56 protein-coding genes and 5 pseudogenes are annotated in these 51,123 nt (G+C 36.5%); 51 read left to right on the forward strand and 10 right to left on the reverse strand.

Translation table 11 applies throughout. From position 1 onward, the window contains the following. Positions 1 to 128 (forward strand): annotated as a pseudogene (locus tag JCM21714_RS19890) (UDP-glucose 6-dehydrogenase); the annotation flags it as partial. Between the two features lie 464 nt (positions 129 to 592). On the opposite strand, the gene JCM21714_RS12640 reads toward JCM21714_RS19890, so the two are convergent. Further along, complete coding sequence (locus tag JCM21714_RS12640; protein WP_035724830.1) at positions 593 to 1,573, reverse strand: aldo/keto reductase; 981 nt, start codon at positions 1,571 to 1,573, stop codon at positions 593 to 595. 357 nt (positions 1,574 to 1,930) lie between these two features. Between JCM21714_RS12640 and JCM21714_RS12645 the strand changes: the two genes are divergently transcribed. From JCM21714_RS12645 to JCM21714_RS24285, 3 genes are all read left to right on the forward strand, one after another. Beyond that, positions 1,931 to 2,833, forward strand: a complete 903-nt coding sequence (locus JCM21714_RS12645; RefSeq protein WP_035724831.1) for a hypothetical protein — start codon at positions 1,931 to 1,933, stop codon at positions 2,831 to 2,833. Positions 2,834 to 2,961: 128 nt separating this feature from the next. Further along, entirely contained in the window at positions 2,962 to 3,345 is a 384-nt protein-coding gene (locus tag JCM21714_RS24280; RefSeq protein WP_084040773.1) for a 3'(2'),5'-bisphosphate nucleotidase CysQ family protein, read from the forward strand. Positions 3,346 to 3,379: 34 nt separating this feature from the next. Beyond that, a complete protein-coding gene (locus JCM21714_RS24285) occupies positions 3,380 to 3,760 on the forward strand; it encodes a 3'(2'),5'-bisphosphate nucleotidase CysQ family protein (protein WP_158413514.1) in 381 nt (126 codons plus the stop codon). Between the two features lie 66 nt (positions 3,761 to 3,826). Here the strand turns inward: JCM21714_RS24285 and JCM21714_RS12655 are convergent, their stop codons facing one another. After that, the gene (locus tag JCM21714_RS12655) at positions 3,827 to 5,230 is read right to left on the reverse strand and encodes an MFS transporter (RefSeq protein ID WP_052000599.1); all 1,404 of its coding nucleotides are present in this window, start codon (positions 5,228 to 5,230) and stop codon (positions 3,827 to 3,829) included. A gap of 225 nt (positions 5,231 to 5,455) precedes the next feature. Next, a complete protein-coding gene (locus JCM21714_RS12660; protein WP_035724833.1) occupies positions 5,456 to 5,680 on the reverse strand; it encodes a hypothetical protein in 225 nt (74 codons plus the stop codon). Positions 5,681 to 6,059: 379 nt separating this feature from the next. Between JCM21714_RS12660 and JCM21714_RS19370 the strand changes: the two are divergent. From JCM21714_RS19370 to JCM21714_RS21730, 23 genes and pseudogenes are all read left to right on the forward strand, one after another. Continuing rightward, a pseudogene (locus JCM21714_RS19370) lies at positions 6,060 to 6,183 on the forward strand (ArsR/SmtB family transcription factor); the annotation flags it as partial. A gap of 24 nt (positions 6,184 to 6,207) precedes the next feature. Beyond that, positions 6,208 to 6,549, forward strand: coding sequence for a VOC family protein (locus JCM21714_RS12665; RefSeq protein WP_035724835.1), 342 nt, complete (start codon positions 6,208 to 6,210; stop codon positions 6,547 to 6,549). 122 nt (positions 6,550 to 6,671) lie between these two features. Beyond that, positions 6,672 to 7,220 carry a hypothetical protein gene (locus tag JCM21714_RS12670; RefSeq protein WP_035724837.1) on the forward strand — a complete coding sequence of 183 codons (549 nt, stop codon included), beginning with the start codon at positions 6,672 to 6,674 and terminating at the stop codon, positions 7,218 to 7,220. A gap of 465 nt (positions 7,221 to 7,685) precedes the next feature. Beyond that, the gene (locus tag JCM21714_RS20180; protein ID WP_235182829.1) at positions 7,686 to 7,856 is read left to right on the forward strand and encodes a PAS domain-containing protein; all 171 of its coding nucleotides are present in this window, start codon (positions 7,686 to 7,688) and stop codon (positions 7,854 to 7,856) included. A gap of 140 nt (positions 7,857 to 7,996) precedes the next feature. Beyond that, on the forward strand, positions 7,997 to 9,010 hold the full coding sequence (locus JCM21714_RS12675) for a sugar-binding protein (protein WP_035724839.1): 1,014 nt from the start codon (positions 7,997 to 7,999) through the stop codon (positions 9,008 to 9,010). Beyond that, a complete protein-coding gene (locus JCM21714_RS23130; RefSeq protein ID WP_052000601.1) occupies positions 9,003 to 9,881 on the forward strand; it encodes a sensor histidine kinase in 879 nt (292 codons plus the stop codon). The genes JCM21714_RS12675 and JCM21714_RS23130 overlap by 8 nt, the downstream gene beginning before the upstream one ends. Beyond that, on the forward strand, positions 9,878 to 10,453 hold the full coding sequence (locus JCM21714_RS23135) for a sensor histidine kinase (RefSeq protein WP_052000603.1): 576 nt from the start codon (positions 9,878 to 9,880) through the stop codon (positions 10,451 to 10,453). Before JCM21714_RS23130 ends, JCM21714_RS23135 begins: the two co-directional genes overlap by 4 nt. Beyond that, positions 10,453 to 12,087 (forward strand): response regulator, encoded by a 1,635-nt coding sequence (locus tag JCM21714_RS12685; protein ID WP_235182830.1) that lies wholly within the window; start codon positions 10,453 to 10,455, stop codon positions 12,085 to 12,087. Before JCM21714_RS23135 ends, JCM21714_RS12685 begins: the two co-directional genes overlap by 1 nt. A 472-nt stretch (positions 12,088 to 12,559) precedes the next feature. Continuing rightward, positions 12,560 to 13,969: pseudogene (gene xylE, locus JCM21714_RS12690) on the forward strand (D-xylose transporter XylE). A 361-nt stretch (positions 13,970 to 14,330) separates the two neighbouring features. After that, positions 14,331 to 15,884, forward strand: a complete 1,554-nt coding sequence (locus tag JCM21714_RS12695) for a PAS domain S-box protein (protein ID WP_035724842.1) — start codon at positions 14,331 to 14,333, stop codon at positions 15,882 to 15,884. Positions 15,885 to 15,925: 41 nt separating this feature from the next. Beyond that, positions 15,926 to 17,320: a putative bifunctional diguanylate cyclase/phosphodiesterase gene (locus JCM21714_RS12700; protein ID WP_052000605.1), complete on the forward strand. Its 1,395-nt coding sequence runs from the start codon at positions 15,926 to 15,928 to the stop codon at positions 17,318 to 17,320. A 454-nt stretch (positions 17,321 to 17,774) separates the two neighbouring features. Continuing rightward, positions 17,775 to 18,629: a sugar phosphate isomerase/epimerase family protein gene (locus JCM21714_RS12705; protein ID WP_035724845.1), complete on the forward strand. Its 855-nt coding sequence runs from the start codon at positions 17,775 to 17,777 to the stop codon at positions 18,627 to 18,629. Between the two features lie 16 nt (positions 18,630 to 18,645). After that, positions 18,646 to 19,422 (forward strand): sugar phosphate isomerase/epimerase family protein, encoded by a 777-nt coding sequence (locus JCM21714_RS12710; RefSeq protein WP_148295039.1) that lies wholly within the window; start codon positions 18,646 to 18,648, stop codon positions 19,420 to 19,422. Positions 19,423 to 19,450: 28 nt separating this feature from the next. Beyond that, positions 19,451 to 20,362 (forward strand): AraC family transcriptional regulator, encoded by a 912-nt coding sequence (locus JCM21714_RS12715; RefSeq protein WP_235182831.1) that lies wholly within the window; start codon positions 19,451 to 19,453, stop codon positions 20,360 to 20,362. A 160-nt stretch (positions 20,363 to 20,522) separates the two neighbouring features. After that, positions 20,523 to 20,936: a carbohydrate ABC transporter permease gene (locus JCM21714_RS21715; RefSeq protein ID WP_235182832.1), complete on the forward strand. Its 414-nt coding sequence runs from the start codon at positions 20,523 to 20,525 to the stop codon at positions 20,934 to 20,936. 11 nt (positions 20,937 to 20,947) lie between these two features. Beyond that, positions 20,948 to 21,463 (forward strand): carbohydrate ABC transporter permease, encoded by a 516-nt coding sequence (locus JCM21714_RS21720; protein ID WP_235182833.1) that lies wholly within the window; start codon positions 20,948 to 20,950, stop codon positions 21,461 to 21,463. Between the two features lie 17 nt (positions 21,464 to 21,480). Beyond that, complete coding sequence (locus tag JCM21714_RS12725; RefSeq protein ID WP_052000606.1) at positions 21,481 to 22,344, forward strand: carbohydrate ABC transporter permease; 864 nt, start codon at positions 21,481 to 21,483, stop codon at positions 22,342 to 22,344. A 42-nt stretch (positions 22,345 to 22,386) separates the two neighbouring features. Next, entirely contained in the window at positions 22,387 to 23,802 is a 1,416-nt protein-coding gene (locus tag JCM21714_RS12730) for an extracellular solute-binding protein (RefSeq protein ID WP_035724846.1), read from the forward strand. 68 nt (positions 23,803 to 23,870) lie between these two features. After that, entirely contained in the window at positions 23,871 to 24,497 is a 627-nt protein-coding gene (locus JCM21714_RS12735) for a YesL family protein (protein WP_035724848.1), read from the forward strand. 21 nt (positions 24,498 to 24,518) lie between these two features. After that, a complete protein-coding gene (locus JCM21714_RS12740) occupies positions 24,519 to 25,664 on the forward strand; it encodes a DUF2264 domain-containing protein (protein ID WP_035724850.1) in 1,146 nt (381 codons plus the stop codon). A 433-nt stretch (positions 25,665 to 26,097) separates the two neighbouring features. Beyond that, on the forward strand, positions 26,098 to 29,112 hold the full coding sequence (locus JCM21714_RS18490) for an EAL domain-containing protein (RefSeq protein WP_052000608.1): 3,015 nt from the start codon (positions 26,098 to 26,100) through the stop codon (positions 29,110 to 29,112). 116 nt (positions 29,113 to 29,228) lie between these two features. Next, on the forward strand, positions 29,229 to 29,810 hold the full coding sequence (locus JCM21714_RS21725; protein WP_052000610.1) for a hypothetical protein: 582 nt from the start codon (positions 29,229 to 29,231) through the stop codon (positions 29,808 to 29,810). A 23-nt stretch (positions 29,811 to 29,833) separates the two neighbouring features. Next, complete coding sequence (locus JCM21714_RS21730) at positions 29,834 to 30,565, forward strand: hypothetical protein (RefSeq protein WP_052000611.1); 732 nt, start codon at positions 29,834 to 29,836, stop codon at positions 30,563 to 30,565. Here the strand turns inward: JCM21714_RS21730 and JCM21714_RS24290 are convergent. Continuing rightward, positions 30,551 to 31,759, reverse strand: a pseudogene (locus JCM21714_RS24290) (MFS transporter). The gene JCM21714_RS21730 and the pseudogene JCM21714_RS24290 overlap by 15 nt on opposite strands. Positions 31,760 to 32,157: 398 nt before the next feature. On the opposite strand from JCM21714_RS24290, the gene JCM21714_RS12760 reads away from it, so the two are divergent. The 3 genes from JCM21714_RS12760 (at position 32,158) to JCM21714_RS12770 (ending at position 34,197) form a co-directional block, all read left to right on the forward strand. Further along, positions 32,158 to 32,853, forward strand: a complete 696-nt coding sequence (locus JCM21714_RS12760) for a VanW family protein (protein WP_052000618.1) — start codon at positions 32,158 to 32,160, stop codon at positions 32,851 to 32,853. Between the two features lie 282 nt (positions 32,854 to 33,135). Continuing rightward, the gene (locus JCM21714_RS12765; RefSeq protein WP_052000620.1) at positions 33,136 to 33,606 is read left to right on the forward strand and encodes a CBO0543 family protein; all 471 of its coding nucleotides are present in this window, start codon (positions 33,136 to 33,138) and stop codon (positions 33,604 to 33,606) included. A 42-nt stretch (positions 33,607 to 33,648) separates the two neighbouring features. Then, complete coding sequence (locus tag JCM21714_RS12770) at positions 33,649 to 34,197, forward strand: CBO0543 family protein (protein WP_035724883.1); 549 nt, start codon at positions 33,649 to 33,651, stop codon at positions 34,195 to 34,197. Between the two features lie 19 nt (positions 34,198 to 34,216). On the opposite strand, the gene JCM21714_RS19385 is transcribed toward JCM21714_RS12770, so the two are convergent. After that, positions 34,217 to 34,375 carry an NAD(P)H-binding protein gene (locus tag JCM21714_RS19385; protein WP_235182834.1) on the reverse strand — a complete coding sequence of 53 codons (159 nt, stop codon included), beginning with the start codon at positions 34,373 to 34,375 and terminating at the stop codon, positions 34,217 to 34,219. Positions 34,376 to 34,467: 92 nt separating this feature from the next. Next, positions 34,468 to 34,644, reverse strand: coding sequence for a hypothetical protein (locus JCM21714_RS21735; protein ID WP_235182835.1), 177 nt, complete (start codon positions 34,642 to 34,644; stop codon positions 34,468 to 34,470). 183 nt (positions 34,645 to 34,827) lie between these two features. Between JCM21714_RS21735 and JCM21714_RS12775 the strand changes: the two genes are divergently transcribed. The 12 genes from JCM21714_RS12775 (at position 34,828) to JCM21714_RS12810 (ending at position 42,714) form a co-directional block, all read left to right on the forward strand. Beyond that, complete coding sequence (locus JCM21714_RS12775) at positions 34,828 to 35,649, forward strand: ZIP family metal transporter (RefSeq protein WP_035724851.1); 822 nt, start codon at positions 34,828 to 34,830, stop codon at positions 35,647 to 35,649. A gap of 157 nt (positions 35,650 to 35,806) precedes the next feature. Next, a complete protein-coding gene (locus JCM21714_RS21740) occupies positions 35,807 to 35,998 on the forward strand; it encodes a hypothetical protein (protein ID WP_235182836.1) in 192 nt (63 codons plus the stop codon). 666 nt (positions 35,999 to 36,664) lie between these two features. Beyond that, entirely contained in the window at positions 36,665 to 37,126 is a 462-nt protein-coding gene (locus tag JCM21714_RS12780) for a VOC family protein (RefSeq protein ID WP_035724853.1), read from the forward strand. Positions 37,127 to 37,138: 12 nt separating this feature from the next. Next, entirely contained in the window at positions 37,139 to 37,483 is a 345-nt protein-coding gene (locus tag JCM21714_RS24295) for an SDR family NAD(P)-dependent oxidoreductase (protein ID WP_369403588.1), read from the forward strand. After that, on the forward strand, positions 37,480 to 37,836 hold the full coding sequence (locus JCM21714_RS24300; protein WP_369403589.1) for an SDR family NAD(P)-dependent oxidoreductase: 357 nt from the start codon (positions 37,480 to 37,482) through the stop codon (positions 37,834 to 37,836). Before JCM21714_RS24295 ends, JCM21714_RS24300 begins: the two co-directional genes overlap by 4 nt. Before the next feature lie 18 nt (positions 37,837 to 37,854). Continuing rightward, positions 37,855 to 38,499, forward strand: coding sequence for a ThuA domain-containing protein (locus tag JCM21714_RS12790; RefSeq protein WP_035724855.1), 645 nt, complete (start codon positions 37,855 to 37,857; stop codon positions 38,497 to 38,499). 308 nt (positions 38,500 to 38,807) lie between these two features. Further along, positions 38,808 to 38,915 (forward strand): Spo0E family sporulation regulatory protein-aspartic acid phosphatase, encoded by a 108-nt coding sequence (locus JCM21714_RS21745; RefSeq protein WP_235182837.1) that lies wholly within the window; start codon positions 38,808 to 38,810, stop codon positions 38,913 to 38,915. Between the two features lie 370 nt (positions 38,916 to 39,285). Then, positions 39,286 to 39,846 (forward strand): helix-turn-helix domain-containing protein, encoded by a 561-nt coding sequence (locus JCM21714_RS18515; protein ID WP_084040783.1) that lies wholly within the window; start codon positions 39,286 to 39,288, stop codon positions 39,844 to 39,846. A 269-nt stretch (positions 39,847 to 40,115) separates the two neighbouring features. After that, on the forward strand, positions 40,116 to 40,904 hold the full coding sequence (locus tag JCM21714_RS12800) for an ABC transporter ATP-binding protein (protein ID WP_035724857.1): 789 nt from the start codon (positions 40,116 to 40,118) through the stop codon (positions 40,902 to 40,904). 40 nt (positions 40,905 to 40,944) lie between these two features. Continuing rightward, positions 40,945 to 41,394 (forward strand): ABC transporter substrate-binding protein, encoded by a 450-nt coding sequence (locus JCM21714_RS24800; protein ID WP_439644473.1) that lies wholly within the window; start codon positions 40,945 to 40,947, stop codon positions 41,392 to 41,394. Then, positions 41,391 to 41,909 carry an ABC transporter substrate-binding protein gene (locus JCM21714_RS24805; RefSeq protein ID WP_439644474.1) on the forward strand — a complete coding sequence of 173 codons (519 nt, stop codon included), beginning with the start codon at positions 41,391 to 41,393 and terminating at the stop codon, positions 41,907 to 41,909. The genes JCM21714_RS24800 and JCM21714_RS24805 overlap by 4 nt, the downstream gene beginning before the upstream one ends. Beyond that, positions 41,902 to 42,714: an ABC transporter permease gene (locus JCM21714_RS12810; protein ID WP_052000624.1), complete on the forward strand. Its 813-nt coding sequence runs from the start codon at positions 41,902 to 41,904 to the stop codon at positions 42,712 to 42,714. The genes JCM21714_RS24805 and JCM21714_RS12810 overlap by 8 nt, the downstream gene beginning before the upstream one ends. Here the strand turns inward: JCM21714_RS12810 and JCM21714_RS12815 are convergent. Further along, on the reverse strand, positions 42,711 to 43,157 hold the full coding sequence (locus tag JCM21714_RS12815; RefSeq protein ID WP_035724859.1) for a winged helix-turn-helix transcriptional regulator: 447 nt from the start codon (positions 43,155 to 43,157) through the stop codon (positions 42,711 to 42,713). The two genes, JCM21714_RS12810 and JCM21714_RS12815, sit on opposite strands and share 4 nt — an antisense overlap. A 135-nt stretch (positions 43,158 to 43,292) precedes the next feature. Between JCM21714_RS12815 and JCM21714_RS12820 the strand changes: the two genes are divergently transcribed. The 3 genes from JCM21714_RS12820 to JCM21714_RS12825 all read left to right on the forward strand — a co-directional run bounded on the left by JCM21714_RS12820 (position 43,293) and on the right by JCM21714_RS12825 (position 45,064). Further along, positions 43,293 to 43,823 (forward strand): DUF4242 domain-containing protein, encoded by a 531-nt coding sequence (locus tag JCM21714_RS12820; RefSeq protein ID WP_035724861.1) that lies wholly within the window; start codon positions 43,293 to 43,295, stop codon positions 43,821 to 43,823. A 174-nt stretch (positions 43,824 to 43,997) separates the two neighbouring features. Continuing rightward, a complete protein-coding gene (locus JCM21714_RS24305) occupies positions 43,998 to 44,357 on the forward strand; it encodes a hypothetical protein (RefSeq protein ID WP_369403590.1) in 360 nt (119 codons plus the stop codon). Next, entirely contained in the window at positions 44,309 to 45,064 is a 756-nt protein-coding gene (locus JCM21714_RS12825) for an acyl-CoA dehydrogenase family protein (RefSeq protein ID WP_369403591.1), read from the forward strand. Before JCM21714_RS24305 ends, JCM21714_RS12825 begins: the two co-directional genes overlap by 49 nt. A gap of 62 nt (positions 45,065 to 45,126) precedes the next feature. Here JCM21714_RS12825 and JCM21714_RS12830 read toward each other — a convergent pair whose 3' ends face one another. Further along, on the reverse strand, positions 45,127 to 45,372 hold the full coding sequence (locus tag JCM21714_RS12830; protein WP_035724863.1) for a YkuS family protein: 246 nt from the start codon (positions 45,370 to 45,372) through the stop codon (positions 45,127 to 45,129). Between the two features lie 195 nt (positions 45,373 to 45,567). On the opposite strand from JCM21714_RS12830, the gene JCM21714_RS12835 reads away from it, so the two are divergent. Further along, a complete protein-coding gene (locus JCM21714_RS12835; protein ID WP_035724864.1) occupies positions 45,568 to 46,248 on the forward strand; it encodes a serine hydrolase in 681 nt (226 codons plus the stop codon). Continuing rightward, on the forward strand, positions 46,218 to 46,670 hold the full coding sequence (locus JCM21714_RS12840) for a hypothetical protein (protein WP_035724866.1): 453 nt from the start codon (positions 46,218 to 46,220) through the stop codon (positions 46,668 to 46,670). The genes JCM21714_RS12835 and JCM21714_RS12840 overlap by 31 nt, the downstream gene beginning before the upstream one ends. Before the next feature lie 179 nt (positions 46,671 to 46,849). On the opposite strand, the gene JCM21714_RS19395 is transcribed toward JCM21714_RS12840, so the two are convergent. Together JCM21714_RS19395 and JCM21714_RS12850 are read right to left on the reverse strand one after the other, a co-directional pair. After that, the gene (locus JCM21714_RS19395) at positions 46,850 to 47,092 is read right to left on the reverse strand and encodes a GNAT family N-acetyltransferase (protein WP_158413518.1); all 243 of its coding nucleotides are present in this window, start codon (positions 47,090 to 47,092) and stop codon (positions 46,850 to 46,852) included. Beyond that, positions 47,076 to 47,288, reverse strand: a complete 213-nt coding sequence (locus JCM21714_RS12850; protein ID WP_035724870.1) for a hypothetical protein — start codon at positions 47,286 to 47,288, stop codon at positions 47,076 to 47,078. Before JCM21714_RS12850 ends, JCM21714_RS19395 begins: the two co-directional genes overlap by 17 nt. Before the next feature lie 147 nt (positions 47,289 to 47,435). Between JCM21714_RS12850 and hpaB the strand changes: the two are divergent. The 4 genes and pseudogenes from hpaB (at position 47,436) to cpaB (ending at position 51,047) form a co-directional block, all read left to right on the forward strand. Continuing rightward, positions 47,436 to 48,852: pseudogene (gene hpaB / locus JCM21714_RS12855) on the forward strand (4-hydroxyphenylacetate 3-monooxygenase, oxygenase component). A 169-nt stretch (positions 48,853 to 49,021) separates the two neighbouring features. Continuing rightward, positions 49,022 to 49,144: an MscL family protein gene (locus tag JCM21714_RS21750; protein WP_235182838.1), complete on the forward strand. Its 123-nt coding sequence runs from the start codon at positions 49,022 to 49,024 to the stop codon at positions 49,142 to 49,144. Between the two features lie 32 nt (positions 49,145 to 49,176). Beyond that, positions 49,177 to 49,551, forward strand: a complete 375-nt coding sequence (locus JCM21714_RS12860) for an MscL family protein (RefSeq protein WP_235182841.1) — start codon at positions 49,177 to 49,179, stop codon at positions 49,549 to 49,551. Positions 49,552 to 50,363: 812 nt separating this feature from the next. Beyond that, positions 50,364 to 51,047: a Flp pilus assembly protein CpaB gene (gene cpaB / locus JCM21714_RS12865; protein WP_035724872.1), complete on the forward strand. Its 684-nt coding sequence runs from the start codon at positions 50,364 to 50,366 to the stop codon at positions 51,045 to 51,047. Positions 51,048 to 51,123 lie beyond the last annotated feature (76 nt).

Raw genomic sequence — 51,123 nt, forward strand, 5'->3', positions numbered from 1 at the left:
CCAAAGTAATTAGAGACTTCAACGAATTCAAAGCAATGTCAGATGTGATAGTAGCAAACCGTTTGAGTGATGATATAAAAGATGTGAAAGATAAAGTATACACCAGAGACTTATTTAGTCGGGATTAATGGGATTAGGGGGGGATGGGTGCTCTGTTCTCTTTTTTGTGAGGAGATGGATTATGTTATGATAAAAACTCTTCCGATAATACCAGATATATGTAGACTTAATACAATCCTTTGAGCTACCTCAGTTAATAATTCCTTCCATACGTCATATATGTAGAAAAAGAACCTCATAACTAATCTGGTACAATGGTACATTCGCTTCACTGGAAATAATGTTAATTCCAGTGAAGCGAGCCACATTTCCCGTCAAGCGGAGATTATTTCCAGTGAAGAGCAGGGGGGGATTTCCAGTGAAGCCACCTGTAGCGACGCGGGGGGGACAGGCTCTCCGTTCCAAAATTTTTCGAATTATCACTACTGAACGTGTTGGAGATTTTTGTGTATGGTGGGATAGGAATTCTTTCTGAAAATGAAAAAGGGATACGAACCAGATGTGGTTCGTATCCCTTCCACTTTATAAAATTTTACCATGCATATGCGTTTGGTGCTTCCCCCCCGTATCCAGGGAATATTTCGTCTAAACGGTCAAGTGTTGCCTGATCCAGATTGATTTCAACTGCGCGCAGAGATTTTTCGAATTGGTCCAGTGTACGTGGACCGATAATTGGCGCATCTAATGCTGGGTTATGAAGTACCCATGCGAGCGCTACATCTGCTTCATTTTCACCAAGATTCTTGCAAAGGGAAGTGAATGCTTCCAATTGTGGGCGAAGTTTTTCAATTCGTTCAGTTTGTCCAGCAGATCGAGAGCCTTTAGCTGGATTTAATGCATTGCCTCCAAGCAATCCACCATCCAGTGGACTCCAGGCGATGACACCAATTCCCTGGTCCTTCGCTGCTGGTAATACTTCCAATTCTGGCAGGCGGCAAAGTAAACTGTATTTATGCTGTTCCGTTACAAGTCCTAAGAAATGTCGCTCCTTCGCAGCTGCCTGTGCTTTGATAAGATCCCAGCCTGCAAAGTTACTCGAACCAACATAGTCAATCGTGCCTTTCTGTACTTCTGCCTGGAAGACTTCCCAAAGTTCTTCCCAGGAAACATCACGATCAATATGGTGCATTTGATACAGTTCAATGTGGTCAGTCTGTAAGCGCTTTAATGAACCTTCTAAATGGCGACGAACCTTATAGGCAGATAGAAATCTTCCTTCATTTGGACCGTCGTTGGGATCTCCCATGTGATTATATACTTTGGTAGCAAGTACCACTTTCTCCCGGCGATTTCCACCTTGAGCAAACCAACGGCCAATAATTTCTTCAGTCCAACCGTGACGACCTTTCCCACCATATACGTTAGCAGTATCAAAGAAGTTAACGCCAGCCTCGAGAGCCGCATCCATAATTTTATGCGCTTCTTTTTCTTCTGTCTGTGGGCCTAAATTCATAGTTCCTAAGCAAAGTCTGCTTACTTTCATGCCAGTACGACCAAGATTTGTGTACTCCATATATTTCCCCCCCTCCTATGTATTTGATCTCACCCTTAAATTATAGGCGGAGTGAATAATTTGGGCAAGAATGAAACACTGTCGATATATCTACTGTTTCATTTTCCAAATTGCGATTTTTCAAATTTGTTGAAGGAAATCCTTAAAGAATGTCGAAATGTATTAAGTATAGAATTCCTTTAAAGATTGATGAAAGTTCCTTTATATTAACTATTGGACAGGATGTTAACAGGAATGGAGCAAAATGCTTAAAGATTAGCGAGAAGTAATGTCACAGATAATGAACAAATAATAGGTGCTGTCAAGGTTAGAAAATGCAGCAAATATATTTATTGTTAATGGAGGGGGGGAACTATATTGAGTAAGTCTGTTAATATATCATATGAGAAAGCGAGAAAGCTTTTTATCAAAATAGCTTTCTTATTGAATCAGGTACATCTGCAATGCAAAGTACCAACAGCAAGTAAAGAATCTATAAACCTATATACACCAGAAAAACTATTTAAATACAGTGAACAAATTGGAACAATCCAATATAAGGGTATTCAATATCCACAGCATGAAGATAACGAATTGAAACTGAAGGGTATTGAACTAAGATTGGATGGGGAATTCCTTAAAGCATTAAATATTTATGATAAAATGAAGAAATTTATGGTAAAAGAAGATGCCGATGGATGGCTGAAACATAAATTACTATTAAAAAATAAGGAAATCAAACGCGTAAGGAAAATTACAAGCTTACTTGCAAAAGGGATGGAAAAGAAGTTCGGTTTAGATTATTTATCTTTTAGTATGGACAAAAGTATGCTTGAACTCCCAAAAATACAGAATTCTCCTGTCAATAAGTATGATCAGGAGATAGCTGTACAACATGTATCAGATATCCTAGTATCCGATGGTTTTAAGGTAACCAGATCTTCTAACAGTAATTCTTCCTACCATATATCCGTTCTCATAAGAGGGGGGGAGTCAGTAAAATGCAGGGTGAAGCATCTGAAATATGATAACGCCTATAAAGCATCCCCTTTACCATATCAGGTGTATAAAATTGATGCATTTAAAACATTCGAAGAACAAAAGAAAAAAATAAGCGATGTTGATGTGATTGTTGGTTATAACATCCATGACTCAGCTTTTGCTTGCTTGGATAAAAAGCAGTTTGAAGATAAGAAAAGTAGAGTAGTACATGCTAAAGAAGGTCAAAATTCAAATTACTTTAAAACTTGGAAAGCACTACAGGAATTTAATCGATTATGAAACAACCGGGACGTATGTCCTGTTTCATTTCTTAAATAAAGGCAACATGGTTACAGATGGAACAGACATGTTATAATAGGTTTGGCTATTTAAGGAAATAATTTTTCACAAAAAAAGGCGGTTAGAGCATGAATACATACCTATTTGATTTATTCCATGTCTGTCTCGATGCAGGTAAAGAAATAATGAATGTCTATCAACAGGATTTCGAGGTTGAATTAAAAAAAGATAATTCTCCCTTAACGATTGCCGATACGAGAGCACATCATGTGATTGCAAATGGTTTGAAGAAAATCGATTCTGCCATTCCAGTCCTGAGCGAAGAAGGAACAGAAATCAGCTATCAGGAACGAAAAGAATGGCAGCAATTCTGGTTAGTAGATCCGTTAGATGGAACGAAAGAGTTTGTTAAAAAGAATGGCGAATTCACAGTTAACATCGCTCTTATTAAGGGGGGGAAATATCCAGCGTTAGGTGTGATTTATGCCCCCCCAGCCATGGATACCTTTTAGTTTGGTGTGGATGGGGGGAAGGGCATATAAGCTCGTGAATGCATCGAAAGTGAACATAGCTAATGGCGATGAATTAATTAGCAAAAGTGTTGCGTTACCTGAAGTAGAGGATCATCAGGTTACAACGATCGTCGCTAGTCGCTCGCATATGGCCGGTGAAACAAAAGAATTCATTGAAAATATTAATGGAGAAGTAAAAGTTGTTTCATCCGGAAGTTCTCTGAAATTTTGTCTGGTAGCAGAAGGAAAAGCTGACTATTATCCCCGTTTCGCTCCGACTATGGAATGGGATACAGGCGCTGGCCAAGCCATTGTCGAAGCAGCAGGAGGCAGCGTCTTAAGATATCAAGATAAACAACGCTTCTACTATAACCGCGAAAATCTATTAAACAGCTGGTTCCTGGCAAGTAAATAAGTGGGACAGAATCTCTGTCCCACTTTTCCGTATCATTTATATTTTAAGAAATCTGCTGAGGATCGCTCACTGCAAATACTCCGATCCCTTCCTTTTAAATGAAAAGTAAAAGAAGGCCCCCCCGTTTAAAAGCGTCAAAATCACCAGTCCAGCGAAGACGTTGCTGTAGATCGTTGCATGGTTTTGAGCAACAGCCAACGGATTAATCGTAAACGTGCTGTTGTAATCTAGAATCTTTCCAATAACAGCTCCGCCAAATGCACCAGCCATGAAATTAAACAGGTTATAGATTCCCATGCCCACGCCTATTTCACTTTGAGAAAGCACGTCCGAAATCAAATTAGCAGTGGCTGTCTGGATAAACGGAAATGCGATATAACTGATGATGATCACCGCGCCTAATATCCATGCCGGACTTCCAATCAAGGTCGAGATCAGAAAGAAGCCAGTCATCATCAGGCCAAACGCTATAAATACCACTTTTTTACTTCCTTGCTTTTCTGTTAACGTTCCAGCAACTCTGCCGGTAAAGGCCGCTGCCATCGCACCTGGAAAAAGGACCAGACCGATATACAGCGCATTTAATTCATTGACTTCACTCAACATAAGCGGCAGCATAAACATCATGCCAAACATCGCCATGATTGCCAGGAATGCAGTAAGCACCGTTGTCCGGTAAGGAGCATTTCCAAACATCTCTGGATTGATAAACGGATTCTTGCTGTGAAAAATTCTCCAGGCGAATAAGCTGAAAAAGACAATACTTACGATGATGTACCACCAGATAACCATAGTAATAAACAGAAGCAGCGTAGCTACCGCAATAGCAATAATTGCAGCGCCAAGGATATCGACTTTGCCCTCTTTCTTCTTCTCATCAGGCATCCATTTCCAAAAGAAGGGGGGGATTGTGATCAAAACGAGTGCAGAAATTAAAAATAAATATTGCCAGTTCAATACACCCGTAATAAAACCGCCGATCACCGGACCAATTCCGGATGCGAAAGCCATGGTACTTGAAACAATCCCTAGCACCTTGCCACGTTCTTTCGGGAAATATCTCGAAGGTATAATAAAAACCGTTGCAACGATAGACGATGCACCTGTTGCCTGAATCATCCGGGCAATGACAACCATGATGTAATTGGGGGGGGAGAAAAATCCTAAAATGGAACCTGCAGCAAATAAACTGAGTCCAAACGCTAACAAATACTTCAACGGATAGATATCCGCTAATTTTCCGTACATCAATGCACCAATCGCATAAAGAATGATATATCCTGTCACCACCCAACTCACTTCTGAAGGGGATAAGGCAAACGACTTTGCCACGTCAGGTACAGCAATCATGAACATGGTTCCATTCATGACAGAAAATAATAATACAGAGCATATCAAAAAGATAATCTTTCTTTTATCTGTTTTTGTTAATACATTTTTATCAACCGATTCATTTATTGTTGTTGTCATGTCAAATTCCCCCCCTTTTTCTATTGATAGCCTAATCCCTATCGTAACTAGCAGAGTATGGAAAAGCTAGTAAACTGCTTCACTAGCATAAAGTTTAATTTTCGTCGAAATTCGATTTAATAATGGAGGGTAGGTTATTTAAGAGGGCAAAATAAAAAAACCGTATTTAACAATGGGTTAAACCGGTAGAATCGGATAGGATTTCTATTTAGATGTGATAGATTTTTATTGTGCTTTTCGCTTCAATTTATAAATATCCTCGTCGTGTTCTGTTAATTTATGTTGAATATAGTCCATTTTATCTTCCATGTTAACCATTCGTTTTGTTAATTCAGCATGATTCTGATCAGTTTTTTCGGATAATTGCTGCATGGAGTTATGATTTTGATCTATCTTTTCGGACAATTCCTTTATAGCTTGAAGTATCATATTCATTTCGCTTTTTTCCACTATATTTCTCCTTTCAGATTTGTTATCCTCATTTTACTATAAAGCGATGGAATAGTCATTCGCAAATTTTTTCCGTTTAACTGTTTACTATCAAAGGTAAAAAAAGCACGGTATGAATAGCAGGGGGGGATAGCATGAAATTTTTGGGAAATAAAGTGAGATTTCATCTTATAGCAGTAGATAGCGTGAAATCATGAAAAATTAAAGTAAGATTTCATCTAAATAAAACACAAAAATCAACATTTAGAGGAATGTTACTTATTTTAGAAGCAGACGGATCTATTTTCGTTCAATATGCAATCATATAGTTGCTTATCGTTTACGTACAACCTTATAGTTGCATATAATAAGTATATGGATCAGAACAAAGACGCTATATTCAAAGCACCTTTCTGTATTGGAAGATGCGGGGGCTCGTAAAATCAAAAAGAAAGGGGAAATATCGGGTACATTTATTTAATAACAAACCACTTAAGGGTTTACTGAAAGGATGGATAGAGTAATTTCTGTTACAAGTTAAATTATAAGTGAAGCACCAATTAAATATCCAAGTAGGATTTGTAAAAAAGCATGACGTACCTATCGGAGCTCACAGATGGATAACGCTTGTTTCCCCCCCTGATGACCAAGACGGAACAGAGCTTTTGCTTGAAACAAATGAACACCCTGCTGCCAAAGAGTATCAAGAGAAGTTATTTGCCGTTGGAATTCCAGTAACCATGTTTGGTGTGACAGATATTCATAAAGAATACAAACAATTAATAGAAAAAGGCGTGCAGTTTACATTGAAGCCAACACATATGGGCGAATTGACAATAGCAGTATTTGACGATACATGTGGCAACCTTATTCAGATCATCCAGAAGTAACGTTAACCTCATTTTTAACACTTCATTATATTGATAGAGTGATTCTATCAAGTCCGAAAGTCTCCGTTAAATGAATTAAAAAAACTAAATTGGATTTTTGCTAAAAAGGTAGGTTGTATAAAATGGATAATCAAATGAAATTGGAATTTGAAAAATCAAAATCAGGCAATAAAGATGAACGTTATGAAGCTTATCAATATATTTTAAAAGTAACGGACCAAAAAGTGGATTGGGCCTATGAAGTATGGGATCAACTACTAGAGGATTTAACTCATAAAGATAACCATCAACGCTCTCGTTCCGCACAATATTTAGCTAATCTGGCTAAAAGCGATCCAGAGTTGAGAATGATGAAGGACTTTCCTAAGCTGTGGGAGGTCACAAAAGATGAAAAGTTTGTAACAGCAAGGCACAGCCTTCAATCGATATGGAAGGTCGGAATTGCTGGAAAGCCCCCCCAAAAAGAAATAGTTATGGAATATATGGTTGACCGTTTTCAAAATGGAACAGAAGAAAAAAATTTCACATTAATTCGAAACGATATTCTTGAAAATATGAAAAATTTATATAGCCACTTAAATGACGAAGTAATTAAACAAACCGCTTTACATTTGATTGATACGGTTCAGGACAATAAATACAGAAAAAAATATACAAACATATGGAAATAACATTACCGTTCTGTTGTTATGTAGAAAGCTGAAGATGGAGAGTCTGCTACTTTTTTATTGTCTAGAAAATTATAGAATTAAGCCCTGTGGATAAAGTAAACGCGAGTAGCCACGTCAAGCGCAGAGCGCCAAAAACTAGGCGACTTCACGAATCATCCTACGATAAGTCATCATCGATTCGCAAGCTCTCCGTGATTCCCTTATCTCATTTGATTCACTCCAGTCGCTACGTTTTTAACCGGCGCTCTGCGCTTTTGTTCTGTGTATTCAGTCTTATTGTTACTTTATGCGGGAAAAGTTAGATCTAATAGAGGAAAGTAACGTAAAATTGTAAACTCATCCCTTTTTCACAATTGCTTTCTTATTTATAGACATATGATATAGGGAGTAAATGTCTATTTTATTCTTATCTGCTAACCTTCTAGCTAGATACTACAGGTTAACATACATCTATATTCTATCGAGGTGAGTTTTTTAATAAGTGGTAATTTGATTGGGCAAGATAATGTTGTGTTTAATGAATCGACTTTTAACGATTTTTTAGATGGTGTGGTCCTTATGGATCATAAGCAAAAGATCGTCTATGTAAATGTAGCAGCTAGACAATTACTTGGTTATGAGAATCTATTCGAATGAATGATTCAAATTATTCATTCATTTTTTTCGATTACTCCACATTTTAGGTGCTATTGAGCGGCTCAGCCTGTCCCTCTATCCGCTTTATGTTATCATTATATTTTGTAGTTTAAAATTCACCTATAAACTAGGGGGTCAGCATGAATCGCACATTTATAATATATGCCATATTAATTTCTTTATTTATAACGACTTTAGGATTCTTTTTTTATTTTTATCAACAAGTACAGATATTTGACAAGAAATTGGAAGAAACAAATTCTTCTGAGACACGCTCATCAAAACATCATTTTGTTTTAATTGGTGAGGAGATGGGTCACGATTATTGGCGTTTAGTTGGAGAAGGTGCAAAAAAAGCCGAATCAAGATATGATGTTGTTGTGCAATATGAGGGGGGGCCTAAGCGTTCCAATCCAGATGAACAACTAAAACTATTTGATATGGCTATTAAATCTAAAGTGGATGGGATTATCATACAAGCTCTAAATGACGAATTTACGCCAATGATTAATAAGGCTGTAAAAAAGGGTATTCCGGTAATAACAATTGATACGGATGCTCCAGAAAGCATGCGTAGCACCTATATTGGAACTGATAATTACAAAGCTGGTCAGATGGCAGGGCAAGCGTTGATTGAAGATACTGATGGAAAGGCTATTATCGGTATTGTTACCGGTGGAATGGATAAGGACAATCATCAGCACCAGCTAAGACTAGAGGGATTTAAAGATACGATTGCCCAGGTTGAAGGAATTAAGATCGTAGCTATGGCCGAATCAAATTTGAGCAGAGTCAAAGCAGAGGAAAAAGCCTACGAAATGTTAACCGAACATGATGATATAACAGCATTTTATGGAACGAGCTCATTGGATGGTATGGGCATAGTAGCTGCAGCCAATAACTTAAATAAGAATGATTTATATGTAATGACCTTTGATACATTGACTGAAAATATTCGATTATTGAAAAAAGGAAAAATAGATGCGATTGTCGGGCAGCAACCCTTTGAAATGGGAGAGAAAAGTATCGAGATTATGTTAGATCTGCTCACGGGGGGGAATTCCGTCCAAGATGTCTATCAAACAAATGTAACGATCATACGTACATCAGACTTACCTTTAAAGGGAAGCGAAAGGATGGGTCTGCTTGATTAAAATTCGTACGAAGTTACTTATTTATTTTGCCACTATTCTATTGTTAATTGTTATTTCATTTTTGATTCGAGAACAAAGTAACCACGAAGTAAGGGAACTCTATCAGAAAAATGAGGAATATTTTTTTCTGCTAAATGAAATAACGAAACAAACAAATCAGACATTTCAATCGTTGCAATTCTTTGTGCATGAACCCTTTGCGGAAAACTTAAGGTTATATAACGAAGATAGAGAAAATCTTCGAGTACTTGAAGGGAAACTTGATGCTAGAGAAAGCGGTGGAATTAACGAGGAAAATTTCCTGAATATAATTTCTGATTTTCTTGGAGAAACTGATCAAACGATAGAAGGCGTAAACAAACGGAATATTAAACAATACTCCGCGTCACTAGAAGAAGCAGAGGAAACTTCTGAATATATTGATGAGAAAGCACTTAATTTAATAGATGAAAGATTAACTAACTATCAACAGGTTGCTTTCCTTTTAGACAAAAAAATTACATATACAAAAAATATGTGGACAATGATAATTTTTTCTATTATTATCCTAAGTATTTTGTTTGCACTATGGTTCGCTAATGGAATTAACAGAACGATTGAGCGTCTGACAAAGGCAGCACAGGAAATTTCTGCTGGACGTTATTCAGGCAAGGATGTTGTTGTTTCAACAAAAGATGAGTTTTGGTTTTTAATAAAGACATTTAATGAAATGAAAAAGAATATCCTGGAATCTGTTAATGATATAGAAGAAAAAGCTAGATTAGCTCAACTCCTAAAGGATATGGAGTTAAAAAGTTTACAAAATCAAATTAATCCCCCCCATTTCCTGTTTAACACTTTAAACATTATCGCTAAAAACGTCTTATATTGAAGGGGGCAGAACGAACGAGTGATATAATTGCATCTATTTCTGCGTTGCTTCGTTATAATATCGGTAATCTTGACCGCCAAACGACTTTAAAAAATGAAGTGGAAATTGTGCAGGAGTACTTTTTTATTCAGAAGACACGTTTTCAAGAACGTGTGGAGTTTATTGAAAACATTGACCCTAGCTGTTTATCAATTCCACTTCCATGTCTTACGCTTCAGCCAATTATAGAGAACGCCTTTATACATGGGATTGAAGAAATGTCTATAGGCGCTAAAATTGAATTATTAATTTATAAAGAGAATGAAATTGTGTGTATCAAAGTAAAAGATAATGGGGGGGTAGGGATGGACCAGCAAACAATAGACCGATTGATGGATACAAGTGACGAAAAAGAAGTACACGCAGAGAAAAAAGGTTCAGGTCACTCTACTGGAATCGGCATGAAAAATGTGATTAAACGCTTAAAATTATTCGATAAAGCTAGTGAAGTTAACATCTTTTCAGAGCATGGAAAAGGTACAACAGTGACGATTCGATTAAAAAATATAACTAGAAAGGGGGGGCATAATTAATGATAAAAGTGATGCTGGTGGACGATGAGCCAATTGAAAGAGAAGGGCTAAAGATGATACTTAGCAAAAATAGATCTAATTATCAAATTGTTGCCGATGCTCAGAATGGAAAAGAAGCTGTTGAATTTGCATTTACACACAAGCCAGATTTAATATTTATGGATATCAAAATACCTGAATTTGATGGTATAGCTGCAATTAAGAAAATAACTCCTAAGCTTCCGGATACAAAGTTCATTATAGTATCAGCCTTTGATACGTTTGATTATGCCCGTCAGGCTATGAAATTTGGCATTAAAGAATATTTATTGAAACCCAGTAAAATTTCTGAAGTGTTGGAAGCCTTTGATCGAGTAGTTGATGAAATTGAAACAAAAAAACAAGAGATTATCAAAAGGAAGCAAATAAACCATCGTCTTGAAAGTGTTAGTTCCTTCGTAGAAATGGAATATATTGTTTCATTTATGATGGATCATGTTCATGAGTTCAACCAAAAGGAATGGGACGAATGGCTAGACCTCGATCATAAACAGGGATTTGTTTCAGTTTTTTCATTTGAATCAGACAAAAAGCATCCTAGTCGGGAAGAAAAAAGTCGTTGGTATCAAATTTTAAAGCGGTCATTTCAACAACAAAATTCTACAAGTCTTGTCGGCCCATTAACGGGGGGGTTCCAAGTACCTGTATTAACACTATTTAGCGATAATCAAGAACTAAATCGTGAAATGAGAGGGAATATTGTCCGGGCGATCATTCACCAAATTCAAAATAAGCTAGAGGATTGTCACGTAACTGTTGGAGTTGGAAGATCTGTAGCGGATGTAAATCTGTTTTCTGATTCCTATAATGAAGCGATCTATGCTTTAGAATTAGTTTATAATCATCCAAGTGCTTCCTATATGGTATATAGTGATCAATTGAAACAAAAGCGTGCACAGTTAGTTCCTTTTGAAGTAGAGCGAGAACTGCTTACCACAATTAAGAAAGGTGATATCCAAAAAGGAATGCAAATGTTTGAATCCTATTTTTCATCGATTCAACAGGCTTCAGATTTTCGTGTAAGTGTGATTCAAAAGGCGATGGAGGATTTTTTTATCGTGTTAACTAGGGCGATGAAAGAGCTTGGATACAATGAAAATATTCAGACGAATTTAGGACAATTTGACACATCAATACAAATCAAAGAAGTATCCAAGGCGTATCTAATAATGATCATCGAACGTATAGAAGAGTGGCGATCGAATGGTATCCAGTCAATCCTATTACAAGCGAAGAACTATATGGATAAATATTATGATAGTTCCATTTCTTTAGGAGATGTTGCTCAGAAAGTAGGGATAAGTTCCTATTATTTAAGTAAGTTATTCAAAGATACGTTTCAAATTACGTTTATCGATTACTTAACGAATACGCGATTACAAAAAGCAAAAGAGCTTTTATTAGATCAAGATATATCTTTAAAGGAAATAGCTATAATGATTGGCTATAAAGACCCCCCCAACTATTTTAGTCGGTATTTAAAAAAGCAAACGGAATTAACCCTAGTGAATATCGGACAAAATATTGTTAATGAGAAGACAGATGAATCTAAGACTTTAAAAAGAAATAGAAAAATCAATCAGGAGCACAACTGATACTATAGAAAAACGGCTGAAAGTATCCATAGCCATTTTTTTTTTTGAATTTAATTGTGAAAAAGCAGAGAACTAAATGTTCTATTTTTTATTTTGAGCTAGGTTCCTAATTCCCACAGGAAGAAAGTGTAACTTTGCCAATTTGTAACTAAAAATGCGAAAAAGTTCTTTGAAAAATATAATTTTTACAAGATAGTCTAGATGATAACAAGAAATTGAAGATGAAAAGGCTATCAAGAATGCGATTGCATGATAATTTAGAAGTACTCATTAAGAACATTTGGTTTATACCAAAAAGTGAAAACGAAATCTTTTGGAGAAGGTGGTGGATTACAGGGAGATAGGAAAAAGTTACAGTAGGTTGTGGTAAGATAATCATTTTAAAATATAGCAACAATGTAAGCGTTATTAAGGAGAATTTCAACTAGAGAGGGGAGGAAAGAAAGAGAAATCTATCTCTTTCTAACATAAAATGAAGAAAAATAGTTTTTTTTACATTATTTTAGTCACATTGGTAGCAACACTTGGAGGGCTGTTATTTGGTTATGATACAGCTGTTATCTCTGGAGCGGAGGGTTCGCTTCAAACATATTTTACAGAAAGTCTAGGACTAAGTTCGCTTGTTCACGGTCTTACTGTATCTAGTGCTTTGATTGGTTGTATTATTGGTGGATTTGCATCCGGTTTCTTTTCATCAAAATTTGGTCGGAAATATTCGCTAGTATTAGCCGCGGTATTATTTTTGATTTCTGCCCTTGGATCAGCTTATCCGGAATTTTTATTCTTTACAAAAGGCGACCCAACTATTGCGCTACTTATTACTTTTAATATATATCGAATTGTTGGGGGGTATTGGTGTTGGACTTGCATCAGCTGTTGTACCTATGTATATTGGTGAGATGGCACCCGCACACATTAGAGGTAGATTAGTTTCATTAAATCAATTTGCAGTTATTTTTGGGATGTTAGTTGTTTATTTTGTGAACTGGGGGGGTATTGCGAGTGGACACTCGTTGGAGTGGCTAAATGATATTGGTTGGCGCTACATGTTCCTTTCAGAAGCAATACCTGCACTATTATTTCTAGGTCTATTATTTACCGTGCCGGAGACGCCACGTTATCTTGTTTTGAAAAAACAGGATGAGAAAGCAATGTCTATTCTATCAAAGATTTATGAAACTACAATGGCGAAGGCAACTATGTTTGAAATTAAAGAATCATTTGATAAGAATAAGTCAAATGCAACACTTTTTTCCTTTGGTAAAAAATTATTGTCATAGGTATTTTATTATCTGTCTTCCAACAATTTGTTGGGATCAATGTGGCACTCTACTATGCACCACGGATTTTTGAAAGCATGGGTACCGCAAAAGATGCTTCCATGTTCCAGACTATTATTATGGGCTTAGTGAATGTAATATTTACACTTATTGCGATTTTTACAGTTGATAAATTTGGACGTAAGCCGTTATTGATTATTGGTTCGATTGGTATGACTATAGGTATGTTTGGCGTAGCTGGATTGGCTTACTCAAACATAATTGGTATTGGTACGTTAATCTTTATTATTATTTATACAGCATCATTCATGATGTCTTGGGGACCAGTCGTTTGGGTTCTTATTGCTGAAATCTTTCCTAATAAAATTAGAGGACAAGCTGTTGCAATTGCTGTAGCTGCACAATGGTCAGCAAACTATTTCATCTCTTCCACGTATCCAGCTATGATGGAATTTAGCGGTGGAGTAACCTATACATTCTATGGTGTTATGAGTATACTGTCCGCGATCTTCATATGGAAATTTGTCCCTGAAACAAAAGGCAGATCCTTAGAAGAACTTGAATATATTTTGGTTAAGTCAAGAAAAGTTAAAGCCTTATAAAAGGGACAAGGGGACAGGCACTTTGCCTCCTTTGATTTAGCTTACAACGATTGGAAAATGGATGTAATCGATTATGAAATATTTTTTTATGTGAATGCGGATAGTACGATGGCAAATATATAGTAAGTCGCTATTAAACATATAAAAGGGATATGAACCAACTCAGGTTTGTATCCCTTTCTATAATTGTGCCTGAAAAACTTCGTTAAGGCATAGTCTTACATTATCCAGTATAATAATCGACAAAATAAAACGAATTATTGCATTTTTTTACAAATTGTGGTTTTATATATAGTATAATAATACTAATAAAAGTATTACAGCTTTGTATGTATTTATATTCTATCGAGGTGATTATTTTATGAGTGGGAACCTTATTGGTCAAAATAATGTGGTATTTAATGAACGGATTTTTAACGATTTTTCAGACGGGGGGGTAGTCCTTATTAATGATGAGGAAAGAATAGTTTATGTAAATGTTGTAGCTGGACAACTATTTGGTTATGAGAATCCAATCGAATTAATTAATCAAACGATTTATTTGATATTTCCAAATTATACTAGAAATAAGAAAGCAAATCTTGGAATGAAGCTGAACAACACAAAGATGAATCTGCAAACCAAAATGCTATCATGTACCATCAATGATAAGCAACACACACTAATCTTTCTTAAAAAAATAGATGAATTACATATATTCAGAAACTTTTTTAGAGAAATTTCCGATAAAATGAGCGAATCCTTCTTGCAGGCAGTTGTGAAATTTTTAGTCCAGTCATTAGAAGTTGATGCTGCCATTGTTGGAAAAGTGGCGGGAAAAGACTTAGATACTTTGGCTAGCTACAATCGTGATAAACAAAAAAAGAATATCTGCGAATATGTGCCCCCCCTAGAAATTTTACAAAGGCTGGAGGAGACAAAGCGTCCTGTCCATATAAATGATTTACAAGAAATAGCTATTGGCTCTCAAGAAATAGATCTGAAAAGCTATTTAGCAATACCAATGTTAAATACTCAGAACGAATTGTTTGGAGTTGTAGCTATTATTAATCAGCAATCCATGATAAACACGGAGCTTGCTTTAGAGATCATGTTTTCTCTTACCTATCGCATCCGGGCTGAAATTGATCGAATTAGAAATGATCAAATGATCAAAGAGAGTAAGCAAAGATATCAGGAAATCATCGAATCCACACAAGAAGCTATTTATATTTATACGGATGAACAAATTGTTTTTGCAAACGATAAAGGCATCAAGCTTTTGGGTGGAGCTAGCTTGATTGATTTAGTAGGAGTAGACCTCCTGCATTTTGCTCATCCGGATTTTCGGGATATTTTTAAAGCTTTAATTCATCAAAGCAACGAAAGAAAAAGCGAATCCACTATTATTGAAGGGAAGATCATCGGATTAGACCATCGCGTGCATGATGTAGAGGTATTGATAACACCATATGAATCCTTGATCAATCAGAATACCTTACAAGTATCAGTGAAGGATGTAACTGAACGAAAGCAGGCGGAGAATTTTGACTCGCAGCTACGTATACGAAAACAAAAGTCGGAGCTGTTGCAACTGATTAAAAATAAAGATATTAATAATGGCAAGCTAGATGAAGCATACAAGATAATTGCTGAATCAGCCTCGAATTCACTTGGAGTGGAACGTGTAACTATATGGTTGTATCAGCAAGATCCGTATCTCCTAGAATGTAAAGATCGTTTTGAATGGAGTAAAAACCTTCACCAGATAGTAAATCACATTGATTTAGAGGATAATCCGCATTATATGGTATCCATTGAAAAGGATTCCCTTATTACCGTTCACGATGTATATAATGATATTATGAACAATAGCATGTATAAACCGTTTCTTGAACCGTCTATCAGTTCCTATATTGACGCACCAATCGAATAGATGGTAGAGTGATAGGAGTAGTCAGCTTTGAACACGTTGGGATGTCTAGGCAATGGACGTATGATGAACAAAGCTTCGCGTCATCGATTGCAGATCTTGTTGCTATGGCAATTGAAAAAGCAGAACGAAAAAGGATGGAAGCGCAGGTCGAACACTTAGCCTATTATGATCAACTAACAAAGCTCCCTAATCGAATATACCTATATCAGCAGCTTCAAGAAGTGTTAAAAGAGGCCAAACAGGATAATCGAGAATTTGTTGTCATGTTCTTTGATTTGGATCAGTTTAAACACATAAATGACAGCTTAGGTCATACATTTGGAGACCAGTTGCTGCTGGAAGTTGCGACCCGTATTAAAACCTCCATACGTGAAATTGATTTGTTTGCAAGAATGGGGGGAGATGAGTTTGTGCTTATTCTTCCAAGAATTCGTCAAAAAGAGGATGCAGTACTAATAGCAGAACGAATTAACAATGCTTTTAAAGAGCCAATTAAGCTTGAAAATCAGGAGTTGTATATTACTACAAGTATCGGTATTAGTGTCTATCCAAGTGATGGAGAGGATGAGGAATCTCTCATCAAAAATGCGGATAGTGCAATGTATGAAGCAAAAGGGAAAGGTAGAAATGCGTATGAGTTTTATTCTTCCTTCATGAGTGAACAAGCGGAGCAAAGACTATTGATGGAAACGAATTTAAATAAAGCATTAGATCGAAAGGAATTTATCTTATTCTATCAACCTATTATCGATTTGAATTCAAACAAAATGAGGGGGGGTGGAGAAGCATTAATAAGATGGAATCATCCAGAGTTAGGTTTACAGTCCCCAGCAAGTTTCATCTCATTAGCTGAAGAAACAGGACTAATCATCCCCCCCATAGGATACTGGGTGATTCAATCGGTCTGTGAGCAGATTAAACTGTGGGAGAAGCAATATGATATGCATGATTTTCGAGTAGCTATTAATATATCAGTTGTTCAATTTGAAGACGAGAGGTTCGTGGAAAAAGTGAAGACCATTTTAGAGGGAACGAATATTCAACCAAATTTATTGGAATTTGAAATCACGGAAAGCGTCATGCAGAATATGGAAACCTCTATTGCCGTATTAGGAGAATTACAAAAAGTGGGTATAAAAATATCCCTAGATGATTTTGGTACAGGATATTCATCCCTCAGTATTTTGAAGCACTTACCTATAAATAATATTAAGATAGACAAAATATTTATAGATGACCTTCGCGCTGAAAATGATGAAACAATTGTACAGAACATCATTGACATGAGTCAAAACATGAACTTCAAAGTAGTTGCAGAAGGAATAGAGCATGAGGGACAATTAGATTTTTTAAAACACAATCACTGTGACTACGGTCAAGGGTACTTCTTTAATAGGCCTCAAGCTGTTAGCGATTTTGAGAAGAACTTTGGATAGAGTGGTCTTTTTGACAAGATGACGAGTATCTTGTGTTGGGCTTATTCAGAACGATAGAAAAGAAAAGAAAAGAATATAATTAAATTAATAAGCGTGGTACGTGGTAAGTCGAGTATTCACTTCTTCGTGCTAAGATAATGAAATTAACAAAGGACTTTCTAAAGAAAGTTCTTTTTTGTGGTGAGGAAAGAAAGCATCACTGCATAGAATTACAGACTTCTTTCTTTTATTACTTATTTTCTATTCTCCAATATGGCAATCCTCACTTGAAGCAATACAAAAGGTAAAGGAAACTTTTGAACATAGGCTTTTTCATCCTCAGACTTTAATTTTAGTATTATTCGAGAGCAATTTCAGTCAAATAATAAGCAAGGATAATAAAGATTTATTGCTATAAAAACTGTTAATATTTCCATAAGCAAATAAGAAAACGTTTACAAAAAGGGTGGTTAAAATGAAGTATTCTGTTTTTTCTGTAATGGCACATGATAAGACGCCAGAAGAGTTAATTCCCATGTTAAAAGAAGTTGGATATCATGCTGTGGAATGGCGATTTAAAGAAACGCCTGAAGAAGTTAGACAAGAGCCGACTAGTTTTTGGAGAAATAATTATTGTACGATAGATCCTGATATTTCAGATCAGGAAATTGAGGAAATTAAAAAAATGTCAGAACAATATGGAATTAAAACATTGAGTATAACGCCCTATTTACAAGACAATATCAAGGATACAGAGAAAGTATTAGCAGTCGCGCAAAAATTCAATGCTTCCTTTATCCGGTTAGGAGTTCCAAAGTATGACCGAAATGAGGACTTCAATCAACTATTTAAAAATGCGAAAGAATATTTGAAACAAGCAGAAAAGCTTTGCAAACAGTATGGTGTAAAAGGATTAATAGAAACACATCACAACACGATTGTGGCCAGTGCATCTGCTGCTATTCGTTTATTAGATGGATTAGATCCACAACATGTTGGTGTACTTTACGATCCAGGTAATATGGTGCATGAGGGCTATGAAAATCATCTATTAGGCCTACAACTGTTAGGAGATTATGTAGCACATGTTCATATGAAAAATGCCGCTTGGGTAATAGACGACAGCACTAAGAGTGACGAAGTAAATTGGCATGTTAATTGGGAATCCATTGAAAAAGGTATTGTTAATTGGGATCAGGTTATCAAGGATCTATCAACTGTGGGTTATGATGGATATATTGGAATAGAGGATTTTAGTCAAGTAGATGACACCAAGAATACACTCATTCATAATTTTAATTGGTTACAAAAATGGACCGAAAATATATGATCCATCTAAGGGGGGGATGAAGACGATTATAGTAGGAGTATGTGGAACTATTGAAGATGCCCAGATCATAAAAGAAGCAGGATATAATTTTTTAGAATGTACGGTTACTTCATTAATGCCTGAAGATGATCAACAATTCGATGCTATTTGGGAAAAGTACAAAAAATGCCCACTACCGATCGAAACATGTAATATACTCCTTCCAGGTGATTTGCCGGTAACAGGGCCAAATGTAGAGACAGCTCGTATACGTTCATATATAGACACAGCAATGCATAGGGTGAAGATGATAGGAGCAGATACTGTAGTATTTGGAAGTGGTAAAGCACGAAGTTTTCCGGAAGGTTTTTCTAAAATAGAAGCAGAAGCTCAAATTATCGTATTTTTAACAATGGTAGCGCAAGTTATTGAACCTTTGCATATTACCCTAGTAATCGAACCCCTGAATAAAAAGGAAAGTAATATTATCAATAGTGTACCAGAAGCTATTGAATTAGCGAAGAAGATTTCCCATCCTTCTATACAAGTATTAGCTGATCTATATCATATGGAGGAAGAGAAGGAACCGCTTTCTCATTTAATAACAGCAAAAGATTGTTTAAAGCATGTGCACGTAGCAGATAGCGGTCGCATGGCACCAGGGAGAGGAACATATCCCTATCGTGAGTTTAAACAATATTTAGCCGAAGCTGGATATAATAACAGAATTTCAATTGAGTGTGAATGGAATCATGTTGAACAAGAATTAAAAGATGCAAAGGCCTTTTTGGATACAGTTTTTCACGATCACTAACGATTTGAAAAACAAGGGGGGGGAATGGATGGTGAAATTAGTGAATGAATCATTAGAAAAATTCAATATAGTTTATCGAAATATTGATTTGGTTACCAACAAAGAAGATTTCTTTGTGCATTCTCATGATTATTATGAAATTTATTTCTACCATAAAGGAGATTGTAAATATATTATCAATGAGGACATGATTGATTTACAGTCCCATGACATTATTATTATGAATGGTTCCAGTCTGCATGGTCCCGCGCCTGAAATAAATACTTGTTATGAAAGAAGTGTGATTGAGTTTTCGGCAGATTGGATTCGTCCAATTCTGGATAAATTAAATGTCCCTGAACTATTAACACCTTTCGATAAACTATCAAATTATCTATTGCGAAAAGTAGATAAACAAGTACATGAAAATATCTTGCAATTAGTAAACAGGCTGCAGCTCAAGCAAATTCAACAGATAGATTTAAAGAAATCGGAAGTGCAAAAAAGACTGTTAGATGCTGAAATTACGACATTGTTAATTGAATTATTATTTATCATATATGATTTAAGTAAAGGGAAATTAAATAATATTATGTTGTCTAATAATAAAAAAACGTTACACGTGAATCATGTTATTTCATGGATTGACCAACATTTTCAAGAAGAAGTCACGTTAGATGATGTAGCTAATTCGCTTCATATTAGTAAATATTATATGGCTCGAATTTTCAAGGATGTTACGGGATTTACGGTCATGCAGTATTTGATGCAACGTCGATTAGTCCGTGCTAAATATCTATTAGAAATGCAGTCAACGAAATCCATATTGGAAATAGCTTTAGATTCTGGATTCGAAAGCTCTTCCCATTTTAGTAGAAAGTTTAGAGAGTTTTATCGCATTTCTCCTTCAGCTTATCGAAATGAAATGAGAGAAAGATCTATTCCACACGTTGTTCATTAAAGTGAGCAATTTCATACAACAACTATAGTTAGAAGTGCAAGAAATATCAAGAATTAAGGAATTAACCATGATAAGCTTGGTTTAAAAGTAAATGATAAACACTAAACAGTTCATTCTATAAACTGTAATATAAGCAATTTTAGAAGAGGGAGGGAAAGTTTTGGCTAAAGACAAAGCAGAAATGAAAGCGGATTCAATTTTAATACCTAATCAAGGTGTAATGACAATCGATAAGAAGAAAAAGAAAGCAGCACTTACGTGGTATGTATTTTTATTACCAAGTTTTATAGGGATATTATTATTTATGGTGTATCCAATCGTAGAGTCTTTTCGATTAAGCTTTTATCAATCAAATGGGACGATTGAAAATTTTATTGGATTTAGTAACTTCCAGCTTGTTTTAACATCTAAAACTTTTTGGAATTCAGTGTGGAATACCTTTTTTATCGCTTTTTTCCAAATTGCTTTAACAATCCCATTAGGATTTATATTTGCCTCTATGATTAACTCCGTTAGACGGGGGGGCAAAACTTTTTTAAAGTTATTTACTTCTTGCCGAATGTCACATCCATAGTAGCAGCGGCAATGATTTTTCAATTTGTACTTCACCCTGAAATGGGGGTTGTGAACTATGCGTTAGAAGCACTAGGATTACCAACTTCCACATGGTTTTCAGATCCATCGACATCCAAATGGGGTGTGACACTTTTGGCAATGTGGCACTGGATAGGGTTTGTTATTATCATTTGTTTAGCAAACTTACAGGCTATATCTCCAGAAATGTATGAAGCAGCAAGAATCGATGGAGCAAGTAAAGTTCAACAATGGTTGTTTATCACTATTCCGAATATGTCCGGTACATTTGCATTTTTATTAATTACTGGCTGGATAGGCGGCTTGCAGAGATTTAATGAAATTTACGTCCTAGGCGGGCCAAATGGTAGTCCGGCACGTTCGATACAAACCATGGGTGCGTTTATATATGAACGTGGGTTTACAGGATTTGAATTTGGTATCGCATCAGCAGCAACCTATATCATGTTTATTATCATTTTGATTTTTACCTTTATAAATTTGAAAGTATCAAAAATGAATATCTAATAGAAAAGGGTGAAAAAATGAATCAAAATTCAATCGATAAAATGACGGAAATTATTAAATTCGTTCTATTGCTGGTTTTCGGAATATTGCTTATGATGCCTTTTATTTGGATGGTAAGCGTAGGGTTTGATCGGACAGCCAATATAACGATGCCGTTCCCGCCGCGATTAATACCAGAAGAAGTTGCGTCATTCAACTATGGAATTGTCTTTGAGAATGGCCGATTAATACAGTCCTATATTAATTCAGGAATTGTCACGGTGTTCTCTGTTTCTTTACAAGTAGGAGCTTCATTATTAGCAGGGTATGCATTTTCTAAGGGTGATTTTAAATTTAAAAGATTGTTATTTATTTTAGTTTTATGTACGTTGATGATCCCTATGGAACCAAGGTTAATCCCACTATATACGTTATTTAACTCTTTTAATCTATTAAATACATTTTGGCCTTTAATTTTACCCACTGTTATAAATGGTTTACTTATATTTTTGTGTAAACAATTCTTTGATCAATTACCAACTACATTGCGAGAGGCAGCTCAAATAGATGGGGCGAGTGAATTTCGAATTTTCTTTAAAGTGTATTTGCCACTGGCGGGTCCGATCGCTGCAACAATGGTTATCCTTTCGTTTATCTGGAGTTGGAATGATTTTATGTGGCCATTAGTAGTTTTAAACAACCAGGAACTTCATACGGTGCCACTGTATCTTGCTAGCTTCTCTTTAGAAAATGGTACAAGTCTAGGTGGATTAACGATGGCATTAGCCACTGTTAGTATATTACCAATTGTAGTATTGTATCTTTTCTTACAAAGGTACATTATACAAAGTATCGCTTTAAGCGGGGGGGTAAAGGGGGGGAATAAGTGGGTTATCAGGTAAAGTAAGAAAAATTTCAACCAAATACTAGGGGGGGGTAAAAAATTGAAAAAGTTTAAAATGTCCTTATTGTTAATGGTAGTCTTATTATTACTTATCTTTATCACAGCATGCAGTTCAAATGATGATGCAGGTGGAGACACAGAATCTGATTCAACAGAAACAAATTCTGAAGGTGAATCAGATAGTGAAGGTGCTTCAGAAGGTGGAGAAAATTGGGAAGGACAAACGATTAATGTTCAATTAATTGGAGATTTTAATATGGAAGATACAACAGATCCTATTACTGGTGAAAAAACAAAAGGTTTACAAGAGTTAAAGGTTAAATTTGAATCAGAACATCCTGGTGCGACTGTAGAGTTTATTATAATGCCTTGGGAGGGTTATACTGAAAAAACACAGGCTATGATAACTTCCGGTGAAGCAGATGTCTACCAAATGCCTGGTATTGCAGATTTTGCTGCACAAGGAGTTCTTGAACCTATACAGCCATGGATTGATAAAGATGATGAATTCTCAACAGATATTTTTATTGAAAATCAAATGGAAGGTTGGATGGCATTAGGACCTGACAGTACGGAACTAGACGTTTATGGATTGCCGTTTTTAGGAGATGCCCGTTTTATCGCCTATGATAAACAATTATTTGATGAATGGGGTGTAGAATATTTATCAGATTATCCGACAAGGGAAGAAGTTGCTGAAAAGGCAAAACAAATGACTGGAAAAAATCCAGAAACTGGCGAGCAGAATTATGGTATCTGGTTCCGAGGAGATTGGTCTTCAGCATTCACTTTAATTAACCTTGCAGAAGGTCAAAATGGCCAATGGGGAACTGGGTTTGCATGGGATGAAATTGAATTTCAATTCGATAGTCCTGAAATGCAAAGTGGCCTTGAATGGTTACTGGAAATGCAGGAATTCGCTCCAGAAGGACTTGTTAGTAACCAGGGACAAGAGAAATGGCTAACAAAAGATAATAATATAGGAATCATGTTAAATCAAGGACCAGGAGATACGATCATGCCTGCATATGCTCAAGGATTAGGAGATCGAATCGGCATTGCACAAGAATTTAAAAATGATGAAGGTGTAGGCGGTATGTTTGCTGGTTCTCCAATTACAATGGCAAAAGATAGTGAACATAAAGAACTTGCATGGGAATGGATGAAATTTGCAACAGGCGAAGATATGCAAAAGTATATATTTGAAGAAGCGACTGGTGTTCCGGCAGTTAAAGCTGTAGAAACCTGGGAGAGTTATGCGGAAGTGGAAAATCTTATGAAACCAACAGTGGAAGCAATGGGTACGCCATGGACTCCACGTTATCCATGGGCATCATCTCAACCTCGTTTCATCTTAACATCAGAAGTGGAGGCAGCATTAACTGGTGAAAGATCTCCTCAAGAGGCTGTTGAGAAAGCACAAAAAGAAAGTGTGGAATGGTTAGAAAATAGATAAATGATCGGAGAAAAGGGAGATATTTATCTCTCTTTTTCTCTTTACTTTACAGAAAAGGGATGATGTATATGCATCAGGAAGGTTATGTATATCGGTTAATGGTGTGGATAACGAGATTAGCATACTTAAATATTTTATGGGTGTTATTTAGTAGTTTAGGATTATTGGTATTTGGTATATTTCCAGCCACAACTGCGATGTTTGCCATTGAAAGAAGATGGATCAGAGGAAATACGTCATTTTCAATTCTTCCTTATTTTTGGGAAGTTTATAAAAGGGAATTTAAAAAGGCTAATTTGATAGTTTTACCATTTGTTTTGCTATCTTTATTAATTTATATCAATCTGCAATTTACTTTGATTATGAATGAGATTCTTGGTAACATTCTACTTCTATTTTTATTTTCCATTTCTTTTCTGCTACTTCTGGTGCTTATTTATTTCTTTCCTGTTTATGTTCATTACGATATAAAATTAATCCAATCAATGCTATTTTCCTTTATGATTGCCTTATCGTCGCCGCTTCAAACGATACTAATTATAGTAAATGTTTTGGCGTTTTTCATTGTAAGCGTATTTTTACCTGGGATATTTTTCTTGTTTGCAGGGAGTGTAACAAGTATGATAACCATGTGGTTTGCTTATCGGGCAATCATCGGACTAGAAAATCGTAATGAAAGACTTGTACGGCAATAAGACTTTTTGAGAGGTGAGAAAATGGATAGAAGAAAGTATTGGCTTCACACTATGCTTACCATGGCAAATCCAGTATTAGATGCAGTGTCAGAAGGTAAATTGAAACAAAATATGCCCATTGAAGAGCATGGAAGTGCAAATCGAAGTAATTATTCTCATTTAGAGGCGTTTGCTAGATTGATCAATGGAATGAGTGCCTGGCTCGAGCAAGACACTGAAGATCACGAAGAAGCCATAATAAAAGAAACGTATGCTAAGAAAATTCGACAAGGTATTGCTCATGCAGTGGATGTTGCATCTCCAGATTATATGAATTTTTCTGAAGGAGATCAACCAATCGTTGATACAGCATTTTTCGCTCAAGCGTTATTGAGAGCTCCTAAACAGTTATGTGAGAAATTAGAACCTGCTGTACGTGATAATGTGATTACCGCGCTAAAAAATACTCGATCTAGAAAACCTCATTTTTCAAACTGGTTGATATTTTCTGCAATAATTGAAGCTTGTTTATACGAATTAGGTGAGGAAGATTGGGATCCAATGCGTGTGGATTATGCATTAAAACAATTTGATCAATGGTACGTAGGAGACGGGCATTATTCAGACGGACCAATGTTTCAGGCGGATTATTATAACAGTTATGTGATTCAACCAATGCTTTTAAGTCTTATCGAGGCAGTTGGAGACGTATATCCTGATTGGCTTGAGAGAAAAGAAGGTTTAATAGAAAGAGCAAAACAATATGCATTATTTCAAGAGAGGTTAATTTCGCCAGAGGGTACTTTTCCACCGATTGGAAGGTCACTAGCATATCGTTATGGTGCTTTTCATCATTTGGCAAATCAAGTACTCCGTTCAGAATTACCAGAGTCCTTGTCATATGGCCAAGTTAGGGAAGGTTTAACGGCTGTAATCAAGCGTACTTTTCAATCAGATACGATGTTTGATGAAAATGGGTGGTTAACAATTGGTTTTAGAGGACATCAACCAATGATAGGTGAGCCATATATATCCACAGGTAGTTTATATTTGGCATCTTTTATTTACTTGCCACTAGGTCTTGATATGAGTCATCCTTTTTGGAGTGATCCGGATGAAGATTGGACTGCTAAAAAGGCTTGGAATGATACAGCTTTTCCAATATATCAGGGAGCAAACTGTTCTTAAGCCTCCGTTTCACACTTTAATTATTTCAAAAGGTTAGGTGGGCCAGAATAGTACAGTATATGTTAGATGAACTCAGGAGATTCCTTAAGAATGAGCTGTTAAAATGGAAGATAAAAAAAGAAGCTTTTTCGATAATACCTTAAATGACCACCTGCTAAAGCAAGTGGTCATTTAAGAAGGAATTTTATACGTCATTTTTTTTTTTGATTATCTTGATTTTTAAAGATATGATATAATTGTGTAAAAAGACCTAATTTTATATTAGTAGTGTGATTATATAGATAGCAAGGTGCTTTTTTTAGTGATTGAGAACGAGAGCACATTTATAAATATGTAGTACTCATATTGTATAGGATGGTGAAATGATGGATACAAACAAACAGATTGGTCTTATCACGCCTTTTTAGATGGCGATTATTATGGAAGAATTTTTGTGAATCTACAACAGCAAGTAAGACGTAAACAATCCCGTTTATTTACTATTCAAGCACGCGCCAGTGCGAAAGATCCTATATCTTTTCATTATCCAGTAGGCATAGATGTCATAGATGGTTGGTTATTAATGACTAATCCACTGTCTGTATTGCCACTGGATAAGATATTACTAGACAAAATGGAGAAAACCGGAAAGCCGATTGTCTCTGTTGGCTATCAGGAAAATTCTATAACTTCCCATGGGGGGGTTATTATTGATAATATTTCATCAGCTAAGGATGCAGTACTTCATTTGATTGAGGAACATGGACATCAGCGAATTGCTTTTGTTGGCAGCATTCATGAACACTTAGATATGAAAGATCGTTTTCAAGGTTATTTGGGAGCGCTATCTCAGTCGAATATCGCGTATGAGGAAGCATTATTTTATCGATCTAATGATGCGCTAAAACAAAGTGGGTATGATGTTGCACAGCAAATTATAGCAAAAGGCATCGACTTTACGGCAATCTTTGCAGCAACGGATTTAAATGCAATGGGATTGATCGAGGGTCTTAAAGAAGCAGGTTATCGAATTCCAGAAGATATAGCAGTGGTAGGGTTTGATGATTTACCTTCTTCCAAAAAATTCGATCCTCCTTTATCTACTGTTAAACAGTCATTTGAAAATCTAGCTAAGACAAGCTTTGATGTACTTTATCGGAAAATGAACGGGGAAAGAATATCATCCAATCAAACCAATATAAAAACAGATCTTATTTGTCGTACCTCTTGTGGTTGTGCTACTCAAGAGCAAGCTGAATCAAAAGGAAATGGACAAGAACTGTTACTTGGGAAAAATGCTAGCTTAGAGAATCTAATCAAGCGATATGATAATTTTGTTGAAAAGTGGGCAACGTCAGCCAGAGAGGAAAAATTCCAGTTAATTAATATGTTCGGAGAGAAAAGTAAATGGGGTTGTTTAGCCTTATGGGATAAAAATGATAAAGAAAGAGAAAATGTTGTGATTGCTCAGTCATTTAGTGATCACGATTGCCAGGCACCTCCAATTGGTTTGCGCGTTCCTGTTGAACAATTTCCACCAATTGATTGGTTACCTCAAATGGAGAAAGATGAGTTTGTTCGTGTGCAATCTGTTCGTAATGAACGAGGTGATTGGGGTTTTATTGCTATTGTCAGCAATGTCGATGAATTTGTATTAATCAGTTCAGCTGATATAACACAGGTTAGCTTTACTATATCAGCATCTGCATTAGAGAGAGATGAATTATTTGAGCAAACGCAATCCATTGCCAAGCAACTCGAAATCGTTGCGCGATCTACAAATGATGGAATATGGGATTGGGATACTGAAACCAATCGTATTAATTGGAATGTACGCAGTAAAGATATTTTTACTACTATTCAGCATAAGCTTCCAGTAGATGCTCAATCATTTCTTAAACTAATTTATTCAGCAGATGTTACCGATGTGCAAAAACATATTCAAATGCTGAAAGATGAGAATATTCCATTAAAATTGGAGTTTAGGCTACATGGGAAAGCAGGAGAAAAACTCTGGGTCTATGTAACAGGGGGGGATGCCATTCGAAATGATAAGGGAAAGGCAATTCGCATTATTGGTTCCATTACAAATATTAACGATAAGAAAAAAGCGGAAGAAAAAATTAGACATCTAGCTTTTCATGATAGTCTTACTGGTTTACCTAATCGGCAGATGGCTAGAGAGCGTTGGAATCTATATAAAGAAGAAGCGACTCGCCATAACTGCAAACTGGGAATATTAATGATAGATTTAGACCGATTTAAGGTTATCAATGATACACTAGGCCACTTAGCAGGGGGGGATCAATTACTGCAAAAGGTTGCTATTTCCTTAACTCAGTCAGTGAAAGAAGCTATGGACACCGAAGTAGACCAAAAGCAAGCGACTATTGCACGTTTAGGTGGTGATGAATTTATCATTCTATTATCTAATATTAGTGAAGTGGAGAAAGTTCGTCGAGTGGCTGAACAAATCATTAGAAATTTCAAGCAATCATTTTTGGTGCAAAATCAGGAAGTTTTCACATCAACAAGTATAGGGATCAGTATTTATCCAGATGATGGTAGTGATTTCGATGAATTATCTCGTTGTGCGGATATGGCTATGTATAAAGCAAAAGAAAATGGTAAAAGTCAAATGGAAATGTATAATCCGGACGTGGATTCTCAAACAACCAAACGTTTTTTGTTAGAGAACCGCATGCAAAGAGCAATAGATAATCAGGAATTCATCCTGAACTATCAACCAATAGTGGATATGAAAACGAATAAAGTTACAGGTGTTGAAGCGTTAATTAGATGGCAGTGTTCTGAAGAAGGAACATTTACTCCCCTTGAGTTTATTCCGATAGCAGAAGAAACAGGATTAATTATTCCTATTGGGAAGTGGGTCTTGAAAGAAGCATGTCTGCAAAATAAAAAATGGATAGATAAAGGATTTAAACCGGTACCTATATCTGTCAATATTTCTCCGAGACAATTGGAACAAGAAGATTTTGTTCAATCTGTTATCGACATTTTAGAAGAGGTAAACTTACCTCCAAGCTATTTATGTCTTGAAATAACAGAGAGTATGGCTATTAAAAATGTGAGAAACAGTATAAATGTTTTAAGAGAATTAGGTGAAAGTGGAGTGCAAATTGCCATTGATGATTTTGGTACTGGATACTCATCCCTGGCAATGTTAAAGCATTTACCTATTACCAATATAAAAATAGACAAGTCGTTCGTTAGCGATATGGATGGTGATATGGATAATGCAGCCATTATCCGGGCAATTGTTTCAATGGCTAAATCATTGGAATTGACTGTCACTGCGGAAGGTGTAGAAGAAGAGGTGCAAAAAAAGATACTGAAAGAAGAGCAATGTACCTTCGCACAAGGGTTCTATTTTAGTCGGCCATTAGTTGCTGAACAAATGGAAGAATATATGGTGCATAATTCTCAGATTAGAAAGTCGCCAATTTAAAGATGAGAATGGGACGCGGGACAGAGATCCTGTTCCTCTTTTAAAGCAATAAATTAGCAAAATTCATAAAATTAATCTATCATTAGTTATAACCATACTCTAGGAAGTGCTTATAAATGAAGGAAAGGAAAGCGATTTCAATTGATCAACAAGTTCCATTTCGGACTCTTTTTTATTTTTTTCTTCCATTAGGTCTGTCTGCAACCTTAGTGACGATCTCTCATGTGATTATCAACAGTACGCTGGCCCGCGCGCCAGAGCCAGCTGTTGTAATTGCCAGTTATTCTGTAGCAATGAGTCTTTTTGCGTTATTGGAGCGTTGTGCTGTCATATTGCGGCAAACTTGTTCGACATTAGTACGTGACAGGATTTCTTATCGTTTAATGAGAAATACTACTTTTTATGTGTTGTCAGCAATTTTTTTATTAAGTTTACTTCTTGCATACTCCCCTCTAGGAAGAGGTTTTTTCTCTGGTTTGCTTGGTGTAAGTGATCGAATGCTTGAACCAACAATAGATGCTTATCGTGTGCTGATGTTCGTGACGATTTTTTCAGGTATTCGTTGTCTGTATCAAGGTGTAATTATCTCCAATTTTAAAACCAAATGGCTGACAATCGGGATGGTTGTACGATTAATATGTATGGCCTTTTTAGCATGGTTATTGCTTAAGAATGACTGGGTAAATCATGGTATATAGGTGCGTATATCTTTTTAGCTGGTATGGCGGTCGAGGCACTTGTCAGTGTGCTGGAAGGTAGATTGATCGTAAGGAATTTACCACAGAAAAAGGAAAAGCATCACATTAGGCAACAATCTCAGATCTTTCGATTTTATAGCCCTTTAATGATAGCATCTCTCATTGCTGTTAGTGTTACACCAACGATCAATGCCGTCCTGGGTTGGAGTACGAAAGCAGAAATTGCGATTGCCTCTTATGCCGTAGCTTTATCTATTGTTCACTTGTTAAATAGTATGGCGTCCTATATTCATCAGATTGTGATCAATTTTTATCCGAAAGATCAACGATCGGTGCTTCGCTTTACTGCTATCATGAGCTTATTTCCTAGCATCATGTTAATGGTCATAGCCTATTCGCCTGCAGGTATATGGATTTTTCAGAATATCATAGGTGTTTCCGGTGAACTCCTTGATCACAGTATTCTTGCATTACGCTTTTTTGTGCTTTTTACGCTCTGTTTCCCGTGGATTGATTTCGCCAATGGAATCCTCATGATTCGAAATAAAACAAAGGTAATGTCGTTTTCCCAAACCGGAAATGTTGTAGCAGCAGTGGCTGCTTTGTTTATCCTTATTTTTGTTTTTCCAAATGGTGGCGGATCGATTGGAGCATTAGCGCAATCCATTGGCTTTCTAATAGAACTAATCATTTTGGTAATATTTTTACAAAGGGATAAGGGGACAGGCTCTCTGTCCCGCTCATCCTCGGTTTAACCAAGCAATAACGGCAGCTACTGAGAAAAATAGTACCATGACAAGGAGAATCTGCGTATATCCACCAAACGTATCAAAGGCAATTCCAAATGGTAATGGCCCCAATGATGAAGCGATTACAATTGAGGTCATTCCTGCCCCCCCTTTTAGACTACCTATGTTTTCACGACCAAAGTATTGTGGGATGATGATCGCCATACAAAGTATTGCAATTCCCTCTGCGATGCCGCGTGCTAATCCGAATAGAACAGCCATCATAAATGAATCGGCGACGATAAGGATGACCACAGCGATTGTCTCTATAAAAAATGAAAAGGCAAATAATTTGTAAAGTGGTACTCTTTCTAAGAGAAAACCAGCTAGGAAACTAATAGGGAAAGCTACTACAGCCATCATACTTAAGATGAAAGCGGATGGTCCACGTGTAATGCCTGCTTCTCCTAAAATAGAAACAATATGAAACGTCATTCCCGTATTGGCCATAGCAGGCACAGCGATACAAAAGAGTACACCCCCCCAAAACATCTTAGTTTTTAGAGCCTGCTGTAACGTCCAAACTGGTTCATTGTCTGTGATGGAATCAGAGTGAAGCTGAGACTTAGTTTTAGTTGCGGATGTCCATTTGCTTGTTGAAAAACCGTCGGGTACAAGTCCATATGTTTCGGGACGATTGCGGATGAGGAGCCATGCAAGTGGTACGAAACTTACCAGTAGAACAATCGCCCAGACTTGCCACGCACCTGTCCATCCAAATTGATTAATCAGCCAAATGTTTATGATAGGAAGTGCTGCTGAACTAATAAATCCCCCCTAATTCCATAAATGCAAAAGCACGACCTCTTTTTTTACAAACCACTGCGGAATCATCGTATTCGGAATCAGCTCCATTAATCCTTGTCCAAACAACCGTATCAAAAAGAATCCGATCAATAACATGAAAGGCAGTGAGACGAAACTGTTAAAGAAGCAGGCGACAGCAAGCATGGTCCCTGCAACTACAGCCATCCAACGTTGGCCAACGCGATCAATAAGTCTACCCATAAAAATTAATAAAATACCCGATGCCAGTGTAGCAGAAGAATATATAGTTGAAATCATCGAACGACTCCATCCAAATTCATCCACATAAACATCAATAAAAATAGACACAGAGTAGGTTTGACCTGGTCCTGACAAAAATATCCCCCCAGGCACCGATAAAAACAATCACCCAACCATAGAAGAAGGGAGTTTTATGTACCAAACCAGTTGTTTGTTTTTGTGATCTAGTCATATTGTCCTCCGAGTAAAATAGAGTTATTTTAATATATAACTAATTATAACAGATGAGTGAGCCTGTCCCCCCCATGTCCCTTTTAACAATTTTAGTACATGAAATCATATCTACAAGTCATACTAAAGTTAGAAGGGAGAAATACATATGAAAACGGCAGGCTTCATGATATTTTTTTTGCTTTTTAACCCAGTCATTCATCCTAGTGACTTAGTTGTAACATATAAAGGGGGAATCCATTGCGAGTGTTAGTCGAGCTGAATTTACGGTACCTTTCCTTGATGAGCTTGTCATTGATGAAGACAAATATAAACGATTTATGGAGGAACTTGATAAAAAGGTTTATCAGGAACCAGTGAATGCAAGGATTGATAATAATGGTGTGATTGTTCCTGAACATGTTGGTTATAAGTTAGATCAACAAAAATTTAAAGAACGGTTTTATACGTCTTTTTTTGAAAATAAATCTGCCAGTATGGAAGTACCTCTATTAAAAATCCATCCAAATGTAGATACGGAGTTACTGGCAAATATTCGAACGCAGCGAATAGGTCAATATGTTACCCATTTTAATCCGAATAATAAGGAGAGATCTCATAATATTTTGCTCTCATCAGAAGCCATTAATAACCATGTTGTATTTCCTGGAAAGACTTTTTCTTTTAATAGGGTTGTTGGGAAAAGGACGAAAGAGAGAGGGTATTTGCAAGCTCCTGTAATTGTCAAGGGAGAAATAGCGGAAGATATAGGTGGAGGAATTTGTCAGGTGTCTTCCACATTATTTAATGCAGTTGACCAGGCTGGAGTACAAATTATAGAGCGATTTTCTCATAGTAAGAGCGTTCCCTATGTTCCGCCTGGAAGAGATGCAACGGTTAGCTGGTACGGACCTGATTTTACATTTAAAAACAATCTTAATCAACCATTACTTATTCAGTCTAAGATTGTAGATGGTAAGGTAATTATTAGTATCTACTCTTCAGATATGGTTGATTCTTCGGAACATTTTTCTTGATTCGTTTTTCTAGTTACAACTTTTTATAAGGCAACCATTTTACGCAAAGAATTTTCACATGTACTAAGAAAGCACAACGAGCAGATCTATTTCCCTTGTTGTGCTTTCCTTTGCGTATAACTTGAGATTGTTGCTGAAAAGACTCGTTACTATCTTAAAAGGTATTAAAAATACGCCTTGGGTAACGATATAATTAGCTGCTTTTTGAAAAACCATTATGTCTTAGAGGGTTGATGTTATGTACATATTAATAAATAGTTTATTTATAATAGCAGGATTTGTATGGGGGGGAGATTGGAGAAACTGGAAAAAGTATTATCCTACGATTCTTTTTTTATGATTGGGGGGGATTTTTTATATAATTTTCTTCTTTATAATAAATCAATGTGGCTATTTCATGACACATTTTTACCTAACCACACAATCATCACTATCTTAGAAATGGTTGTTACATACTCGGTAACCGTACTAATCTATTTGGGGGGGAAGTTTCCTGAAGGGTGGAAGAAACGTACTGTATGGTTTTTATTTTGGTCAGCAATATTTTTATTTATTGAGTATATTAATTTTGAGTTTGGTTTTATAACCTATCATAATGGCTGGAATTATTGGTGGTCTGTTTTCTTCACAGTTGTCATTTTTATTATTTTACCTATTCATCATAAAAAGCCTTTGCTAGCATGGTTGTTTTCGTTAATATTTATACTCTCATTGTTGACAGTTTTTGATGTGAAGATTAGTGATTTGAAATAGAATGTGTAATCAATGTGATGATGAACTGGAAGGAAGGATTATGTGACTAATAATTATCCAACATTTGAAGAAATACGTAATTTGAAACAAGAATTGTATCAGATGAGATTAGAATATTGGATTGCAGAAAACTTATTTACTTTTCAATGGTGGCTTCTTTTAGTTGTATTCTTTGTTCCTTGGATTATCTGGCTGCGGGTTGTTGACAGGAAGAGAATACCTCAAATACTGCTATTTGGAGCATTATTAATGATACTTGTTATAATGATGGATGATATTGGTATGGAATTAAATCTTTGGTCTTACCCGTATCAATTGATACCTATAATGCCCAGATTACTTCCTATAGACCAAGGAATCATAATTGTAGCTCATATGATTTTATACCAATACTTCCCCCCCAGATGGAAACAGTTTATTATAGCTAACACGGTAATGGCGCTAAGCTTCACATTTATTTTTGAACCACTAACTGTTTGGTTAGGAATTTACAAATTAGAAAATTGGCGTTATATTTATTCTCTGCCTATCTATATTTTAAAGGCTACTTTAATCAAATGGTTAGTTGATGAAATTATTCTGAAAAAGTAGTCCAGAGTCAGGGTATAAACTAGTCTTTAATATCCTCTGGTTGTAAATCAAATATGTCTTTTTTAACGATATCAACATCTTTATTGTCTACTTTTTCCGGGCTGCGAACGATCGCTGTAACCTCGTGTCCTCTGTTAAGAGCTTCTTGTGTAATCAGTTTTCCAGATTCCAGTTGCACCAATAATTCCAATCTTCATTTATTAGTTCCTCCTTAAATCATTTGTACCTAGTAGAGTTTTATTTTATTAGAAGTTAAATGAAAGACATTCCTTATTGTTTAAAGAGTTGCTGAAGGATGGCTACCTTTGTTTGCATCAGGGGGGGCGAAAAGGAAACGGGAATACAAGAATAAGAAAGCTCTAACTCAAACAGATAAATTAATTGTTTTCTTTCTTCATGATAGACTTTTTTGTGAAACGCTTGAAGCACAGATATATAACGATTCAACAAAAATCGTTGATTAAATTAATAAAATGCTGAGTTCTATCCTTTTTAAATGGAGCACAAAGTTAGGGATCATGTTACCATTAAAATGAAAGAAAATAAGACTTTTAATTGTTTTAAAATAAGCAGGAACCTCATAATCGTAAAAATTAAATTTGATTAATGGGTACTTAGGGAGGAGAAAACATGGTAGATTTTTTTTCAACACTTAGTCCAGTTATGCAAGGTTTATTAGCAACTATATTTACTTGGGGGGGAATGACTGCACTTGGGGGGGCCACACTGGTCTTTACAACAAAAACAATGAATCAAAAACTAATGGATGGGATGCTAGGTTTTGCAGGTGGTGTTATGATTGCAGCAAGCTTTTGGTCTTTACTCTCACCTGCAATTGAAATGGCGGATAGTGATGCGCTGCCTGCTTGGTTACCAGCATCAATAGGATTTATTCTTGGTGGACTATTTCTATGGGCGGTCGATAAAGTTATACCTCATGTTCATCCAACTGCAAAAATGGACTCTGCAGAAGGAATTCGTCCTGATAGAAGAAGAAGAAGTACTCTATTAGTTCTTGCTATTACTCTTCATAATATTCCGGAAGGTCTTGCTATTGGGGTAGCATTTGGAGCTGTTGCAGCTGGCTTTCCATCTGCATCATTAGCAGCAGCAGTTACATTAGCTATCGGAATTGGGATCCAAAACTTTCCGGAAGGTACCGCGGTATCTATGCCATTACGTAGAGAAGGTATGTCAAGGATGAAGAGTTTTATGTATGGACAGTTTTCAGGTATAGTGGAGCCAATTGCCGCAGTAATAGGTGTACTTGCTGTAACGTTAATAGAACCATTACTACCTTTTGCTTTAAGCTTTGCAGCTGGAGCGATGATTTTTGTTGTAACAGAAGAAGTAATCCCGGGTTCACAAGAAAACGGGAATAAAGATCTTGCATCTATGTGTTTAATGATCGGTTTTACTGTAATGATGATTTTAGACGTGGCTCTTGGTTAGGTATTAGGTACTATTGTATCCTATATTCTATCTAAATCTATAAATAATCAGATTAAGCAAGTAATAGATATTTTAAATATGAGAGATTATTCAGTCTGACCATTAATAACAATTTAAGAAATAATGTACAAAATGAAGTGGTAATACCACAAATTCAATGAATTATTATTACGAGAAAAATAGCGATTTACCCAATCTATTAACCTATAATTTTGATGATTTTAATGAAAGTACAGCCGCAGTAGAGTGTGTAATTTCATTAAATCATGAAGACATTGCCATGTTATTAGGTAATATCAAACGTTTATCAGGAGTGAACAGATTTGTACTTAGTTCCAAAAGGCGCTAAGAATCCACAAACAGCTGATGCAAAATTGCAGGAGGCAGCAGACAAAAAGTAATTTCTATATGAGTATAACCGAATGATTATATCACCGTGCTAACCGTTTGTAAGACTCTAGTTCTAGCTTCAAAAAACACAAAGAAGCTGAGTTAGTGGGGGTACCAGATGCTATTATATTGATACGTTCCGCTAATAATGATTGGGGGGGGTGATCTTCTCCTGATCATAATAGTCTCACTTTATCATCTGGTTGTGATAAAATAGAGGTCAATCAATAATGAAGATTCCTATAAGGTCTGATCCACAGATATAGGATAAGGTGTTTTCCTATGAAAAGAAACCGCTGGTACAAATTTTTTCAAAAAGTTCCCGTTTATAAGGAGCGTTTTCTTACTTTTACTACTAATTGTTTCACACTTTTTTGGAAGCCCTTTCTTTTTTTTGTTTCGACAATTTTTTTTCGATATACCAAAAGATCTGTCTGAATCAGCAAAAATGGATGGTGCGAATGAATTTGTAATCTATAGGAAATTATCATTCTTTCCTTATCCAAACGAGTATTGAAGAAGGTTGTTATTTTTCTTGGCTATGGATCGGCGGTGGCTGGAGTATTTTTCTCTCTTTCTAAAAGATGGAGTTAAAATAAAAAAATATAGCATTGGAGGATTTATTATGGGAGAAAAGTCATTTTTAGGAACAGATTTCGTAGCACAAATTGGTATTATCGTGAAGGATATCGATAAAACGGCCCAAGCCTTTGCCGATTTCTTCGGAGTAGACGTCCCACCAATTAAATGGACGGATGAGTATGATAAAGCGCAGACGCATTATAAGGGAAACCCTGTGGAATCACGGGCGAAGCTTGCGTTTTTTAAAATGGAGAATATTCAGATCGAGTTGATTGAGCCAGATGAAAATCCGAGTACATGGCGCGAATTTTTAGAAGATCATGGCGAAGGGGGGGTTCATCATATTGCCTTTATAGTCAATGGAATGAAGCAAATTGTAGCAAGCATGGAAAATGAGAATATGCCGCTTGTACAAAAAGGGGGGGAATATGATGGAGGTCGTTATGCGTATATGGATTCCTTTGGTCAGTTAAAAGTAATTTTGGAACTGTTGGAAAATGACTAGGAGGTAATCTCAATGAATTATTTGATAACAGGTGCAAATCGTGGATTGGGCTTATCTTTAACAGAAGAAGCATTAAAGAGAGGTCATCATGTGTATGCAACAAGCAGATCTATCAAAGATGAGCGATTGCTGCAATTAAAAGAGCAATATTCCGATCAGTTAGTCATGCTCTCGATCGATGTACAAGATGAAAGCTCGATTGAAGAAGCGGTGGTTTCATTAAAGAAAAACAGTCAATATTTAGACGTTATCATCAATAATGCAGCCATTTTGAATGAAAGAGAAAAAACGATCGAAGAACTTGATATCGATGCGTGTGCGGTCGCTTTTGACATTAATATATTGGGGGGGCGATGAGAATCATCAAGCATTTTCTTCCCATTTTTCATAAGGGTCCAAGAGCTTCGATACTTAATATTTCCTCAGAAGCGGCAAGTTTTACGAATGCTTATGCTGGGGATTATCCCTATGGAATGTCAAAAGCAGCATTAAATATGTTGTCCGAAAAACTTAAAATGTATCTAAAGGATGATGGTGTACAAGTCTTATCGATTCACCCTGGCTGGATGAAAACAGATATGGGAGGAGAAAAGGCACCTTTTGATCCTGATGAGACGGCGAGGATGATAGTAGATCTGGCAGAACGAAAAACAGAAGTCGACAGCCGATATAGTTTTGTGAATCGAGATGGAAGTGCCATGAATATTTAACAGAAAGGAGCGGCATGTATGAAAGTAATAGCAACATTAGGAGATTATTATCATGACGAACAGAGGTTAAAGGATTGTCTGGAAGAAGTGTTGCAAGGGTTGAATGATGTTGAGTTAGCTTACGTAGACAGACAGCACCTGATAGAAGTGATCATGGGTGATCAGCCTGATCTGGTGATATTAGGAGCGGAAAATCGTTTAAATCCTCAGGAAGATCCTGTTGATTCATGGTTAACGGAAGAGGATGCACAGGTGCTCGCAGACTTTGTTGGAAATGGTGGGAGTTTTCTTGCATGGCATTCGGGATTGGCTAGCTATGACAAAATTACAACTTTTGTCAACATGCTTGGCGGATATTTTCTATATCATCCTGCTGCGCATCAGATTGTGACTTATCGTTATCAGAATCATTTCCTTTTTGACAGACAACGGGATAACTTCAAAATTAAAGATGAACATTATTTTATGAAATATCAGGAGGATATCGATATCTTTTTGCGATCAGATTCTGTTGATGGAGAGTCGATTGCCGGATGGACCCGGAATCACGGGGAAGGACGTGTGGCGTGCTATGCACCTGCACATCTCGTGGAAGGGTTAGAGCATCAGTTGGTGAAAGAAGATTTAGATCAGTTGATCCAATGGTGTCTTGGCTTAAAATAGGGATACGGGGAAAGGTTCTCTGTCCTAATTTTAGAAAAGACTGAGACAAAAGTAATTTGATAAAAATGAAATCCGAGCGATATGTGAATTCTACGATGGAATTTGTTTTCGCTCGGATTTTTAACTGTATAATAAAAATAGGTGGTTTAATAGTTTTAAAATTGGAATAAATAGTGTAGATACTTATCGTACAGGCATTGCTAGATTGGGAAGGAAGGAGGGATACCAGATTAATGAACAGGATGAGCAATAATAGAGTGTACATGGAATCGTTATCAGAACGAATTGAATTGATGCGATAAGAATTATTGGATATTGGTTTTCGAGATGGCTTAACGGCTGCTTCTACGATCCAATACAGTCAATTATTAGATGAAAAAATAGAAGTATATCAAAAAACACTACAAAGTATATAAATATCTAATTAGTAAGTAAAGTGGAAGACACTGTGAAAAAAATAAAATGAATGTTAAAAGGAAACTTTTATAATAAAGTGAGAGTTTAAAAAAACGAGAAATAATTCCCGTCATTTTTTTTGCCCAAATTTAGAAATGGGACGTGGGGGACAGGCTTCTCTGTCCTATTTTATAGATATATTCTACTGTTTTGACTAGGAAAATGTACATATAAGAAGGCTCGATAAGAAAGTTAAATTTGCTTGTTGGGTCTATTTTTATGCAAAATTATAGATAGAGTAATATTTCCTGATTGTGCACCCTACTAAAGTAGTATATAATTAATAGGTATTTAGCATTATTTATTTGTTGATGCGTATTAGATTTCTAAGTGCATTCGGTAAAAGATACTAATAGCTTGTCTCTAAAAGAAAATAGAGTAAGGGGCTTACAACATTTCAAAAAAATAATCAATTTTTTAAGATGGCAGAAAGTAGTGATATCATTGAGAAGAGGGAAATTTTTTGTAGAACTGGCTAAACATAAGGGATTTAATTTAAAACAGCTATCAAAGGAAACCGATCTACCATATTCTACATTACAATCAATGATTAAGAGAGATTTCTATAATGCTTCTATTAATAAAATGATTGATATTTGTAATGTAATAGATATAAGAGTAGAAGACTTGTATGAGAAAGATTTGAATGAAGATTATTTGAAGAAGTTAATACAAAAGGATGAACCGGGAACATTCGTATTGGAAAATGTTTTAATCGAATTTATCGAAAATGATCTCTCCGGACTTGTAACCTTTCTTGAAGATCATTCGAAGTTTACGAGTCAATTATTTCACATATCAAATAATATTTTAGAAGAAGATAAAAAAATGCTTCTTATTTATCTAGAACAAGCCTTAAAGCTAACTAGGAAAATAAAATATAATAGGTAGCGTAACAATGTTGCGTTGTTGATTGGCAAGCTCATTACTATTTTTCATACTATAATTCTAAACAAAAAGAAAGAGTTATTTCTATTAATAATTCTTTCTTTTTTGTCTATATCTGAAGTAGAGTGAGTTGAGAACGAACTGTCTCCGTGTTTCAGTGTTACCTAATCAAGTTGACTTTTTTAACATAGTATAATAAAATTACTTACAGCATAAAGCACAGTAAATTAATCGGAATTAGAGGTTATCAGGGATGAGGTGTGTAGGGGGGGATGGCGGATCGTCAGCTTGTTGAATTAGCAAATATAAGTAAATCGTTTGATGTTAATGGCAAAGCAGAACAGGTGCTTGAGAAGGTATCTTTATCAGTCGATCGGAATGAAGTGGTGTCTCTTTTAGGTGAAAGTGGTTGTGGAAAGAGTACATTGCTCAACATCATCGGTGGATTTGAGAAGCCATCGAACGGCACTGTGGAAATTGACGGAAATACCGTCACTAAACCGAGTAAGAATTGTATGATGTTATTTCAGAATTATGGACTATTACCATGGAGAAGCGTGTTTAAGAATGTCGAGCTTGGTTTAGAAGGACAAAAATTATCTGCAAAAGAGCGAGAGGAACGTGTCTTTCATTACCTGAACTTAGTCGGACTCGGTGATAAGGGGCAGCAATTCCCGCATGAGATGTCTGGTGGGATGCAGCAGCGTGTAGCCATCGCTCGTGCCTTAGCAACGGAGCCGGATATTATTTTAATGGATGAACCTTTTGCAGCTTTAGATACATTTAATCGTTATTATTTGCAGGATGAGTTATTAAAAATCCAGGAACGCAGCCAAACAACAGTTGTGCTGGTTACCCATGATATTGATGAAGCTATTTATTTATCGGATCGTATTTTTATTATGAGTAAAAATCCTGGTAAAATTCATCGTGAAATCAAGATCGATTTATCTAAACCGCGAGATAGAAGTCATGGTAATTTTCAATATTATCGAAAAATGATTTTTGAAGAATTTCAATTTAGTGGAGAAAAAAATAACACGGGCTTTTTTCAAATATAAGAAAATACTAAGGGGGATTAGATGTCATGAATATTAAAGGGTGGACCAAAATACTAGGCTTCGCATGGTACTGGTGCTGTTGTTAACAGCTTGTGGTCAAGATGAAGACGGAACACAGGGATCAAGTGAAAAAACAACCATTAAAATTGGTTATATTCCAATCACTCATGCTGTTCCATTATATGTAGAGGAAGGATTAGCAGAAGAAGGATTTGAGAACTTTGAACTTGAACTTGTAAAGTTTGGATCATGGCCTGATTTAATGGATGCTTTAAATGCAGGCAGAATCGATGGGGCCTCTGCATTAGTAACAGTTGCAATGCGAGCGAAGGAACAGGGAATTGATTTAAAAGCAGTAGCATTGGGTCACCGTGATGGTAATGCGCTTGTAACCGCGAATGATATCGAGGGTGTAGCAGATCTGGAAGGCAGTCGTTTGCGATTCCACACAAGTTTTCTACCCACAATATCTTACTCTATCAAGCTTTGAAACAAAATGGTTTCTCTTATGATTATGTCAATGCAGTAGAAATGCCGCCAGCAGAAATGCCAGCAGCCCTTTCAGAAGGACGAATTGCTGGGTATGTCGTAGCAGAACCATTTGGTGCGCAATCTGTCGTTCATGGTAATGGCAAAGTTCTTTATCAAGAGGATGATCTATGGAAGGATGCGATTGATTGTGCTTTGGTATTACGAACTGAATTTATCAATGAACAACAGACAGCTGCAGAAGAGTTTGTCAACGCCTATGTAGATGCAGGGCTTAAGGCAGAAGAAGGTCACGAAGAAACAAACCAGATCATTCAGGATTATTTAGATGTCGATGATGAGGTGTTGGACCTTTCACTTGAATGGATTTCATATGATGATTTAAAAATTAATCAAGATTCGTATACAGAACTGAGAGAATATATTATCGAAATGGGACTGTCAGAAAATCCGCCAACTTATGATGAATTTGTAGACAATTCTCTATTTGATAAAGCGATGGGATCCAATGAATAATCTATCAAAAAAAGCACTCAATATTTTTATAGGATTTGCGATCTTAATTGCAATTTGGCAAACAGTCATTCTTGTTACAACGATTAATGAAAATCTCTTTCCAACGCCATTGATGGTTTGGGAAGCGATTATCTCCTTAATCGCTGATGGCACCTTGTTTGTCCATTTGCAGATTAGCTTATTCCGCTTTGCCACAGGTTATATACTGGCGGTAGTGATTGCGATTATACTTGGCTTATTTTTAGGGCGGATGGAAAGAGTATGGAATATCGTTGATCCGATCGTCCAAGTATTACGTCCGGTCGCACCGATTGCATGGGCACCTTTTATTGTCTTATGGTTTGGGATCGGTAATGCTCCGGCAATCGTGATTATTTTTATCGCAGCGTTTTTCCCTGTCTTGCTCTCAACGGTTTCAGCAGTGAAAAAAGTGGATAAAACATATTTGAAAGTAGCAGAGAATTTGGAGATTAAGCAGCCGCAGTTGATGATGAAGATTATTTTGCCGGCAGCATTCCCGTACATTGCAAATGGCCTTCATATTGCACTTGGAACAGCCTGGATTTTCCTTGTTTCTGGGGGGGAAATGGTGGGTGCCCAGTCCGGATTAGGCTATTTGATTGTCGATGCAAGGAATTTACTACGGTTAGATCTCGTGTTAGCGGGTATTATTTTTATCGGTTTATGTGGGTTGATACTAGACAAGTTGATTATGGTTTTTGAAAAATGGATCCAGAAGCAGTGGGGGGTGGCGCAACCCCAACAAAATAAAGGCAGAAAAATAGTTCCCGACACCTTGTGTTAGGAACTAAGCTTTTCTTCTTTTATTTCTGTAACGGAAAGTTGATCAACATTTGTCTGACAATGTGGACAATAGTAGGCGATGGTGACTTCATGCTGGCATTCAGTATGAATTAATTTTTTATAGCATTTTTGGAGATTGTCGCGTCCCCCCCATAAGAGAATCGCATGAAATACATGCTCTAAATCTTTTCCGCTTTCCGTGAGTTGATAGTGATAACGTGGTGGATGCTCGGAATATAGCTCAGCGGTGACGAGGCCAGATTGTTCCAAGTATTTCAGGCGGTCTGATAAGATATTGGAGGAGATACCCTCTAGTGCCTTTTTGATATCACTGAACATGACATTGCCTTGTAAAATTTCGTGGGCAATTAATAAGGTCCAGCGGTCTCCAATAATATTTAAGGATTGCGCGATGTTACACGGTAAATTATAAGTCGTTTTCAAGTTATAGTCCCCCCCCTTTCTATGACTACTGTAATTTTAACATAAATATAAAAGTAATAGTTAGTTGTTTTTTATTACTGAGTATTATAAAATAACTAATAAGAAATAAAATATCAATGACAAGGAGTGGGATAGATGAGTTTATTTTTAGTAGAATCAAAAATTAGCGGAAATGTTACAAACAAGGAAGCTTTTGAGAATAAAGTAGCGGAAATTAATGATGCAACAGCAGCAAAGCAGGTTAATCTTGTAGAGGTTCAGGTTACCAAAGATCTTTCAATTGCCTTTTTCATTTTTGAAGCTGAGAACGAAGAAGCGGTAACGGCTAGTCTTAAAGATCTGGATATTACCATCGATTTAGTCAAAGAAGTACGTTTAGTAGGTAAAGAGCTAGATGATGTTAAAAAACAGGCTGATAAAGTTAACTATTTGGTGCAATGGAATCTTCCGGAAAATCTAACAATGGATGCATACCTTGAGCGTAAGAAGAAAAATTCCGTTCACTATGCAGAGGTTCCTGAGGTATCCTTCTCTAGAACTTACGTGTGTGAAGATATGTCTAAATGCTTATGCTTCTATGATGCGCCAGATGAAGATGCTGTTAAAAGAGCGCGTGAAGCAGTGAATACACCATTAGATTCAATTACTGAAATAGATAACAAATAAAAGGTGTGTATTCCTTCATTCTCCCAATCTGCTTGGTTGGGAGAAACATTTTTTCCTCTACATTCATTCCACATGTAAGCTAATTTTGACAAGGGTCTTCTTAATTTCAAGCGAGCTAACTGGAACACTCTGGTAGGTCTCATTTCACGATAAATCTAGGAGAGGTTGAGTACGATGATATCAGAAGAAATAATGAAAAATGATACATTAGAAGCTATCATTCAAGAGTATTTAAAGCCGTATGTGCGAAAAATAGATAGTGAGGCCTATTATGCGAAGAAATATTTGCTTGAGTTAGGCAAAGCTGGATTCTATCATTCTGAGCAGCTATCGATTAATGAGGTGTTGTTAAGAGAAATAGCTGTGGTCGAAAAAACAGCAAAGTATTGTATGACAACGGCCTTTAACTTATGGTGTCAACTAGCCTCGATGACCTATCTGCGCTATAGCATAATTCTTATCTTAAGGAAGAAATTCTGCCAAAGTTGGAGAAAGGTGAGTTGCTTGGCGGAACAGGCTTATCAAATCCAATGAAGTTTTACGGTGGAATGGAAGAGCTACATTTAAAGGCAACGCGTACGGAGGGAGGCTATTTGGTTTCCGGAGCATTACCATCTGTTTCAAACTTAGATGATAACCACTGGTTTGGTATTGTAGCAGAGGTTGAAGGTGCACAGCGTTTGATGGCTTATGTTTGTTGTGATGCAGAGGGGCTTCGCCTTAAGGAAAAGATAGGCTATCTTGGTCTTAATGGAAGTGCAACGTATGCCTGTCAATTTAAGAATGTGTTTATTCCGGAGAAATGGATCATTTCAGAAGATGCAGACACCTTTATCGAACAAGTGCGACCGGCGTTTGTTTTTTATCAGATTCCGTTAGGACTTGGTGTGACAGCTGCTGCGATCCGCTCGATTCATCGAGCTCGAGCTAAGCAAGGCGGTTGTAATCGTTATTTACCGATTCAGGCAACGGAACTGGAGCAAGAGTTGGAGGCATTGCAGGAACAGACTTATAAGCTTGCTGGTGAGACAAACAATTTTCCATCAATTTGGAAAGAACTTCTCCAAACTCGCTTAGATGTTGTGAATTTAACATCAAAAGCAGTCCACGCAAATATGGTGCACAGCGGAAGTGCCGCCTATATCAGCAAAAGCGACCCAGCAAGAAGACTAAGAGAATCCTACTTCCTCATCAACCTAACACCAACCGTCCGCCACCTGGAAAAACTATTATCCAGATAGGGACATGGAGACAGGCTCTGCGTCCCATCTTAATTTAAGGATGGAACACAGAGCCTGTCCTGTTATTGTTGCAGTCTTTGCTGAATTTCCTGGTTGATATCGTTTGCGCTAAGTCCGTGCGCATTAATGACTGATCCCTGAATCGCTGTGTTTTGCATTCCCATCATATCTTTATCTTGGCCAGAAATTACGCAGCAATCACAGTTGCTGGCATCTTGTTCCTGCCTCAATGTAATCACTTCATGACCAGCCTCTTGTAACATTTGCTGTACATCTGTTAAGGATTCTTCTACTCCAATACGAGCCATATTTTCTACCTCCTTCAGCTATTTACCCTTTTAATATGAACGTAATTAATTGTGTTTATGCATTAATGTTTAATGGTGGTATTATCAGTCCGTAATACTTGAAATGATTGGTGGCTTCACAATGGAATAATTTACTTTTTTAATATAATATAATACAGAATGATCCAATTTTATTAAAAAGGGTGATAGTATTAAATGAATGTATTTTCTTATATTTTAATTTCAGTTTTAGTTCTAATTGTTATTGCGGTTTTGCTTGTGTACGTATTGTGGAAACGGGATATGTCCAAATCGAAAGAGGATTTATTATCTTTTTTGGAAGAGAATCCTGAAATCTGTTCTATAACTCTGATACAGAATGAAACAGAACGATTGAACCTAAATGGGAATGTGCAAACCCCCCCGTTAGCAAGTACGGTAAAAATTATTATCCTTCTCGCTTTTGTGAAGGCTGTCCATCAACAAAGACTAAATCCTGATAAAACAGTGAATATTACGGAAATAGATGCTTTATATTTTGAAAATACAGATGGTAACGCACATCCAACCTGGAAAAAAGAAAAACAAATTGGACAGGAAGTAACCCTTCTTGAAGTAGCGCAAGGGATGATGCAATATAGTTCAAATGCCTGCACAGATTATCTTTATTCTCTGCTTGGTGCGGAACAGGTGAACCACGAAATAAAAGAACATGCATTAATTCAACATACCTCTCTATATGCAATAAATTCAGCAATGCTCATACCTGCTTATTTAAAAGTGGAAAAATCAAAGAACATTCTCGAAGATCTAAAAAGATACCGCAACAGGAGTATGAGCAACTTGCAGATCTTTTATTATCAAAGGTGCGTGATGGTAAGGCTACTGAATATCTGAAAGAATTATCGAGTTTATCTGATATGAAAATCCAAAGCGAACTAACCAAAAGATTCCCGTCTTCCACCACAAGTGAATACGCCCAGTTAATGAACCTTATTGGAAATAGCGATAGATTATCATTGGAAGAAAAGGATTTAGTAGACAACATACTAAACTCTTTTTCAGCTACTAATAAGCGTCAATGGTATAAAGGGGGATCAACTGCATTTGTGTTGACGTCTGCCATGTACATACAGATTGAAAAAGAGACATTAGCATTATCTGTTTTTATCAGAGATGAAAAACGTTTAGACCTATTATGGATTGAACGGGTCATTCATGATTTCCTTAGATCTTTAATCAAAGATAATGCGTTCCGTGAACAAGTAATTCAAAGGCTGGAGGATAATCAGCAGAGTGAGAAGGTCGTCAATGTATGATTTCTTCACGGGAAATCACCCTCGCTAGACGGGAATTCCGTTCCGCTTCACGGGAAAAGTTATTCGCTAGACTGGAAAAAAGGGTATTTCCAGTGAACAGCATCATATTTCCCCGTGAAGCCGACACTAATTCCCGTCAACAGCGCAACATTTCCAGTGAAGAAGCACGATTTTCCGTGTCACAATTTTTTAGCCATAATGGTTTGGAAGTCTTGGAAGCCGAGATGTTGGTAGATTTTTTTGGCGAAGTTATTTGCGAATACGTTGAGCCTTATTTCGTTGTACCCTCGTTTTTTACCATAAGTGATGGCGGCATGCAGTAAATGTTTTGCTATTCCATGATTCCGATAGGCTGGTAGGACATATAATTCAAAAATAAATGCGTGTGGCTGATTGGTAATATGATCAATGTTTTCCCCCAACGAGAATCCACCCGGCGACTGATTGATCCACATTTCGATAAACGAAGTAATAGCCTCCTTGTTCCAGGATCAGCCACACCATTTGTAGCGCCTGATCCTGACTTATAACATTTTGCTGCAAAACCCCCTCATTTGCCGAATCCTTTGCTCTTGCTAAAATAAACTGTACATCATGATCCGTTGCCAAACCGATCATATCAAAACCCCCCTACATGATTCATTACTAAAGCATATGCCAGCTGTTATGAATCGGGTCTTCAAGCGAATCTGTCCCAGTAACATTTTTACTCCAAATCGATATAATGTGATAAATTAATATTTTTGGTTAGGGGGGGTGCGGTATATGCCAGCAATAACAGGCGAAATATATAAGAAACGATTAAAACAGAGCGAAGTGGAGCTTTGGCATAATGGAGAGAAAATAAAGAATATGTTAGAACATCCAGTCTTTAAAGGGATCATAAACAGCCAAGCCTTACTATATGATGCCCAGCATCAATTTGATTGTATGACTTATCGATCACCAGAAACGGGAAATCTAATTGGTACGTCCTATCTGCAGCCAACCACTAAAGAAGACCTTGCCAAACGCAGAGAAATGATTCAGCAGTGGGCACGGTTAAGTGGTGGAATGCTTGGTCGCAGTCCTGATTATATGAATACGATTTTAATGACATTTGCTTCCTCGGCAAGTCTTTTAGAAGGAAAAGATAATTGTTTTCCTCAGCATCTCATCGATTTTTATAACAAGGCAAGAGAAGAAGATTTATCGTTTACACATACCTTTATCAGTCCTCAGGTTAATCGATCCTTACTATATTTTGAGGATTCAAATGAACCGATTGCTGCAAAAGTTGTAGCAGAAAACAAAGAAGGCATTGTGATAAAAGGAGCCCGTCTACTGGCAACACAAGGAGGGATCACGGATGAAATTATCGTATACTCTCCCGGTGGAATGATCGATAAAGTATATGCCTTCGCATTTGCGATTCCCAGTGATACAAAAGGGTTAAAATTTATTAGCAGAGAATCATTTGTTGGAGGGGGACTCGACTTTTGATTATCCGTTAAGCTCACGTTTTGAAGAATCGGATAGTCTGGTTGTGTTTGATGAAGTATTGGTACCATGGGAAAGAGTATTTTTTTACAACAATTTGGATGTTTCCAATACTTTTAAAAATAAGAGTGCTTTTCTTCCGTTTACATTACACCAAATTGTTTGCAGACAAGTGATTAAGACAAAATTTATGGCAGGACTTGCACAATCTATTGTAGATACTATTAACATTAGCGAATACCCCCATATTCAAGAAATGGTGGTCGAGATGATTGCTGCCTTGGAAACCATGGAAGCGCTGTTAATCAAAGCAGAATGCAATGCAAAGAAAGATGAATTTGAACTGATGCGTCCAGAACTGGCGCCATTACAAGTAGCAACCTATACCTACACGACGATCTATCCGCGCTTAGTAGAAATTGTTCAATTCCTGGGATCGAGCGGAATGGTCTCTATTCCAACCGAAGCAGACTTTGCCTCTGAAATTCGAGCGGATTTGGAGCAATATTTGCAAAGTGCTACTCTTGAAGCAGAGGAACGAGTAAAATTATTCCGTTTAGCTTGGGATGCTACCATGAGTGCCTTTGGAAGCCGGCAAACACAATATGAACGCTTCTTTCTAGGCAGCCCAAACCGACTAGCCAATGAATTATACAATCAATATGACCTGAAACAATATACAGATTATCTGAAAAGCTTCTGAAACACGTGAAACACGGGGACGGTTCGTTTGTTGCATTCTGCCCTTTTTTATGGAGAATGATGGTTCGAATGTATTCTTTTTGAAGTAATTTGTTCCTAGTGGTTCTTTGTTCTTCAGGCAATAAATACAGAAAGAATTTGTGACATGCAACAAAAGAACCGTCCCCGTGTTGTATAAATGGGAAGGATGGGGGGGTGCAATGGGATTATTTCATGAATTTCGTCAGTTTACGATGCGGGGGGGAAGTGCGATTGATATGGGAGTGGGTGTCGTTCTGGGGGGGCTGCACTAAGCAATTTTGTTGATTCCTTAGTTCGCGATATTCTGCTTCCACCTCTAGGACTTTTATATGCCAGGATGGATATAGAAAACTTACATATCAGCCTCAGTGGAAGAACATATACTTCTCTAGCAGATGCTAAGGAAGCCGGTGCGATAACCATAAACTATGGATTATTTATTTCAACGTCGATAAGGTTTATGATCATACTATTTGTTGTATTCCTTGTTATCCGACAAATGAACCGCTGGAAGAAACCACATCAGCATCCATTGGACTCGATGACAAAAAAAGAATGTCCCTATTGTTGTTTGTCGATCCCCCCCACTAGAGCAGTTATCTGTCCACATTGTTCCACATCGCTTGAGGAAGAACAAGATGCAACAGAAAGAGCGATGCCACGTTTGAGGATAAAGTGATGTTCTAATGTTTCATAATGATGTTTTTATTGGGAAAGATAGCAAGTGATGAATTATTTTATCCCGGTGCTAAACGTCTGGAAGACTCCCACTGATCATAGTCTCACTTTATCCTAACTAAATATCTTATTGTTTGCGGATTTAAAATGTGGGGAGTAGAAAAATATAGATTTAGCTGGAGATCAAATCTGAGTTGTACCATAGCGTAAACTGTTATATCGTTCCTCAAATAATAGAAGATCTTAGTATTTATAATCGTATTTCTATTAATGTTAGTGAAAAAAATAAATTATTCTGCAGTAAAAATAGACTTCATATTTTCAAAGACGCAAATCCTCTATCAAATTTTTCTATGCTGAACGTTTGTACATAAAATTACCCACTATTTGATCTTGACATCCAAAAAAAGTTATAAGTAAAAAGACGGAATTCATTGTATCCAGTAATTCTTTTGTTTTTTGTTTTGCTCTTAATATGTTCCAATTAAATTAGAAGGGAAAAATACAACAAAAAAACCGTTCTTATGTTGCTTTGAAAAAGTAAAAAAAGGTAAAAGGTACTAATTTTATAATAAATTTACTAAATTAATCGACAAATTAAAACAAACATCAACATTAATAGGTAAAAAAGTATTAGAAAATAAAAATGAAAAAAGTCATGTTTTTCGTTTTTTCGGAATAATAAATTTAGTAATAAAATACTAGTTATTTTTAGTTGAATTTACATATCATTGACTTATTAGAAAAATATGTAATAATATTTAGGGTATAAAATGATAGTGCAAAAGTTGGCTAAAAGGCGGGATTACAGAAATGTTGGAATCAAGACGGAGAGCACTCATATTTTTATTATTAGCTATTGTTCTAGCTGCTATTTCAGGATTTTTAGTATTAAAGAAAGTGCAAGCATTAAACACTGAACTAGGAACGATGGTAATGGTTTATACAGCGGACAAATCCATTCCTTCCAGAACGATTATTACTCCAAATGATGTAACAACTACTGAACTTCCGGTGAAATATGTAAGCGATGAGCACGTTACAGATGTTCAAAAACTAGCTAACAAGGTTTCGGTAGTCCCATTATCTGCAGGTGATTTAATAACAAATAAAATTTTAAAGGAAGCATCAGCAGTAACAAAGGAAGATAATCGATTAGTGTCTGTATTAAAATCAGAAAAAGTTATCTTTGGCGAAAAGTTATATGCTCTTGATCGAGTGGATATTATTGTATCCCATAAATTAGAGGATGCCCCCCCGGTAACAGAAGTATTTATGGAGGATATAAAAGTAGCTCGTGTTGCTGAAAATGAGGGTGAATTTACTGGTGTGCAGATCGAAATACCTCATAAGCAGGTAGCTGAATTGATCCATATGCAAAATTATGCAGATAGTTTACGGGTAGTTAAAGCGAATGTGGGACAAGTGATGTCAGAAGAGCAGGCTACAGAAAGTGAAACGTCTGAAGAAAATACAAAAGAATCAGAAGAATCGTAGTATGGAGGTATTGGATGAGTAGTGTGAATGATATTTATATTATAGGAAATGAAGAAGATATACCTAGTCCATTAAT

Origin of the sequence: Gracilibacillus boraciitolerans JCM 21714 (genome assembly GCF_000521485.1) — a bacterium.
GTDB lineage: Bacteria > Bacillota > Bacilli > Bacillales > Amphibacillaceae > Gracilibacillus > Gracilibacillus boraciitolerans.

What these genes read in the sequence shown, in the direction of transcription:
- JCM21714_RS12640 (WP_035724830.1), bottom strand. Translation starts at nt 1,573, where the DNA reads ATGGAGTACACAAATCTTGGTCGTACTGGCATGAAAGTAAGCAGACTT.
- JCM21714_RS24280 (WP_084040773.1), top strand. Translation starts at nt 2,962, where the DNA reads ATGAATACATACCTATTTGATTTATTCCATGTCTGTCTCGATGCAGGT.
- JCM21714_RS12655 (WP_052000599.1), bottom strand. Translation starts at nt 5,230, where the DNA reads ATGACAACAACAATAAATGAATCGGTTGATAAAAATGTATTAACAAAA.
- JCM21714_RS12670 (WP_035724837.1), top strand. Translation starts at nt 6,672, where the DNA reads ATGGATAATCAAATGAAATTGGAATTTGAAAAATCAAAATCAGGCAAT.
- JCM21714_RS12675 (WP_035724839.1), top strand. Translation starts at nt 7,997, where the DNA reads ATGAATCGCACATTTATAATATATGCCATATTAATTTCTTTATTTATA.
- JCM21714_RS12685 (WP_235182830.1), top strand. Translation starts at nt 10,453, where the DNA reads ATGATAAAAGTGATGCTGGTGGACGATGAGCCAATTGAAAGAGAAGGG.
- JCM21714_RS12695 (WP_035724842.1), top strand. Translation starts at nt 14,331, where the DNA reads ATGAGTGGGAACCTTATTGGTCAAAATAATGTGGTATTTAATGAACGG.
- JCM21714_RS12700 (WP_052000605.1), top strand. Translation starts at nt 15,926, where the DNA reads ATGTCTAGGCAATGGACGTATGATGAACAAAGCTTCGCGTCATCGATT.
- JCM21714_RS12705 (WP_035724845.1), top strand. Translation starts at nt 17,775, where the DNA reads ATGAAGTATTCTGTTTTTTCTGTAATGGCACATGATAAGACGCCAGAA.
- JCM21714_RS12710 (WP_148295039.1), top strand. Translation starts at nt 18,646, where the DNA reads ATGAAGACGATTATAGTAGGAGTATGTGGAACTATTGAAGATGCCCAG.
- JCM21714_RS12715 (WP_235182831.1), top strand. Translation starts at nt 19,451, where the DNA reads ATGGTGAAATTAGTGAATGAATCATTAGAAAAATTCAATATAGTTTAT.
- JCM21714_RS21720 (WP_235182833.1), top strand. Translation starts at nt 20,948, where the DNA reads ATGATTTTTCAATTTGTACTTCACCCTGAAATGGGGGTTGTGAACTAT.
- JCM21714_RS12725 (WP_052000606.1), top strand. Translation starts at nt 21,481, where the DNA reads ATGAATCAAAATTCAATCGATAAAATGACGGAAATTATTAAATTCGTT.
- JCM21714_RS12735 (WP_035724848.1), top strand. Translation starts at nt 23,871, where the DNA reads ATGCATCAGGAAGGTTATGTATATCGGTTAATGGTGTGGATAACGAGA.
- JCM21714_RS12740 (WP_035724850.1), top strand. Translation starts at nt 24,519, where the DNA reads ATGGATAGAAGAAAGTATTGGCTTCACACTATGCTTACCATGGCAAAT.
- JCM21714_RS21725 (WP_052000610.1), top strand. Translation starts at nt 29,229, where the DNA reads ATGAAGGAAAGGAAAGCGATTTCAATTGATCAACAAGTTCCATTTCGG.
- JCM21714_RS21730 (WP_052000611.1), top strand. Translation starts at nt 29,834, where the DNA reads ATGGCGGTCGAGGCACTTGTCAGTGTGCTGGAAGGTAGATTGATCGTA.
- JCM21714_RS12760 (WP_052000618.1), top strand. Translation starts at nt 32,158, where the DNA reads ATGGAGGAACTTGATAAAAAGGTTTATCAGGAACCAGTGAATGCAAGG.
- JCM21714_RS12765 (WP_052000620.1), top strand. Translation starts at nt 33,136, where the DNA reads ATGGGGGGGAGATTGGAGAAACTGGAAAAAGTATTATCCTACGATTCT.
- JCM21714_RS12775 (WP_035724851.1), top strand. Translation starts at nt 34,828, where the DNA reads ATGGTAGATTTTTTTTCAACACTTAGTCCAGTTATGCAAGGTTTATTA.
- JCM21714_RS21740 (WP_235182836.1), top strand. Translation starts at nt 35,807, where the DNA reads ATGAATTATTATTACGAGAAAAATAGCGATTTACCCAATCTATTAACC.
- JCM21714_RS12780 (WP_035724853.1), top strand. Translation starts at nt 36,665, where the DNA reads ATGGGAGAAAAGTCATTTTTAGGAACAGATTTCGTAGCACAAATTGGT.
- JCM21714_RS24295 (WP_369403588.1), top strand. Translation starts at nt 37,139, where the DNA reads ATGAATTATTTGATAACAGGTGCAAATCGTGGATTGGGCTTATCTTTA.
- JCM21714_RS24300 (WP_369403589.1), top strand. Translation starts at nt 37,480, where the DNA reads ATGAGAATCATCAAGCATTTTCTTCCCATTTTTCATAAGGGTCCAAGA.
- JCM21714_RS12790 (WP_035724855.1), top strand. Translation starts at nt 37,855, where the DNA reads ATGAAAGTAATAGCAACATTAGGAGATTATTATCATGACGAACAGAGG.
- JCM21714_RS12800 (WP_035724857.1), top strand. Translation starts at nt 40,116, where the DNA reads ATGGCGGATCGTCAGCTTGTTGAATTAGCAAATATAAGTAAATCGTTT.
- JCM21714_RS12810 (WP_052000624.1), top strand. Translation starts at nt 41,902, where the DNA reads ATGAATAATCTATCAAAAAAAGCACTCAATATTTTTATAGGATTTGCG.
- JCM21714_RS12820 (WP_035724861.1), top strand. Translation starts at nt 43,293, where the DNA reads ATGAGTTTATTTTTAGTAGAATCAAAAATTAGCGGAAATGTTACAAAC.
- JCM21714_RS24305 (WP_369403590.1), top strand. Translation starts at nt 43,998, where the DNA reads ATGATATCAGAAGAAATAATGAAAAATGATACATTAGAAGCTATCATT.
- JCM21714_RS12830 (WP_035724863.1), bottom strand. Translation starts at nt 45,372, where the DNA reads ATGGCTCGTATTGGAGTAGAAGAATCCTTAACAGATGTACAGCAAATG.
- JCM21714_RS12835 (WP_035724864.1), top strand. Translation starts at nt 45,568, where the DNA reads ATGAATGTATTTTCTTATATTTTAATTTCAGTTTTAGTTCTAATTGTT.
- JCM21714_RS12850 (WP_035724870.1), bottom strand. Translation starts at nt 47,288, where the DNA reads ATGATCGGTTTGGCAACGGATCATGATGTACAGTTTATTTTAGCAAGA.
- cpaB (WP_035724872.1), top strand. Translation starts at nt 50,364, where the DNA reads ATGTTGGAATCAAGACGGAGAGCACTCATATTTTTATTATTAGCTATT.